Here is a 53,902-nt window from a genome sequence, read left to right as displayed (position 1 = left end):
GCAACCGATCGGCGGGCGCGCCCGCGGCGTCGAGCAGCGCGAGCGCGGCCGCTTTCGCGTCGAACGCGTCGAAGGGCACGGCCTTGCCGGTCCGCCAGCCGCGCGGCGTCTTGTCGCCGACCATCAGCACGCCCAGCGTCGGATGTTCGGTCGTGCCGATATAGCGGCGCCCGATCTCGAACAGGCGGATGCTGTCGGCACCGCGATTCTGGTTGCGCGCGGCGGCGGCGAGCAGGCCGGGAAGCAGCGACGGACGCATGACCTTGAGGTCTTCGCTGATCGGGTTCGCAAGGGTCCAGGTGCTGCCGCCGAAGGGCGCGGCCTCGCGCTCGCTGATGAACGACCAGGTCACCGCCTCGTGGAAGCCCGCGGCTGCGGCGCTGCGGCGCAGGCGGCGTTCGACGAGCTGCTCGGCGGTAGCGGTCGGCTTCGCGACGCCGTCCGTCCGCGGCAGCGGCGCCGACGCGATCGCGTCGAAGCCGGTGATGCGCGTGACTTCCTCGACGATGTCGGGCGCGGCATCGACATCGCGCCGCCAGCTCGGAACCGTGATCGTCCACGGATCGCCCTCGGCCACGCCAAAGCCCAGCGATTCGAGGATCGCGCGCTGCGTCGCGGGTTCGATCGCGATTCCGCCGAGCGTCGCCGACAGCGACGGGTCATAGGCGACGGTCTTCGTCTCGACCGGCGGCGTGCCCGCGCGCGTCACCGCCGAGGGCGTGCCGCCGCAGATGTCGAGCACATAGCGCGTAACGATCGCGGTGCCTTCGTCGAGGAAGGCCGGATCGACCCCGCGCTCGAAACGGCTGCGCGCATCGCTCGTCAGGCCGAGCGCTTGTCCGGTGAGCGCGATGCGCTCGGGCGTGAAGTAAGCGATCTCGATCAGGACGTCGGTCGTTTCCTCGCTGCAGCCCGAATGCTCGCCGCCCATGATCCCCGCGATGTCGTGGACCTCGCGCTCGTCGGCGATCACGGTCATCGTTTCGTCGAGGGCATAGTCCTTGCCGTTCAGCGCGGTGACGGTTTCGCCATCCCTGGCGCGCCGGGCGACCAGTGCGCCGTGAAGCTTCGCGCGGTCGTAAATATGGCTCGGGCGGCCGAGGTCGAACATCACATAATTGCTGATGTCGACGAGCGCCGAGATCGAGCGCTGGCCGATCGCCTCGAGACGGCGGCGCATCCATTCGGGGGTCGCGACGCGGTTGTCGACGCCGGCGATGGTGCGGCCGTAGAAGGCGGGGCAGGCTTCGGGATCGTCGGTCCGGATCTCGGTCGCGGGCGCACCCGCGCCTTCGATCGCGGGAATCGCGAGCGGCTTCAGCGTGCCGAGCCCGGCGGCGGCGAGGTCGCGCGCGATCCCGCGCACGCCCATGCAATCCTGCCGGTTCGGGGTGATCGAAATGTCGATCACCGGATCGCCCGCACCGCTATAATCGGCAAAGGGCGTCCCGATCGGCGCATCGGCGGGAAGCTCGATGATCCCGTCATGGTCGTCGCCGAGTTCGAGCTCGCGCGTCGAACACATCATGCCGTTCGATTCGACGCCGCGCACGGCGGCGACCTTCAGCTCCATGCCGTTCGCGGGCACGACCGCGCCCGGCAGCCCGAGCACGCCGACGAGGCCGGCGCGCGCGTTCGGCGCGCCGCAGACGACCTGCAGCACGCCCTCGCCGCTGTCGACGGTCAGCACCTGCAGCTTGTCGGCCTGCGGATGCTTTTCGGCGGTCAGCACCTTTGCGACGCGGAAACCGGCGAGTTTCTCGGCCGGGTTCTCGACGCCTTCGACCTCGAGGCCGATGCGGTTGAGGGTCGCGACAACATCGGCGGCGGTGTAGTCGCCGTCGAGATGCTCGCGGAGCCAATCGAGGGTGATCTTCATGCCGAAATCCCTCCGCTCAGCGTGGGCACGCTCAGAGCGCCGAACCCGTAATGCGACAGCCAGCGAAGGTCGCCGTCGAAGAACGCGCGAAGGTCATCCATGCCATATTTCAGCATCGCCAACCGGTCGACGCCGACCCCGAAGGCGAAGCCCTGCCAGACATCGGGATCGAGCCCGCAATTGGCGATCACGCGGCGGTTGACCATGCCGCTGCCCAGCAGCTCCATCCACGCATGACCCGCATCGTCGCCATGGCCGCCGACGATGCGGCGGCCCTTTTCCTGCCTGTAGCCGACGTCGACCTCGGCCGAGGGCTCGGTGAAGGGGAAGTAGGAGGGCCGCAGACGCAGCACGATGTCGTCGCGCTCGAAAAAGGCCTTGAGGAAGGTTTCGAGCGTCCATTTGAGGTGCCCCATATGAATGCCGCGGTCGATCACGAGCCCCTCGACCTGATGGAACATCGGCGTATGCGTCGCGTCGCTGTCGCTGCGATAGACGCGGCCCGGCGCGATGATGCGGATCGGCGGCTCCTCGCTCATCATCGTACGGATCTGAACCGGCGACGTGTGCGTGCGCAGCAACATCGCGCGGCCTTCGGCATCCTTGTCGGGGAAATAGAAGGTGTCGTGCATCGCGCGCGCGGGGTGCGTCTCGGGGATATTGAGCGCGGTGAAATTGCGCCAGTCGTCCTCGATCTCGGGTCCGGTCGCGACTGCAAAACCCATGTCGGCAAAGATCTCGGCGAGTTCGTCCATCACCTGGCTCACCGGGTGGACGCTGCCCTTCGGCGCGTCGGCGGCAGGGAGCGTCATGTCGAGGCGTTCGGCGGCAAGCTTCGCCTCGAGCGCCGCACTTTCGAGCGTCGCCCTGCGCGTGGCGATCGCCTCGGCAACGGCTTCGCGCAGGGCGTGGATTTTCGGCCCCTCGACCTGCCGTTCCTCGGGGGTCATCCCGCCGAGGGTCTTCAAGAGGCCGGTCACGCTGCCTGCCTTGCCGAGCGCGGCGACGCGCAGCGCCTCGACCGCGTCGAGATCGGCGGCAGCCTCGATATCGCCCACCAGCTTCGCCTGCAGGGCCTGTGTCTCGCTCATCGTTGTTCGTCCTGTTCCGGCGCGATGCCGCTGCCGGCCTGTTGTTTCTGCTTTGTCGAGGAACCGGCGGCTTCCCGCGCGTCCGTTGCCCGCCGCTTGCACCGAACGGGCGGCGCGGGTCAAGTCTGTTGGCCGAAAAGCGGCGCTATCCGGCCGGTTTGTGGAGCCCCTGCACCGCTTCGCCTGCCGCGGCGGCGCGGGCCAGCGCCGCCGCACCCAGGATCGGCTTTGGCCGCGCGGCATAGGCGCGCGGGCTCATTCCCATGAAGCGTCGGAAATCGCGGGTGAATTGCGCCTGATCATAATATTGATAGTCGAGCGTCGCGATCCAGCTCATCGAGGGGTCGAGCATGAAACGCGCGAGGCTGCGCAGAAAGCGCTGGCGGCGGAGCAGCAGCTTGGGCGGGAAGCCGAAGGCGCGGCGCGAGAGTCGCTCGACCGAGCGTTCGGACATACCCAGCTTTTCGGCGAGTTCGGCAACGCTTGTCAGTTCGTCCTCGACCAGCGCCGTATGCGCAGCGAGGATCGCCGGGTCGTCGCGCGGTGCGCCGGCAAGCAATGCCGCGACATGATCGTCGATCATCCGCGCCGCCGCCTCGACGTCGTTCGCCTGCCGCAATTTGGCGACGAGGGGTACGCAGGCGGCGAAGGCCGGATGAACCGCCCCGTCGACGAACCGGTCGGCGAAATCCGCGGCAGGAAGCGCGAAGAATTTGGCCCAGCCGGCGGGCAGGATGCCGATTCCCCACACACGCATCGTCCCTGCCGCGAAATAGGTCGCCTTGCTGGTCGGGCCGGTGACGACGAAGCGCGGCGCGGGCACCGGTTTGGCGTCGCCGACCGCCGCGAGCGAGGGCTCGCCCTCGATGAATCGCAGGTTCGCCCATTCGGGATGGAGATAATCCTCGACCCGCACGCCAGGCGGCGCTTCGACCTCGGTCAGGTAGATGATGCTGCAATAGCGGCGCAGCACTTCGGAGACAGGGAAGAAACGCGTCAGCACGCGTACGCCCGCGTCGGGCCCACTTGCGGATTTTCCCACGGTCATGACGTCACCCTTGCGGACGCGTGCGAAAAAAAACAACAGCCTAGGCGCAGGTCGTGTCGTGTTCTTACAATTTTTGTGTCCTGCACGACGGCATATGTCGCGCCATAGGGACACTTCCGCCGGCCGGCAGCTTTCTGCGACCCACGGCTATTCGGCACGGAGGGAGGGGGGCGATGGTTTTCCACTGGAGCCATTGTCGGAACGGCGTGAGGGGAAACCTTCGCGCCGTTCCTGTTTTGCGATCACGAAAAAGGGCGGCCCCGTCGGGACCGCCCTTTTGCTTTAGCAATAGCTCAGAGGCTTAAGCCGCCTTGGGCAGCGCCGCTTTTGCCTGTGCGATGATCGCGGCGAACACGCCGCCTTCGTTCATCGCAAGGTCGGCCATGACCTTCCGGTCGAGTTCGATCCCGGCGAGCTTCACGCCGTGCATGAACTGCGAATAGGTGAGGCCTTCGGCGCGGACTGCCGCGTTGATGCGCTGGATCCACAGGCCGCGGAAGCTGCGCTTCTTCGCCTTGCGGTCGCGATAGGCGTATTGGCCGGCCTTTTCGACGGCCTGGCGCGCGACGCGGATCGTGTTCTTGCGCCGGCCATAATAGCCCTTCGCCTGATCCAGAATCCGGTTGTGCTTGGCGCGCGTGGTCGTGCCGCGTTTGATGCGTGACATGGTCTAGCGCTCCTTACTTCAGGCCGTAGGGCGCCCAGAGGCGCACGTGGGCCGTATCCGCATCGCTGAGCACGCTGGTGCCGCGGTTGGTGCGGATATATTTGCTATTGTGCGAAATCAGGCGGTGGCGCTTGCCGGCAACGCCGTGCTTCACCTTGCCCGAGGCGGTGAATTTGAAGCGCTTCTTCACACCGCTCTTGGTCTTCAGCTTGGGCATTTTCGTCTCCTTGGTTAGCGACGATATCGACCGGCCCTGGCAGCCCTTGTCGCCAGGCAGGTCCGCTTGTCTATCGTGCGAAGGCGCGCGCCTAGACGGATTCGCGCCGAAATGCAAGCGCCGAGGCGGTCAATGACGGCAGGCGAGGCCCTCGATCACATCCTCGAGCCGTGCCGGATCGCCGAGCGCGATGACATGGCCCGGGCTGTCGGCGTTGAGTGGTTCGCCATTCCAGTCGCACATCGTCCCGCCCGCGCCCTCGACGACGGGGACGAGCGCGGCATAGTCGTGGAGCTTCAGCCCCGCCTCGGCGACAATGTCGATATGACCACTCGCGAGCAGGCCGTAATTATAACAGTCGCCGCCGAAGACCATGCGCTTGTGCGAGGTCTTGGCTGCGAGCGCCATGAAATGCTCGCCATCATGGTCGGTGAAATATTGCGGGCCGGTCGTCGCCAGCACCGCGTCGGCGAGGTTGCGGCAGGTGCGCGTCGCCGCCGGCTTTCCGTTGAACAAGGTCGGCTGCCCCATCGCGCCGACCCAGCGTTCGCCGGAAATCGGCTGGTCGATTATGCCGAGGATGGGCCAGCCGTCCTGCAACAGCGCGATCAGCGTGCCAAAGATCGGCCGCCCGGCCATGAAGCTGACCGTGCCGTCGATCGGGTCGAGCACCCATTGCCGCGCGGCTTCGGCGCGTTCGGCGCCATATTCCTCGCCGATGATGCCATCGCGCGGCGCCTCGGCATCGAGCAGCCGGCGCATCGCGGCCTCGGCGGCGCGGTCGGCTTCGGTGACGGGAGAGGCATCGGCCTTCGCTTCGTGCGTGAATGCCGCGCGGAAAAGGGGACGGATGGCGGCGCCGGCAGCATCGGCGAGGCGATGCGCGAGGGCGATGTCGGATTCGAGGCTCATGTCAGCCGCGATAATCCCATTGCGCGGCGTTGTCGCCAACACCTTCGCCGAACGTGATCAGATTGCCGTCGGGGTCGCGCACCCAGAATTCGCGCTGGCCATAGGGGTGCGGTTTGGGAGCGCTCCAGCGCTCCGCCGGCAGTGCGGCGAGCTGCGGCTCATAGTCGGCGAACAATGCTGCGACGTCGCGGACGTCGATATAGATGTGCGAACAGCCGGGCGGGTTGAGCGCGCCCGCGTCGAGCGCGAGGAGGCGAAGGCCGATGCGTTCGCGCTCGACATAGGCATAGCCGCCATCGTTGACGTGAACGGTGAAACCGAGCAGGTCACGATAAAAGGCGAGCGCAGGCTCCATCGCGGCGACCCCGAGGAGGGGGGTCACCTGGATGAAGGGCGATCCGTCGCTCATGTCAGTCGAAGAGACTCGACACCGACGATTCGTCGGCGATGCGCTTGATCGCCTCGCCAAGCAGCGGCGCGACGGTCAGGGCACGGACCTTGGAACTGTCGTTGACCGCGTCGGTCGGCTGGATCGAATCGGTGATGACCAGCTCGGTGAGTTCGCTCGCGTCGACGCGGGCGACCGCGCCGCCCGACAGCACGCCGTGCGTACAATAAGCGACGACGCCCTCGGCGCCCGCAGCCTTCAGCGCGGCGGCGGCGTTGCAGAGCGTGCCCGCCGAATCGACGATATCGTCGATCAGGATGCAGAAGCGGCCCTTCACGTCGCCGATGATGTTCATCACCTCCGATTCGCCGGCGCGCTCGCGGCGCTTGTCGACGATCGCCAGCGGCGCGTTGTCGAGGCGCTTCGCCAGCGCGCGTGCGCGGACCACGCCGCCGACGTCGGGCGAGACGACCATCAGATTCTTGTCGCCGAAGCGCGCCTGGATGTCGGCGCTCATCACCGGCGCGGCGTAAAGATTGTCGGTCGGGATGTCGAAAAAGCCCTGAATCTGCCCGGCGTGCAGGTCGATCGCGAGGACGCGGTCGGCGCCCGAGGTGGTGATCAGGTTCGCGACGAGTTTGGCCGAGATCGGGGTGCGCGGGCCGGGCTTCCGGTCCTGACGGGCGTAGCCGAAATAGGGGACGACCGCGGTGATGCGCTTTGCCGAGGCGCGGCGGAGCGCGTCGGTGATGATCAGCAGCTCCATCAGATTGTCGTTCGCGGGGAAGTTAGTCGGCTGGACGACGAACACATCCTGCCCGCGCACATTCTCGTGAATTTCGACGAACACTTCCTCGTCGGCGAAGCGGCGGACGCTGGTGTCGGTCAGCGGCAGCTCGAGATAATCGGCGATCGCGCGGGCCAGCGGCAGGTTGCTGTTGCCGGAGATGAGTTTCATGGGGTGTGGTGGCCCTTTTTCGCGATGGGGAATGCGCGCCCCTTAGCCAGCGGAGGCCGATAGGGGAAGGGGTTAAAGCCATCGGCGTGCCGGGCGCTCGCGAGGCCGCAGCCTTGGGCGGACAGCAGGCAGATCTTTCGTCGTCACCCCCGACTTGATCCGGGGTGACGAGGGGCTGGAGCCTGACCCCGAGACCGTCACCACGCGGTCCGGTGTTGAATTCGGGGCGGCAGCGCCTAAACCGCTGGGCATGACCGAGCATCTCTCTATCGTCCTGTCGCAGATGACCCAGTCGGTCGGCGATCTCGCCGCCAACGCCGCCGCGATGCGCGAGGTGCGCGCGCGGCACGGTGGGGCCGACCTGATCCTCTACCCCGAGCTGCAACTGATCGGCTATCCGCCGGAGGATCTGGTGCTCAAGCCCGCGCTCGCCGAGCGCGCCGCGGCGCTGCTGGCCGAATTCGCGGCGGAGACCGCCGACGGCGGGCCTGCGATGCTCGTCGGTTCGGTCGAGCGCGATGAAGAGGGCCACCTCTACAATATGGTCGCCTTGCTCGACGAAGGGCGGATCGTCGCGACGCGGCGCAAGTATGAGCTGCCGAATTACGGCACCTTCGACGAAAAGCGCGTCTTCGCGCCCGGTCCGCTTCCCGACGTCGTCGAATGGCGCGGCGTCAAGCTGGGTCTGCCGATCTGCGAGGATGGGTGGTTTCCAACCGTTTGCGGGCATCTCGCGGCGCAGGGGGCCGAAATCCTGATCTCGGTGAACGGCAGCCCATACGAGATCGACAAGGACGACCGCCGCCTGACCCAGGTGTTCGGCACGCGCGTGGCCGAAACGAACCTGCCGCTGATCTTCCTCAACCGCATCGGCGGGCAGGACGAGCTGGTGTTCGACGGTTGCTCCTTCGTCCTCGATGGCGAAGGCGGCACCGCGCACCGGCTGATCGACTGGGAGGCCGAGGAGCGCGTCACGCAATGGACCAGGAGTGCGGACGGGTGGCGCTGCGAGCCCGGCGCGATCGCCGAGTGGGACGCGCATCCGGCCGATATCTACAATGCAATGGTGCTGTCCTTGCGTGACTATGTGATGCGCAACCGCTTCCCCGGCGTCGTGCTCGGCCTGTCGGGCGGGATCGATTCGGCGATCTGCGCCGCGATCGCCGCCGATGCGCTGGGCCCCGACAAGGTCTGGTGCGTGATGTTGCCGAGCCGCTTCACCAGCCAGGAAAGCCTCGACGATGCGCGCGGCTGCGCGGAGATGATCGGTTGCCGCCTCGACACCATCCCGATCGTCCCCGCGGTCGAGGCGTTCGACGTCATGCTCGCCGACAGTTTCGCCGATGAAAATGTCGATACGACCGAGGAAAACGTCCAGTCGCGCATCCGCGGCGTCACCTTGATGGCGCTCAGCAACAAGTTCGGCCCGATGCTGATGACGACGGGCAACAAGAGCGAGATGAGCGTTGGCTATGCGACCATCTATGGCGACATGGCGGGCGGCTATAATCCGCTGAAGGACGCGTACAAGACGACGGTGTTCGCGGTGGCCAGGTGGCGCAACGCGCATGTCCCGCGCCTTTCGCGCAATCCGGTGTTCCCGGTGATGCCGGAGCGTATCATCACCAAGCCGCCGAGCGCCGAGCTGCGTCCCGACCAGAAGGACGAGGACAGCCTGCCGCCTTACGTGGACCTCGACCGCATGCTCCACATGCTCGTCGAGGAGGAGGCGAGCGTCGACGATGTCGTGGCGCGCTTTGGTTTTGATCGCGACGCGGTGGCGCGAATCGAGCGCCTGCTCTCGATCGCCGAGTACAAGCGCCGTCAGGCGCCGCCGGGGGTGAAGCTGTCGACGCGCAACTTCGGGCGCGACCGCCGCTATCCGATCACGCACGGGTTCCGGACGGCCTGACTCGCTTCACGCGCAAAAGGGGCTATAGGCGCGGCCATGACCGTCACGACCCGTTTCGCCCCTTCGCCGACCGGCAGCCTGCATGTCGGCAACGTCCGCACCGCGATCCACAACTGGCTGTGGGCGCGCAAGCATGGCGGGCGATTTCTGCTGCGCATCGACGACACCGATCTCGAGCGGTCGAAAGAGGAATATGTGGGCGCCATCCGCGCCGATCTTGCGTGGCTAGGGCTCGATATCGATGGCGAGGAGCGGCAGTCGGCGCGCTTTGCGTTGTACGAGGCCGAGTTCGAGAAACTGAAGGCCGGGGGGCGCGTCTATGCCTGTTACGAGACGCCCGAGGAACTCGATATTCGCCGCAAGGTGCTGCTCTCGCGCGGGCTGCCGCCGGTCTATGAGCGCAAGCCCGCCGATGCGCCGGTTCCCGAGGGTGTCGCCCCGCACTGGCGTTTCAGGCTCGATCATGATGCGCCGATCGAGTGGGCCGATATGGTTCGTGGCTCTCAGCATTTTGAACCGTCGAATATGTCCGACCCGGTCGTGCGCCGCGCCGACGGCAGCTGGCTTTACCTGCTCCCGAGCGTGATCGACGATATCGCGATGGGGATCACCCATGTCGTGCGCGGCGAGGACCATGTGTCGAACACCGCGGCGCAGATCCAGATGTTCGAGGCTCTGGGCGCGACGCCGCCGCAATTTGCGCACGAGGCGCTGCTCGTCGGGACCGAGGGCAAATTGTCGAAGCGGCTGGGCTCGCTCGGGATGGCAAGCCTGCGTAAGGATGGGATCGAGCCGATCGCGCTCGTCGCGCTGCTCGCCCGGCTGGGTACCAGCGATCCGATCGAGCCGGTGACGTCGCCCGCGCCGCTGATCGAAAGCATCGACTTTGCGCGCTTCGGCCGCGCGCCGGCGCGTTTCGACGAGGGTGAGTTGGCATTGCTCAACCAGAAGATCCTGCACCACACCGACCATGCCGCGGTCGCGTCGCGCCTGCCCGCCGCGATCACCGAGGCACGCTGGCACGCGATTCGCCCGAACCTGATGACGGTTTGCGAGGCGGCCGACTGGGTGGCGGTGTTCGACGGGCCGTTCGCGCCGCCCGCGCCCGATGATGCCGACCGGCCGGTGCTCGCCGCCGCCGCCGCCGCCGCGCCGGGCATCGACTGGACGGCCGACCCCTGGCACGCGCTCACCGCCGCGGTGAAAGAGGCGACGGGCGCCAAGGGCCGCGCGCTTTTCCTGCCGCTCCGCCGCGCGTTGACCGGCCGCGACCATGGTCCCGACATGGCCGAACTGTTGCCGCTGATCGCCAAGGATCAGGCGGTGGCGCGCCTCGCGGCCGCCTGATCGTTCTCCACGAGACAGCGGTACGCCTTGCCGATCATTCCGATTGACAAATGTAGTGATGTTATAATATCACACGATTAGACTTGGCCGACAGCAGCGGTCGACGCGGGCGGGGCCGGGTCTCCTTGAGGCAAGGAGAGGTGCCATGACCCTGATTCCCCTGATATCCGCAATCGTCGCGGCCCCCGAGGCGATCACCGCGCCGGAGGGCGGTTCGTCGCTGCGGCGCGACAGTTACGACCCCGGCGCGGCGCATCGTCCGCTGGCGGCGACGCTGGCGGTGGGCCTGCCTGTCGCGCTCGTCGTCGCGGTTGCGCTGTCGCCGATGATCGTCAAGCCCAAGCCCGTGCTTTCGCCGCTGACCGGCACGCTGATCGAGGTCGAGAAGCCGGTCGATCCGCCCCCGGACAAGCAGCCCGAAACCTCGCCGACGCCGAAGAGCCATTCGGTGCGCGAGGCGGTGAAGCCGCTCGTCGACCTTGGTCCCCGGACCGATCTCGGCGCCGAGGTAAAGCCCTTCGTCCCCGACCCGCTGCCCTATGATCCGGGTCCGCCCGCGCGTCCCGCCGATCCACCGGCTCCGCCGCCGTTGGTGCTGGCAAAGCTCGATCCGCGCTATGCGGCTGGGTTCCAGCCCGACTATCCGGCGAGCGAGCAGCGCCGCGAGGTCGAGGGCGCGGTTCGCGTCCGCGTGCTGATCGGCACCGACGGGCGCGTGAAGGCGGTCGAACTGGTCAGCACCGACAGCCCCGGCTTCTTCGAGGAGACGAAGCGGCGCGCGCTCGCCAAATGGCGTTTCAAGCCGGCGACGCGTGGCGGCGTGCCCGAAGAAAGCTGGCAGGTGATGACCGTCCGCTTCGAGATCAAGGGCGCCTGAAGGCGCGGCCGAACCCCTCCTGGGCGGGCGGCGCGATGCCGTCCGCCCTTCCTTTTGCTTGACATGGAGCCCGAATCCCGCCAATGGCGCGCGGATAAATGGGGGCGGCGCCCGACGCGCGGCCCTCTTTGTTTTTCACCGCAACCGCCGGGGCCCCCAGTCCCGCCACATTTGCCGGACGTTCCGGGGAATGTGCCAAGTTTTCGAGGAACAGGGCCATGGCCAAGCCGACGACCGTCAAGATCAAGCTGGTGAGCACCGCCGACACGGGCTTTTTCTACGTCACCAAGAAGAACCCGCGCACGATGACCGAAAAGATGTCGGTGCGCAAATACGACCCGCGTGCGCGCAAGCACGTCGAATTCAAGGAAGCCAAGATCAAGTGATGCATTTCCCCATGCGCTGAAAGCGCGCGGGTGGAAATGCGTCGTCCCGGACTTGATCCGGGATCGAGGCGATCCAGAAGGGCGGCCGCGTGCCGCCCTTTTTCGTGCATGTGGGAAACGTCGGCTTTGGGGTGGGAAGCGGATGCTCCTCAGCAAATGCCAGCTAAGGGACGAATACGCCGTAAACCTCCACATCGCCACCTTCGTAGAGCTTCAGATGAAGTGCGAGGTCGCTCACCGGTTCGGCACGCGTGGTGAGGTCTACAAGCGCTAGCCAATGGCCGTCCATCCAACGATAGACGGACCTCTCCCACGTTTGCTCATTTAAGGTGGAAAGCTCGTCGCCGTAGGCCGAAATGCTCTCCGCTATCCATCTAGCAGTATCGGCCCCGATTGGCTTTACACCATCGATCGGATGCTCCCGAAGTTGGTAGTCCCCCACCACAAACGCCTCTGCAATCTGCCGAAACGTCGAGCGAAGCGGCTGGGGCACCGAATGCTCAGCATCGTCCTTCTGCAACATTAATTACCTTCCGCTGCCCGTAATTACCGGATCGCTCGATGTCTGCAATCGGTCGAAACCGGTCGCTCAGGCAAACGCCCCCACGCTTTCGATGAACTTGATCACCGAAATCGGCTTGGACACATAGGCCTCGGCGCCTGCGGCCTTGATCTGCTCCTCGTCGCCTTTTCCGGCATAGGCGGTGACCGCCATGATCGGAACCGCGCGGAGCGTCAGGTCGGCCTTCATCTGCTCGATCAGTTCGAGCCCCGAGACATGCGGCAGCTGGATGTCCATGATGATGAGATCGGGCGACACCTCGCGCGCCCTTTCCAGCGCATCGCGCCCGTCGCGCACCGGATGCGCGCTGTAGCCATGGGCGTTGAGCAGGTCGCAGAACAGGCGGAGGTTCAGCTCATTATCCTCGACGACCAGGATGGTCTTGCCCATGTCTCTTCCGTTCCCCACCTTGTACCCGCAGCCGGTTTAGGCGAATCGGCCGCGCGACTCAATTGCCTCGCGTGGAAGGGAAATTTGGCTTGTTCGAAGACGACGCGGCACTCGCGCTCCATGCGCTTGGCTGGATAGTGAGTGACGAGCCGCGCGCCGAACGGCTGCTCGCGATGACCGGGCTCGATCCCGACGGCCTGCGCGCCTCGCTCGGAGACCGCGCGACGCTTGCTGCGATCCTGTCCTTCCTCATCGCCTATGAGGCCGATCTGATCGCCTGCGCCGCGGCGCTTGACGTCAAACCCGAAGCGCTTGCGGCCGCCGCTGCGCGGCTCGAAGGAAACCAGAGGATGGACGCATGACCCGCCCGCTCGTCATTACCGATTGCGACGAGGTGCTGATGCACATGGTCGTCCCCTTCGCGCAGTGGGTCGACGAAGAGCATGGCGTGATCTTTCGCATGGAGGACACGAGCTTCGCCAACGCGCTGAAGCGCAAGGAGTGCGGGACACCCCTGGAGGCGGCCGAGGTCTGGCCGCTGCTCGACGGGTTTTTTCGCACCGAAATGGGGCGCCAGACGCCGATCCCCGGGGCGCTCGAGGCGATGGCGGCAATCGCCGAGCACGCCGACATCGTCGTCCTGACCAATGTCGGCCCCGACCATCAGCAGACGCGCGCCGACCAGCTCGCGGCGCTGGGCCTCGCCGCGCCGGTGATCGGCAGCCGCGGCGGCAAGGGCGAGCCGGTGCGGCGCCTGATCGATGAGCGCGAGCCGGGCGTTGCGATCTTCATCGACGACCTGGCCAATCATCACAAGTCGGTCGCAGCCGAGGCGCCGGAGGTCTGGCGGCTGCATATGGTCGGCGAGCCCGCGATTGCGGACAAGGTTCCCCCCGCCCGCCACGCGCATGCAAGGATTGATGGCTGGACGGCGGCGCTGGAGTGGATATTGGCGCGGCTTGCCGAGAATATCCCGGCGCCCGATCCCGAACTGGTATAAAGGAACCGACATGTCCGACGTTATCGCCAAGCTCGCCGAACTCGGCCTCGAACTGCCGAAGCCGGCCGCGCCGGTCGCCGCCTATGTCCCCGTCGTCGAGCAGGGCGGGCTGCTCCATATCTCGGGCCAGCTTCCGTTCCGCGACGGGCAGGTCGTGACCGGCCGCCTCGGCGCCGACATGGACGAGGCGACGGGTTATGACGCCGCGCGCCGCTGCGCACTGATGCTGGTGGCGCAGATCGGCAACGCCGTCGGCGGCGACTGGTCGCGCGTCGAAAAGATCGTCAAGCTGGGCGTGTTCGTGAACAGCGATCCCGGCTTTACCGCACAGCCCAAGGTCGCGAACGGTGCTTCGGAACTGATGGAGTCGGTGTTCGGCGAGGCCGGCCGCCATGCGCGCAGCGCGGTCGGTGTCGCGGTACTGCCGCTCGGCGCGGCGGTCGAGGTCGACGCGGTCGTCGCTGTGAAACCGGCATAAGGACTCCGGTGGCCGAAGCCGACCCGCCAGCCCGGACCATCTCGCTCGGCACCGGCGTCGCCGCAGTCGACGCGGCGGCTTGGGATGCGCTGGCGGGCGGCGGCAATCCGTTCGTCAGCCATGCTTTCCTGGCGCTGCTCGAAGAATCGGGCAGCGTCGGACCCGGCACCGGCTGGCAGGCCGCGCCGATTCTTGTCGAGGATGCGGCTGGCGTACTGCTCGGCGCCGCGCCCGCCTATCTCAAGTCGCACAGTCAGGGCGAATATGTCTTCGACCATGCCTGGGCCGACGCGTGGGCGCGCGCGGGCGGCGATTATTATCCGAAGCTGCAGATCGCGGCGCCCTTCACCCCCGTTCCCGGCCCGCGTCTGCTGGCACAGGACCACGAAACCGCGCTGCTGCTGATCCGCGGTGCCGAGGCGGTCGTGCGCCAGAACGGGCTCTCGTCGGCGCATGCGACCTTCGTCGCGCCCGAACAGATGCCGATCTTCGAGCAAGCGGGCTGGCTGGTCCGGCGCGATATCCAGTTTCATTTTGCCAATGCGGGCTATGGCAGCTTCGACGACTTCCTCGCCACGCTGACCTCGCAGAAGCGTAAACAGCTCCGCAAGGAACGCGCACGGGCGTCGCAAGGTCTGCGTATCGAGGATTTTACCGGCGATGCGATCCGCCCCGAACATTGGGAGGCGATGTGGGCCTTTTACCAGGATACCGGCGCCCGCAAATGGGGCCACCCGTACCTCACGCGTGCGGCGTTCGACCTGCTCGGCGCGCGGATGGCCAACCGGATCATCCTGTCGATCGCCTATGACGGCGACGCGCCGGTCGCGGGCGCCATGCATTTCGTCGGCGCCGATACGCTTTACGGCCGTTACTGGGGCTGTGTCCGCGACATCCCCTATCTGCATTTCGAATTATGCTATTATCGCGCGATCGATATCGCGATCGCCCGCGGACTCGCGCGGGTCGAGGCGGGCGCGCAGGGCGGGCACAAGCTCGCGCGTGGCTACGGCCCCGTCGCGACCTGGTCGGCGCATTTTATTGCCGATCCGGGCTTTCGCCGCGCGGTCGCGGATTACCTCGAACAGGAACGCCGCGCCGAGGAAGCCGAAATGGAATGGCTCGAAGGGCACACGCCGTTCAAGCGCTCGGTCTGATTTTGTCAGAGCGGCACGAGGCCGGGTGGGGGAGCGGGCTGGTGCCGCTCCGCGTGAGCAGAAAATTACGCTGCGAAGCGGCGGGCAGCGGGACGGCGGGCCGTTTCGTCGAGCCAGGCGCGCGCCTGGCGCTGCGCCTCGGCGATTTCGTCGCGGCTCATTTCGCTCGACACGTCGGCGCGGCACTGCTGGCCTTCGCGGCTGCCGCCAAGCGCGGCAAGGTTGAACCATTTATGCGCCTGGATCAGGTCGACATCGACCCCGCCGCTGCCGGTCGAGAAGGCGATCCCGAGGTCGAAATAGGCATTGGCGTCGCCGCGCGCCGCATCGAGCAGCCGGCTTTCGATCAGATATTGGGCAGACTTCAGACTGTTCGCCATGATAACCCCCTGTCGTCTCCACCCCACGGAGACCTCGGGCCCCAAGTTTGCGGCTTATGGTCAACAAAGCGTTAACGGCCATGGCAGTTTTTTGTGGATAGCCGCAACAACCGGCAGAAATGCGTGGATTTTTGACGCGATCAGCCGACGGCAAGATTGTCGATCAGGCGCGTTTTCCCGATCCGCGCCGCCGCGAGCAGGCGGGCGGGCTCGCTGAACTCGGTCAATCTTTCGAGGCTGTCGGCGCCGGCAAGCGCAACATAATCGACGCGGTCGAAACCGCCTTTCACGATCTCCGCCTCGGCCTTCGCCAGCGTCCCGGCGACGTCGGCGCCGCCCGCAATCGCCTTCGCGGCAGCCTTCAGCGCGTTCGGAAAGGCGGCGGCCGCCTTGCGCTCGGCTGCGGTCAGATAGGCGTTGCGCGACGACAGCGCGAGCCCGTCCTTGGCGCGCGCGATCGGTGCGCCCAAGATATCGAGCGCGAAATCGAGGTCGCGCGCCATCCGGCGGATGATCGCGAGCTGCTGCCAGTCCTTTTCGCCGAAGATCGCGATATCGGGGCGAACCTGGTTGAACAATTTGGCGACGACGGTGGCGACGCCGTCGAAATGGCCAGGGCGCGCCGCGCCGCAATAGTCGGCGCCGAGCTCGGCGACCTCGATATGCGTCGAATGGCCGGCCGGGTACATGACCCCGACATCGGGCGCCCAGAGCAGCGCGACGCCCTCCTCGACCAGCAGCGCGGCATCCTTTGCCTCGTCGCGCGGATAGGCAGCGTAATCCTCGTTCGGGCCGAACTGCGTCGGGTTGACGAAGATCGACACGACGACATGGTCGGCGACGCGCCTTGCCATGCGAACGAGCGAGAGATGGCCCTCGTGCAGGGCGCCCATGGTGGGCACGAGAGCGACGCTTTTGCGTCCTTGCTTCAGCGCGTCGACCGCGCGGTGGAGCGTCGCAATGTCACGGATGATTTGCACGGCCGCCCGCCCTCCGATATTGGCGGCCCAACTGCCACCCCAAGCGGCTGCCATGCGCCGCCAACAGGAAAATCGCAACGGTCATGACGAAGCCCGCTCCGCACCGCATCATCTTCGCCAACGAGAAGGGCGGGACCGGCAAATCGACCTGCGCGGTGCATTTCGCGGTCGCATTGGCGAGTCAGGGCTGGCGCGTCGCCGGGATCGATCTCGACCCGCGCCAGCGCACCTTCCACCGCTATCTGGAGAATCGCGAAAATACTGCGAAGCGCCGCGATATCGCGCTGCCGACGCCGCGGTTCGAGGTGTTCGAGGGGACGACGATCGAGGAACTCGACGCACAGGTCGCCCGGCTGGCCGAGGACGTCGACTATTTCGTCGCCGACACCCCCGGTCGCGACGATGTCTTCGCGCGCCACCTTGCGACGAGCGCCGACACGCTGGTGACGCCGATCAACGACAGCTTCATCGACTTCGACCTGATCGGGCAGGTCGATCCCGAGACGTTCCAGGTTACGCGGCCGAGCTTTTATTCGGAACTTATCTGGGACGCGCGCAAGGCGCGCGCGAAGACCGACGGGCGGACGATCGACTGGATCATCCTGCGCAACCGCCTGCAACACGTCGACGCCCACAACATGCGCCGCGTCGGCGAGGCGCTGACCCAGCTCGCGCGCCGCGTCGGTTTCCGGGTCATTCCGGGGCTCGGCGAGCGCGTGATCTATCGCGAGCTTTTCCCTGCCGGCCTCACCCTGCTCGACAAGGCGCATCTCGGCGGCATGGGCATCGGCCACGTCGTCGCACGGCAGGAATTGCGCGAGGCGATGGCGGGGCTCAACCTGCCCGAGCGCGAGCGGTTGCACCCCGACGGCGACCTGTTCGCCGCCGCCTGATTTGCTGCACCCTCGCAGCCTTGCAATAATCTTGCCAGATTGACCGCGGGCGCGTCGCTGGGGTAACGCCGCACGGGGGCTAGAACGGATCCAAGCTGCGTATGACCGACGAATCCACGACAGGCACGATGACCAGCGACGATCATGGCGTCGCCGAGCACAGGGCGCATGTCCGGGACGACGCGGCCGCGGGCAATGGACTCGCCGTCATCTCGATCGCAAAAAGCTACGACAAGCGCGTCGTGCTGTCGGACGTGTCGCTGTCGGTCGCGAAGGGCGAGGTCGTCGGCCTGCTCGGCCCGAACGGCGCGGGCAAGACGACCTGCTTCTATTCGATCATGGGGCTGGTGAAGCCCGACGCCGGACGCATCATGCTCGACGGGTCGGATATCACCGCGCTGCCGATGTACCGCCGCGCGATCCTTGGCCTCGGCTATCTGCCGCAGGAAACCTCGATCTTTCGCGGCATGACCGTCGAACAGAATATCGGCGCGGTGCTCGAACTCGCCGAGCCCGACAAGGTGTCGCGCGAACGGCGGCTCGAGGAGCTGCTCGATGAATTCGGTTTGGCACGGCTGCGCGATTCCTCCGCGATGGCGCTGTCGGGCGGCGAACGCCGCCGCGCCGAAATCGCGCGCGCGCTGGCAGCAAACCCGTCGATCATCCTGCTCGACGAGCCGTTTGCGGGCATCGACCCGCTGTCGATCAGCGACATTCGCGACCTTGTCGCCGACCTCAAGACGCGCGGTATCGGGGTGCTGATCACCGACCACAATGTGCGCGAGACGCTGGACCTCGTCGACCGCGCCGCGATCATCTACGACGGCAAGGTGCTGCTTGCCGGCTCGCCGGCCGAACTCGTCGCCGATCCCGAGGTTCGCCGCCTCTACCTCGGCGAGGGCTTCTCGCTTTGACCTTTGGTGTCTTTCACCAAGAAAAAAATCCGTGTGTCCCCGCGAAGGCGGGGACCCATCTCCGGTGGGTTCAAGATGGCGCCGACCGGAGATGGGCTCCCGCCTTCGCGGGAGCGCGCAAGATAGTGAACTAAACGCCGATGGCGTTGGGTCCGCGCCTCGATTTACGCCAGTCGCAATCGCTGGTGATGACGCCGCAGCTGCAGCAGGCGATCAAGCTGCTTGCGCTGTCGAACCTCGAACTCGAGGCCTATCTGGCCGAGGCGCTCGAGGGCAATCCGCTCCTCGACGCCTCGCCCGCCGACCGCGACGATGGCGGGCCCGATGAGGGCGGCGATGACGCGCCCGTCGCCGCGGTGTCGGGCGAGACCGATACCGACCAGGCGCTTTCCTCCGATGCCGGCACGGCCGACGACCTCGACGTCGATTTCGGCGAAGAACGCTTTCATCACGACAGCGCGAGCGATTCGGTCGGTCTGTCGGGCGCCGGCGAGGACATCGATTTCGACAGCTTTGCCGAGCATGACGGAACGCTCCACGACCATCTGATGGCGCAGGTCGGCGAGCGATTCGACGGGATCGAGGCGATCGTCGCGGGGCAGCTCGTCGCGCTGATCGACGAGGCGGGATATCTCCGCGCCGATCTTGCCGAACTCGCATCGCAGCTCGGTGTGCCGCTGGTGCTGCTCGAAGAGGTGCTGGCGGGCATCCAGCTGTTCGATCCCTCGGGAGTCGGCGCGCGCGATCTCGCCGAATGCATCGCGATCCAGGCGCGCGAGGCCGACCGCTACGATCCCGCGATGGCCACGATGATCGCGCACCTCGACCTCGTCGCGAAGGGCGCCTTCCCGCAATTGAAGCGCATCTGCGGGGTTGATGACGAGGATCTCGCCGACATGATTCGCGAGCTGCGCGGCTATGATCCCAAGCCCGGCCTCAAATATGGTGGCGAGGGCGCGCAGGCGGTGGTGCCCGACCTGTATGTGCGCCAGACGGCCAAGGGCTGGGCGGTCGAGGTCAACAGCGGCACGCTCCCAAGGCTGCTCGTCAATCGCCGCTATTATACCGAACTCGCGCAGGGCGCGGCGGCGAAGAGCAAGGCGTGGCTGTCGGAACAGCTGGCGGGCGCGAACTGGCTGGTGCGCGCGCTCGACCAGCGCCAGCGCACGATCGTCAAGGTCGCGAGCGCGATCGTGAAGCAGCAGGAGGGGTTTTTCCTGCACGGCGTCGCGCATATGCGCCCGCTGACCTTGCGCCAGGTCGCCGAGGAGATCGGCATGCACGAATCGACCGTCAGCCGCGTGACGAGCAACAAATATCTGAGCTGCGCGCGCGGGCTGTTCGAGCTCAAATATTTCTTCTCGAGCGGTATTTCGGCGACCGAGGGCGATGGCGCGGTGTCGGCCGAGGCGGTGAAGAGCCGGATCAAGGCGATGATCGAGGCCGAGGACGCCAAGGCGATCCTCTCCGACGAGACGATCGCGCAGAAGCTCTCGGCCGAGGGCCACGACATCGCGCGGCGCACCGTGGTCAAATATCGCGAGGCGATGGGCTATGGCTCGTCGGTGCAGCGACGGCGGCAAAAGGCGCTCGCGGGGTAATTCTCTCCTCGTCACCCCGGACTTGATCCGGGGTCCCTATGGTCGAGCGCGGCGATGGATGCCGGATCAAGTCCGGCATGACGAAATATGGGCGAGGGGCGGTTGACTTTTTCCGCCCTTCCCCATAGTTGCGCCGCTTCGCGTCAATACGCCAAGATTTACGGACAGAGATCATGAAGATTCGCAACAGCCTGAAGTCGCTGAAGGACCGCCACCGGGATAACCGCGTTATCCGTCGCCGTGGCCGCACCTATGTGATCAACAAGACCAACCGCCGCTTCAAGGCGCGCCAGGGCTGAACGTCCTGCCGGGACTTATGTCCCGCGCGCATAGCCAAGCTAGCGTAACGCCGTCGGATGCTTCCGGCGGCGCTTTCGCGTGTCTGGAGGACGCATGCTTCGCCCCATAATTCGCCGATGCGTGATCTTCGATGTCGGCCGCGTCCTGTTCGACTGGGATCTGCGCCATCTCTTCGCGAAACTGATCGACGATCAGGATCGGCTCGAATGGTTCGTGACCAACGTCGTCACGCCCGAATGGCATTTCCAGCACGACGCCGGCCGCCCGCTCGCCGAGATGCTGCCCGAGCTCCAGGCCGAGTTCCCGGAGCATGAAGCGCTGATCGACGCCTATGCGGCGCGTTTCAACGAGACAATTCCCGGCCCGGTGCCCGGCAGCCTCGAACTGGTCGAACGGCTCGACGATGCGGGCGTGCCGCTGTTCGCGATCACCAACTTCGGGCATGAATTCTGGGAAGGATTCCGCCCGAGCCAGCCGATCTTCGACCGCTTTCGCGATATCGTCGTCTCGGGCACCGAAAGGCTGATGAAGCCCGACCCGGCGATCTATCGCCTCGCGATCGAGCGATTCGGCATCGATCCCGCGGGGGCGCTGTTCATCGACGATGTCGCGCATAATATCGCGGGCGCCGAATCGGTCGGGTTTGCGGGGCATCGGTTCGTCGATGCGGCGACGCTGGAGCGCGAGTTGGTGGCGCGTGGTTATCTGGCTACTTGACGTAGATGCCTGTCAATCTGGCGCGTTAATCTGAACCCGACATAATCTCTTTTCCGCATGGAAGGCCGGTAGTAGACGTCCCAATAGCTGGACACGCGTTGCTTCGTTAGAAACCAATAATCTGGATTATCTCTCAGAAACTCAATGATCGGACCGGGAACCGATTCGCCGAACGCACCAGCAATGTCGTCCAAAATCTCGACCAGATATTCGCCGATCAGCGCAACAATGAACGGCGCAGTCCAAGGATGAATATCCAGCAAGAGGTCACGGACCGCGCGTTGTCGTTCAAATCCGTCGCTGCTGCGTGATCGCAGGCACCGCACCATCAAGCGAATATCGCCGCGCAATGCCTCATCGGCGTGATTGTTGCGAAAACGCAGTCGCGCGGGAATTCGAATTGTCTCGCCACCGAGCGAGACTTCAAATTGCTCGGTCCATTGACTGGTCTGAAGTTGATCAGAGCCATAGATCGAGGCTTCAGTCGCGAGTATGTGTAGCGACCGAGGAAATGCTTCGCCGAGCAAGTCGGCGCTCAAGCTGGTATGCATTTCTCCGATAGCGAGGCCGGCGGCCTATTTCTCCACCCCGAGCTGCGTCAGCACGAAGGCGAATTCCTCGGCATCCTCGCGCAGCGCGCCCCAGCGGCCCGATTTGCCGCCATGGCCCGCGCCCATGTTGGTGCGCAGCAACAAGGTTGCATCGTTGGTGCGCGTCGCGCGAAGCTTCGCGACCCATTTCGCGGGCTCCCAATAGGTCACGCGCGGGTCGTTGAGCCCCGCCGACACCAGCATCGGCGGATAGGCTTTTGCGGTCACATTGTCGTAGGGGCTGTAGCTCAGCATATAATCGAACGCGGCCTTGTCGGTGACCGGATTGCCCCATTCGGGCCATTCGCCCGGGGTCAGCGGCAGCGTGTCGTCGACCATCGTGTTGATGACGTCGACGAAGGGCACGCCCGCGAGCACCGCGCCCCAAAGCTCGGGCGCCTCGTTATAGATCACGCCCATCACCTGCCCGCCCGCCGAGCGGCCCTCGACCGAAATCTTGCCGGCCGAGGTATATTTCTTCGCGATCAGCCCCTTGGCGACGTCGATGAAATCGTTGAAGCTGTTCTTGCGCTCGGTCGTCTTGCCCGCAAGGTACCAGGCGCGGCCCATGTCGTCGCCGCCGCGGACATGCGCGATCGCATAGATCATGCCGCGATCGACGAGGCTGAGCCGCGTCGTCGAAAAGCCCGGCGGCACGCGGTAGCCGTAACTGCCATAGGCATAGAGATGCATCGGCGCGCTGCCGTCGAGTTTCGTCCCTTTCTTGTAAACGAGCGAGGCGGGGATCATCGTCTTGCCGTCGCGGCTCGGCAGATTAACCCATTCGGTTACATATTGCGTGGCGTCATAACCCGAAGGGATTTCCTGCACCTTCAGCGTCTCGAGCTTGCCGGTCGCGAGATCATAGTCATAGACGGTGTCGGGGGTGACCATCGATTCATAGTCGAGCCGCAGCTTGTCCTGATGATATTCGGGATTGTCGCCGAGACCCGCAACGTACGTGGCCTCGGGGAATTTGATCCGGCCGGGGGTCAGCGGCGCGTCATAGCGGCGGATATCGACCTGATCGAGTCCGTCCTCGCGCGCCTCGATCACGAAATAGTCGCGGAACACCGACAGGCCGGTGATGTAGCTGTGGTCCGATCCCGGGATCAGCGTCGTCCACTTGCCCGGCGCCTTGATGCTCGCGGTCGCCACACGGAAATTCGGATGCTCGTCGTTGGTGTGGATGTAGAGCGTGCCGTCGCGTTCGTCGACGCTGTACTCGCGGCCCTTCTGCCGCGCCGAAACGAGTTGCAGCGGGGCTTCGGGATTGTCGGCGGGGAGCAGATAGACCTCGCTCGTCTCGTTGTCGCCCGTCGCGATCACGATATAATTGTCGGCCGCGGTCTTTCCGATCCCGACCCCGAAGCCGATGTCGGGCTCCTTGTAGAGCAGCTTGTCGTCGGCGACGGGCGTGCCGAGCTTGTGCAGCCGGACATTGTCGGTGCGCCAGTTCTCGTTCGCCAGGCCATAGAGGATCGCGTCGTTGCCCGAGGTCCAGACGAGCGACGACAGCGTGCCCGGAATGACGTCGGGCAGCAGTTCGCCGGTCTCGAGGTTGCGGACGCGCGCCTCGAACCGCTCCGATCCATTGTCGTCGAACGAATAGGCCATCAGCTTGCCGTTCGGGCTGATCGACAGCTCGGCGAGGCGGAAATATTCCTTGCCTGCGGCCATCGCGACCTCGTCGAGGATCAGCTGCGCCTCGCCCGAGCCTGACGCTGGCTTCCGGTACCATTTCTTATACTCGGCGCCTTCCTCGAACTCGACCCAGTAGAGCCAGTCGCCGTCCTTCTGCGGCACGCTCGAATCGGCTTCCTTGATGCGGCCCTTCATCTCCTGGAACAGCGTCTCGACCAGCTTTGCATGAGGCTTCATCGTCGCGTCGAAATAGGCGTTCTCGGCCTTCACATAATCGAGGATGTCGGCGTCATCGATCACGGGATAGCTCTGGTCGCGGAGCCAGTAATAGGGGTCGGACAGCGTCGTGCCGTGCAGGGTCGTCTCGTGGGGCCGCTTGTCGGCGACCGGGGCGGCGGGGCTGTTGGTCAATTCCGTCTCTTTCTCTTGGGCAAGGGCAGCTGGGGCAAAGGCGCTCGGGGACGCGACAAGCGGGGTGGTAATTGCGGCCAGAAACATCCAAATAGCGCGCATAGCCCCCCGCAGCGTCGCCCCGATCGGGCAGGATGGCTGCGATGTAGGAACAAGGAACCAGCCATGTCCAGCCCCGTCCCCGGCACTATTTACGCAGAGCGCCTCGCCCGCCTCCGCGCCGAACTCGCCGCGCGCGGCCTCGACGGCTTCGTCGTGCCGATCAGCGACGAGCATATGAGCGAATATGTCGGCGCCTATGCGCAGCGCATGGCGTGGCTGACAGGCTTCGGCGGCTCGGCCGGGACCGCGGCGGTGCTGCCGACAAAGGCCGCGGTGTTCGTCGACGGGCGCTATACGGTGCAGGTGCGCGATCAGGTCGATGGCACGCTGTTCGACTATGTCGGCGTGCCGCAGTCGAGCGTTGCCGAATGGCTCGGTGCCAATGTCAGTGCGGGGCAGAAGGTCGGTTACGATCCATGGCTCCACAGCATCGACTGGGCACGGAATCTGGAAAAGGCGCTCGCCGCGAAGGGCGTGAGCCTCGTCGCAGTGACGCCGAACCCGCTCGACGCGGCGTGGGACGACCAGCCCGCGCCGAGCGACGAGGTGGTGACGGTCCATGACACGGCATTGGCCGGCCAGAGCGCGGTCGAAAAGCGCGAGATCATCGCCGACTGGCTGAAAGCAAAGGGTCTCGACACGACGGTGATGACCGCGCTCGATTCGATCGCCTGGACCTTCAATATCCGCGGGCAGGACGTCAGCCACACGCCGGTCGGGCTCGCGTTCGCGCTGCTCCACGCCGACGCGACCGCCGATCTGTTCATCGCCCCCGAAAAGGTCACCGACGCGGTGCGCGCGCATCTCGGTAACAGCGTGCGGATTCACGATCGCGACGCGTTCGAGACGGCGCTCGCCGACCTGTCGGGCAAGGCGGTCGCGGTCGATCCCGACCGCGCCGTCGCCGCAATCTTCACCGCACTGGAAGCGGCGGGTGCAAAGGTGGAGCGCCATCGTGACCCCGCGGTGCTGCCCAAGGCGATCAAGAACGACACCGAACTCGACGGCACGCGCGCCGCGCACGTCCGCGACGGCGTCGCGGTCGCGCGGTTCCTGAAATGGATGGAAGAGGTCGCGCCCGAGGGGAATCTCGACGAACTCGGCGCCGCGGCGAAGCTTCGCGAATTCCGCGATGCGAACGGCGCGCTCAAGGATCTGTCGTTCGATACCATCTCGGCCGCCGGGCCGAACGGCGCGCTGCCGCATTACAAGGTCGACGAGACGACCAATCGCGCGATCGAGACCGGCACGCTCTATCTCGTCGATTCGGGCGGGCAATATGCCGACGGGACAACCGACATCACGCGCACGATCGCGATCGGCACCCCGACCGCCGAGATGCGCCGCCGCTTCACGCAGGTGCTGAAGGGCCACATCGCGCTTGCGACCGCGCGCTTCCCCAAGGGGACGCGCGGCAGCCAGCTCGACATTCTCGCGCGCCAGTATCTGTGGGCCGACGGGGTCGATTATGCCCATGGCACCGGGCACGGCGTCGGCACCTATCTCGCGGTCCATGAGGGGCCGCAGCGCATCGCCAAGCCGGCGGGTGGCCAGGCCGGGACCGAGGAGCCGCTCCACGCGGGCATGATCCTCTCGAACGAGCCCGGCTATTACAAGGCGGGGCATTTCGGGATCCGCATCGAGAATCTGGTCGTCGTCATCCCGCAGAGCATCGCGGGCGCCGAGGAGGAGATGCTGGGGTTCGAAACGATCACCTTCGCCCCGATCGCGCAGAACCTCGTCGACGTCGCGCTGTTGTCCGACGCCGAGGCCGACTGGCTCGACGCCTATCATGCCGAGGTGCTGGAGAAGCTCGGCGCGGGCATGGCGGGCGAGGAGCGCGCCTGGCTCGAGGCCGCCTGTGCGCCGCTTGACCGCACTCCCGCCGCGCTCGCCGCCTGAGCCTGCGCATGACCGAGCATCGCAGCGCCGTGCCGCTCGCCGATTTTCGCGTGCAGGAGCGTGTGCGCGTGCGTTTCAACGAGATCGACGGCCAGAATATCGTCTTCAACGGCAATTATCTGGTCTATGCCGATATCGGCGTCACCGAATATTTCCGCGCCCTCGGCGAGGGGCAGCCCGGCCCCTATTTTCACCAATATGGTACAGACATTCGCGAAACGCATTGCGAAATCGACTATCATGCGCCGGCCCGCCTCGACGAACTGATCACGATCGCGGCGCGGATCAGCGCCTTCGGGCGCACGAGCTTTACGCTCCATTGCGGGATTTTCCGCGGCGAAGAGCGGCTGACCGACATCGAAATCAGCTATGCGCATATCGATTCGGACAGCGGGCAACCGACGCCGCTGCCGGGCAGCTTCATTGCCGAAGTGCGGCGATTCGAATCGCGCACACCCGTTCAGGGCTGATTCGCGGCCGGTCCGATTCGAACCGGATCGTATTTCTCGATCAAAAAAGTCGGGTTTTCTGCCGCAAACGGCAAAAAAAAGGGCCGCCCGAAGGCGGCCCGTGAAAGTTTTGGGAGAGGATGCCTAAAAGGCAAGTGTGTTATTGCACTGCACAATGAATGCTGCAACTGCGAAAAGAGCATCCGTAATTGCATTTTTTGCAATCGAGAACGTTACCATCGGTCACATCGCGCAATCGACGCGCCTCTCGCCAATCGCGCCAACATCCCCTAAATTGGCGTCATGGGAATGTTCAACAATTGGGATGTCGGCGGCGGGATCGCCGATTTCTGGGCCTACATCCGCGAACCGCGTCCGCATCGCTGGGCGAGCTGGGGCGTCGCGATCGTGCTGCCGATCGTGGTGATCTGGGGGTTTTCCAAATATCTCATCCCGTATGAAAAGCCCAAGCCGACGATCGTCTATTTCGAAAATTGGCAGGCGACGCGCAGCGAGGCCGATATTCGCGCCGACTGGGTGAAGCGTGCCAAGGAGACGACACTCCGCAACGCGCAGAAGCGTGCCGAGTATCAGCGCTTCGCCGACAGCCTGGGAATCGACTATGATTCGAGCGAGGCCGACAAGGTGACGCGCGAGACGCTGGGCGAAGATGTCGCGGCGGCGGCGAAAGAGAAGAAGCCCGCACCGCCGAAGCGCTCGACGCTTGCCGAACGCGCGGCCCGCGGTCCGGCCGCCCAAACGCAGCCCTGATGCAGCGGCCGCCTTCCGACGCCGACTGGATGGCGGCCACCGTCGCGCTGTCGCGGCGCGGCCGGCCGGCTTCGGCGCCCAATCCCAATGTCGGATGCCTGCTGGTCAAGGATGGCAAGGTCGTCGCGCGCGGCTGGACCCAGCCCGGCGGGCGCCCGCACGCCGAAGCGGTGGCGCTGGCCGCTGCGGGCGATGCGGCGCGCGGCGCGACCGCCTATGTCAGCCTCGAACCCTGCGCGCACGCCAGCCCGCGCGGGCCCTGCTGCACCGACCTGCTCGTCGCGGCGGGGATCGCGCGCGTTGTCATCGCCACGCGGGATCCCGACCCGCGCACCGACGGCGCCGGGATCGCGCGCCTGCGCGCGGCAGGAATCGAGGTCGAGACGGGCCTTCTTGCCGCCGAAGCCCGGACCGCGATGGCGCCCTGGTGGACGCGGCAGCGCGAAGGGCGGCCGTTCGTGACGCTCAAGCTCGCCACCTCGCTCGACGGCTGCATCGCGATGGCCGACGGGTCGAGCCGCTGGATCACGGGGGAGCGCGCGCGCGCCCACGGCCATCTCGAGCGCGCGAGCCATCAGGCGATCCTCGTCGGACGCGGCACGCTCGCGGCCGATGCCCCGACGCTCGATGTCCGCTTGCCGGGTCTTGAGGATCGCAGCCCGAAACGGCTGGTGCTGACATCGGGCGCGGCGACCGAGGGCTGGACCGCCGTCGCCTCGCCCGCTGCGGTGGCGGGCGTCGATTCGCTGCTCGTCGAGGGCGGCGCGGGCGCGGCCTCGGCCTTTGTCGCCGCCGACCGCGTCGACCGGCTCCTGCTCTACCGCGCGCCGATCCTGATCGGGGGCGGCAAGCCCGCGCTCGGCGACATCGGCCTCTCCGACCTCGCCGACGCGCACGGCCGCTGGCGGCTCGCCGACAGCCGCCTGCTTGGCAGCGACCGGCTCGACGTCTACGAGCGCATCAGGATCATTTGAGGGCTTTTATGTTCACCGGCATCATCACCGACATCGGCACCATCCGCAGCCGCGAGGATCGCGGCGACACCCGCCTCGTCATCGGCACGCGCTACGACGTCGATGGCATCGACCTCGGTGCGTCGATCGCCTGCTCGGGCGCGTGCCTGACGGTGGTCGACAAGGGCGTCGACGAGGGTAGCAACGGCCCCGGCGGCTGGTTCGCGATCGACGCCAGCGCCGAAACGCTGGCGCGCACGGCCCCGGGCATGTGGGACGCGGGGCGCCGCCTAAACCTCGAACGTGCGCTCAAGATCGGCGACGAACTGGGCGGGCATATCGTCACCGGCCATGTCGACGCCGTCGGGCGCATCGTCGCGGTCGAGCCCGTCGGCGACAGCGTCAAGGTGACGGTCGAGGCGCCCGCCGAGCTCGCGCCCCACATTGCGCCCAAGGGTTCGATCACCCTCGATGGCGTATCGCTGACCGTGAACGAGGTGAGCGACCAGCCGGACGGAGCCGCGCATTTCACGCTCAACATCATCCCGCACACACAGGAGATGACGACGCTCGACGAAGCGGTCGCGGGGCGCCCGGTCAACCTCGAGATCGACATCCTCGCGCGGTACCTCGCGCGGATGCAGGCGCGCGGGGCTTAATTCCTACTCGTCATTGCGAGCGAAGCGAAGCAATCCAGAGCGATTTTATGCACACTCTGGATAGCGCGTCGCCTTCGGCTCCTCGCAATGACGACGATTTTGAAAGAGGCTAACCTTCGATCCAGCTCGCTGCCAGCTCGGGATCCGCCGCGATCATCGACCGCCGCATCGCGACGCGGCCGATGCGCAGCAGCTCGGCTTTGCGCCGCGCTGGGGCGAGGTTGCAGTTCGCGGCCTCGCGAACGACCGCCGCACCATAGCGGTCGGCGATGATCAGGCCCGAGCTTTCCGGGCGATAATCGGGTGTATCGAGAATCGCTGGGTCGAGTCCCGATGCCAGCGCCCAATAAAAGCGGTCGCACCAGTCGCAATAGTCGGGCCATTTGCCGTCGCCGTGCAGGTCGGCACGGCTGACCTTGATCTCGACGATCGTGATATTTCCCTTGGCGTCGATCGCGGTGAGGTCGGTGCGCCGCCCGTTGGGCAGCGTCACTTCGGGGATCGCGACCAGCCCCTGCTGCGCGAACAGCCGGCATACGCCGCGCGCGACATCCGCGGCGGTCAGCAGGTCAGTCGCCATGGGTCAAAGTCCTCGGAACGGCCAGACCGTCAGAACGGGACGTCGTCGTCCAGATCGTCGTCGAAGGGCGGGCGTCCGCCGCTACCGCCCGAGCTGCCGCCACCGCCCTGGTTCCAGCCGCCGCCCGAGCTTCCGCCCGACGCGCCGCCGCCTTGATCCCAGCCGCCGCTCGATCCGCCGCCGCCCTGGTTCCAGCTGTCGCCGCCGCGCGAACCGCCGCCGCCGCCGCCGGGCGCGCCGTCGAGCATGGTCAGCGTGCCGCCCATGCCGGCGATCACGACCTCGGTCGTATATTTGTCGTTGCCGTCGCGGTCCTGCCACTTGCGGGTGCGCAGCGAGCCTTCGATGTAAACTTTCGAGCCCTTCTTGAGGTAGCGCTCGACGACGCCGACCAGCCCGTCGCCGTTGATGACGACATTATGCCATTCGGTGCGCTCCTTGCGCTCGCCGGTCATCCGATCCTTCCACTGTTCGGAGGTCGCGATGCGGATATTGGCGATCTTGCCGCCGTTCTGGAACGACTTGATTTCGGGATCGGCGCCGAGGTTGCCGATAAGAATTACCTTGTTGACGCTGCCAGCCATCCGCCGCTCCGCTCCGCTCAAAAGTTGGAAGGATCAGCCTAGGCCAAAGGCGACGGCTGTCCAGTAAGTGATACCTGCTGCGGCATAGGCGAGCAGGAACAAATAGCCAACCATGAACATGGGCCATTTCCAACCATTGGTCTCGCGGCGGGTGATCGCGATCGTCGAAATGCACTGCGGCGCAAAGACAAACCAGGCGAGGAAAGCGAGCGCGGTCGCGAGGCTCCATTTGCCCTGCAGCCGCTCGCCCAGCGTCTCGGCCATCGCCGCCTCGTCGCCGTCGGCATCAATCGCATTGGCGGTCGCCATCGCCGACACCGCGACCTCGCGCGCCGCCATCGCAGGGATCAGCGCGAGCGCGATGTCGTGGTTGAAACCGATCGGCTTGATGACCACTTCGAGGCCGCTCGCGATGCGGCCGGCGACGCTATATTCGACCTGGCTCTGCCCCACGGGCGCCTTCGGAAAGCTCAGCAGCAGCCAGAGGACGACGGTGGTCATCGCGATGATCGTGCCCGCGCGGCGCAGGAATATCCACGCGCGCTGCCACAGCGCGATCGCGATGTCGCGCGCGCGCGGCCATTGATAGCGTGGCATTTCCATCATGAAGCCCGCGGCATTGCCTCTGGTCACCGACCGGCGGAGGACATAGGCGACGAGCAGCGCGCCGACGATCCCGCTCAAAAACAGGCCGAAGAGGACGAGGCCCTGGAGGCCGACCGGGGTTCCGCCGACGTTTCGCGCCGGAATGAAGGCGCCGATGACCAGCGCATAGACGGGCATCCGGGCCGAACAGGTCATCAGCGGGGCGATCAGGATCGTCGTCAGCCGGTCCTTCTCGTCGGGAATGGCACGCGTCGCCATGATCCCCGGCACCGCGCAGGCGAAGCTGGACACCAGCGGGATGAAGCCGCGCCCCGAGAGGCCGACCTTGCCCATCAGCCCGTCCATCAGGAAAGCGGCGCGCGCCATATAACCCGACGCCTCGAGCAGCAGGATGAAGAAGAAGAGGATCAGGATCTGCGGCAGGAAGACGATCACCGCGCCGACCCCGGCGAGCAACCCCTCGACGATCAGCCCGCGCAGGAAAGTGTCGGGCATCGTGTCGACCACCCAGCCCTGCAGCAGGCCGATCCCGCTCTCGAGGAAATCGGCAGGGGCCTCGGCGGCAGCATAGACCGACTGGAACATCACGAACATCAGCACGAGCAGGAGGGCGAAGCCCCCGATCGGGTGGAGCACGATCGAATCGACGCGCTGCGTCCAGCGCCGGACCGGCGTCTCGCTGAGCGTCGCGGCGCGGGCGAGCGCGCGGGCGCGCTGGTGGAGCGAAGCGTCGCTGCGCGGCGCGGGGACGACTTCGCGCGGCTCGTGCGTGCGGATCGCGTCATCGACCGCTTCGAGAAGTTCGGCGAGCCCGCGTTTGCGCACCGCCACCGTCGGGACGACGGGTACGCCGAGTTCGCGCGCCAGCCGCTGGGGATCGAGGGTCAGCCCGTCGCGCTCGGCAAGGTCGAGCATGTTGAGCGCCACCACCGTCGGCAGGCCGAGCGCGAGCAGTTCCAGCGCAAAACAGAGATGATTGTCGAGGTTCGCGGCGTCGACGACGACGATCAGCGCGTCGGGGCGCTTCTCGCCCTCCTGTTTGCCGAGCACGACGTCGCGCGTCACCGCCTCGTCGAGGCTCGCAGGGGTCAGGCTGTAGGTGCCGGGCAAGTCGATCAGGGCGATCGGGCGTCCGTCGGCGAAGCTTGCATGACCCGCCTTCCGCTCGACGGTGACGCCGGGGTAATTGGCGATCTTCTGCCGCGCGCCGGTCAGCGCGTTGAACAGGCTCGACTTGCCGGCATTGGGATTGCCGACCAGGGCGATGGAAGGAATCGGACCGGTCATGCCGCTGCCGGCTCGACCTCGATCGCCGCGGCTTGCCGCGACCGGATGATGACCTTCATGCGGCCGATGGTCAGCGCCAGCGGGTCGCGCGAAAAGAGGCTGCCGCGATGGAGCGGCACGACCTCGCACCCCTCCATCAGCCCGAATTCGCGCAGGCGCCGACCTTCGTCGACCGATATCGCATTCCAGTCGATGCGCGTGATGCGCACCGCGACGCCCAGGGGCGCCCTATCGAGCAAGGCTGTCATTTGCGAGCGATTATCAATATCGGCTGGCGAATGCCAGCCCCCTTTGCGCCTGCGTCCTGGCGTCCGCTCAATCAGCGCCCCGGATAGCGGAGGCGCCCGACGAAGCGCGCGAGGCTCGGGCGTTCGATGCCGCGCGCGGCGCGGCGGTGCTTCCAGCTTTCGAACCGCATCACCTGATCGATCCGGCGCGCCAGGAAAGCACGCGTTTCGGCGAAATCCTCGCTCTCGTCGTTCAGGAACACCGCCATCGTCGATCCATAGACGGCGCCGAGGATCGTGCGCTTGCTGTAGTGGTTGAAATCGGTCGCGGTGTCGCCGGCAAGCTTCCACATCAGGTCGGCGGCGCGCCAGCCGAGCTTTGCCGCGTGCGGGGCGTTGGTCGGAAGCGCCAGCAGGGCGAGCGCACGGCGCAGCGATTCGCGGTTGGGCGCGAGAAGGGCGATGCGCGTCTCGACGAGCGTTGTGATCCGCTCGCGGATTTTCAACGTGGCGAGCTTCTCGGCCGGCCAGCGTTCGGCCATGCGCGCGTCGATATCGGCGAACCAGGCGTCGACCATGTCGCGCGCACCGCCGGGAAAGGCGAGCTTCGCGACGTCGATATCGACACCGAGGCGCGTCGCTGCGTCGGCGAGCGCCCCGGTGCTGAAGCCGTCGAACGGCGCATTGTCCGCGATCAGCGGCGCGAGCGCGGCGCGGATCTCGTCGAGGGTCGGGTCGGCGGGAAGGATCGAAGCCATAAGCGTCAGATAGGCCGCGTCGCGCGGTTCGGCAACCGGATCAGCACCAGCGCCGTGCCGACCATCATCCCCCCGAAAATATCGATCGCCGACAGCGTCTCGCCGAAACCGATCCAGCCGCTGAGCGCGGCGACCGCGGGCTGGACGAGCAGGGTCAGCCCGATGACCAGCGGCGAGAAGCGCGGCAGCGACCAGATCATCAGCCCCTGCCCGATGATCTGGCTGGTCAGCGCGAGCAGGATAAGCGGGGTCCAGTTTTGCGGCATTATCGTTTCGCCAAGCGCCAGCGCGGTGCCGAGCAGGATGGGGACGCAGACCGTCGAGGCGATGGCGAGCGCGGTCCATGGCGCGAGCGCGCCGCGCACGCGCTGCATCAGGATAACATAGCCCGTATAGAGCACCCCCGCGAACAGGCAGAACAAGTCGCCGACGAGATAGTCGGGCGACAATTCATAGCTTTGCCCCATGAGCAGCGCCGATCCGGTGAAGGCGAGCCATATTGCCGCCGCCTGCCATCCGCGTGGCAACCGGCGCGCCAGGATGACCCCCCAGATCACGAGCAGCAGGCTGGCCGAGTTGCCGAACAGCGTCGCGTTGGCGACCTTGGTCTGCAGGATCCCGAGGTGCCAGGCGGCGAGGTCGAGCGCGAAGAATACGCCCGCCGCGGCGGCAATGCCGACCGCGGGGCGCGGCGGCAGCCGCCCGCCGCTCTCGCGCCACGCGAGCGCGAGGAGAAAGGGCAGCGCGAGGGTCATGCGCCAGAAGGCCGAAGCGGTCGGCCCGGTATCGGCGAGCCGCACGAGCATCGCGCCGATCGATAGCGCGATATTGCCGCCGAGCAGCGCGAGGAACGCCCAGCGGGTCGATGCCACGCCCTTTCGGGTCTCTGCGTCGAGGCGTTCGATCTTGGCTGTCATTTAGATTTTCTTTTGCTACCCACCATTGTGCCGGCGCCGCGGCGTCCATAGCTTCGCGGGCCATAGCGACGACCGATGGGGCCGTCGCGAATAAAGTGAGACGTGGAGGAACCATGGCCGTATCGCTGTTCGATCCGATCAAACTGGGCGCCATCGAGGCGCCGAACCGCATCATCATGGCGCCGCTGACGCGCGGCCGCGCCGGCCCGGGTTTCGTGCCCAACGAGCTCGCGCGCGAATATTATCGCCAGCGCGCCGCGGCGGGGCTGATCATCTCCGAAGCCACCGGCATCTCGCAGGAAGGTCTCGGCTGGCCGAGCGCGCCGGGCCTGTGGACCGAGGCACAGGTCGAGGGCTGGAAGCCGGTGACCGACGCGGTCCACGCCGCGGGCGGGCGCATCGTCGCGCAGCTCTGGCACATGGGCCGTTTGGTCCATTCGGTGTTCAACGACGGCAAGCAGCCGGTGTCGGCCTCGGCGACCAAGGGTGTCGGCCGCGCGCACACACCGGTCGGACGCCTCGACCTCGAGGAAGCGCGCCCGCTGCGCCTCGACGAGATTCCGCGTGTGATCGCCGATTATGCGAAGGCTGCCGAGAATGCGAAGAAGGCCGGTTTCGATGGAGTGCAGCTTCACGGCGCCAACGGCTATCTGATCGACCAGTTCCTGCGCGACGGGTCGAACCTGCGCGACGACGATTATGGCGGGCCGGTCGAAAACCGCATCCGCCTGCTCCGTGAAGTTACCGAGGCGCTGGTCTCGGTCTGGGGTGCCGATCGCGTCGGCGTGCGCCTGTCGCCCAACGGCGAAACGCAGGGCGTCGACGACAGCGCGCCCGAAAAGCTGTTCCCGGCGGCGGCGGCGGCGCTCGATGCGCTCGGCATCGCCTTCCTCGAACTGCGCGAGCCCGGCCCCGACGGCACGTTCGGCCGTACCGACGTGCCGAAACAGTCGCCCGCGATTCGCCAGGCGTTCAAGGGTCCGCTGATCCTCAACAGCGACTATGACGTGGCGAAGGCAGAAGACGCGCTTGCCAGCGGTCTCGCCGACGCGATCGCCTTCGGACGGCCCTTCATCGGCAACCCCGACCTCGTCGAGCGCATCCGCACCGGCGCCGAATGGGCCGCGGACAACCCGCAAACCTGGTATTCTCCGGGCCCCGAGGGATACACCGACTATCCGGCGCTGGTCACGGCGTAACGCAACCGAAAGCGAGCGAAGGGCCGGGCGGGCGACCGTTCCGGCCCTATCCTTTTTCGGCGATCGCCTTGTCGACAATCCCCGCGCCGATCGGGCCGAGGATATTGCCGCCGAAGCGGAACAGCAGGAAGGCGCCGACGAAGAGCAGGATCGGCTGGACGATCAGCGCCACGATCGCCGCGGCGACGACCACAAAGAACAGCGTCACGAAACCGCCGCTCAGCACCTGCTGACCCTTGGGGCCGAGTTCGAGGGTGCGCGGACCCTTGGCATCCCACCATTTGCCGGTGACGATCGTCTTGCGGCCGCCTGCTTGCGGCGCGGGCCGGTCGGCGATTCGCGCAGGCTTTGCGTTCGATTGCAGGGCGGGCCGATCGCTCGGCTGCTGATTCCACGGCCGCTTGCCGCGCTCGGCGATCGCGGCGGCGACGCGCGCCTTGCCCTCGGTCGCGGCCGGCGTGGCTTGCTGGACGGGCGCGGGGCGGGCGCTCAGCCCCGATTCGGCGCGCGCCGCGGCCGACAGGTCGGGGACCGCGCTCGCTTTGGAGGGCCGGATCGGCTCGACGCCCAGGCTGCGGTCGTGCAGGTCCATGCGCTCGGCGGCGCTGAGCGGGGTCTGGCCGGTCTCCCGGTCGATGACCACCAGCCGCCCGCCGCGCTCGACGACGGAATAACGGCTGGGGGGTGGTCGATCAGCCAATGCCGAATTGTTCCTTCAGGGCCAGCATCGCGAGCGCGGCCTTCGCCGCTTCGCCGCCCTTATCCTTGCGCGTCTTGTCGGCGCGCGCAAGCGCCTGTTCTTCATTCTCGACGGTCAGGATGCCGTTGCCGATCGCAAGCCCGTCGAGCGTCAGCGCCATGATGCCGCGCGCGCTCTCGTTCGAGACCACCTCGAAATGATAGGTTTCGCCGCGGATCACGACGCCCAATGCGACATAGGCGTCGTAGCGTCCGCTGTCGGCGGCGAGCGAAATCGCGGCGGGGACTTCGAGCGCGCCGGGGACGGTCACGGTGTCGTGGCTATGCCCCTCGGCCTCGAGCGCGCTTTTCACGCCGTCGATCAGCATGTCGTTGAGATGGCTGTAGAAGCGGGCTTCGACGATCAGGACGTGGGCCATCAGGCTTCTCCGGGAATGGGGCGTTCGCCGACGACCGACAGGCCATAGCCTTCGAGGCCGACGATGTTGCTGTGGGTGGGGGTGAGCAGTTCCATCGCATGAACGCCAAGGTCGGCGAGGATCTGTGCGCCGATGCCATAGGTTCTGAGGTCCATGCCGGCGCCCGATGCCGCCGGTTCGGCGTCGGCCGACCCAGGAAGCGGACGCATCAGCATCACGATCACGCCGGCACCGGCTTCGCCGATCGCGTCCATCGAGCGCTGCAGGCGGCGCTTTTTCGGGCCGGGGCGGCCCATGATGTCGTCGAAGATCGACACCGCGTGCATACGGACGAGCGTGACGCCGGCGGGATCGACCGGCCCCTTCTGGAGTACCAGATTGACGCTGCCGTCGACCTTGTTGCGATAGGATTTGAGGCGCCAGTCGCCGCCATAATCCGATTCGAACGGTTCGTCGGCGACGCATTCGACCAGCCGGTCGGTGCGGCTGCGATACGCGATCAGGTCGGCGATCGTTCCGATCTTCAGCCCGTGGCGGCGCGCGAAGGGGATCAGGTCGTCGAGCCGCGCCATCGTGCCGTCGTCGTTCATGATCTCGCAGATCACGCCCGAGGGGTTGAGCCCCGCGAGGCGCGCGATGTCGACCGACGCCTCGGTATGGCCGGCGCGGACGAGTACGCCGCCGTCGCGCGCGATCAGCGGAAAGACATGGCCGGGGGTGACGATGTCGTCGCGGCCCTTCGATGCGTCGATCGCAACCGACACCGTGCGCGCGCGGTCGGCGGCCGAAATGCCCGTGGTCACGCCCTCGCGCGCCTCGATCGAGGTGGTGAAGGCGGTTTCATGGCGGGTGCCGTTGTTGCGGCTCATCAGTTCGAGCCCGAGCGTCTCGACGCGGCTGCGCGTCAGCGTCAGGCAGATTAGGCCGCGCCCGTGCGTCGCCATGAAATTGATCGCATCGGGGGTCGCCATCTGCGCGGGAATGACCAGGTCGCCCTCATTCTCGCGATCCTCGTCGTCGACGAGGATGAACATGCGGCCGTTGCGCGCCTCGGCGATGATCTCCTCGGGCGTTGCCATCGGGGAGATGTCGCTGCCGGTCGCGAGCCAGTTTTCCAGCTTGCGCAGCGTGTCGGCGGTGGGGTTCCAGCTTTCCGAATCGAGATCGCGAAGGCTGTTGGCGTGAAGGCCCGCGGCGCGCGCCAGTCCCGAGCGGGACATGGTCCCTTCGTCGACGATGGAGCGGATGCGGTCGATGAGCTGTGTGGACATGGCGACGATGTCTCACATCACAATGTGATTGTCAATCCAGATATCACATTCCACAATTCTCTTAAGCCGTCGCGCTAGTTGCTCGGCCCGAAGGTCGGCCCCAGCTGGCGCCCCGGCGCGTCGGGCTTGGCGTCGAGGATCGACAGCAACTGGCCGGTGCGGTCGTCGCGCTTGGCATAGTCGCGCGCCGACATGCCCGCGATATGGTCGGCCTTGTCGGGGCTGGCGCCATTTTTGACGAGCAGCCGCACCATCGCGACATTCTTGGCCTGCACCGCCAGGATCAGCGCGGTCTCGCCGCGCCGGTTGGTCTGGTCGACCGGCGCCCGGCTCTGGATCAGCTCCTCGGCGCCCTCGGTGAAGTTGAGCAGCGCGCTGTGCATCAGCGGGGTGACGCCTTGCCGGTCGGCGATCGACGGATCGGCGCTTTTCGCCAGCAGGAAACGCAGCCAGTTGAGGTCGCGGCGCTTGGTCACGATCGCCAGCGCGGTCTCGCCCGTGTCCGGATTGCGTGTGTTGATCAGCGTCGGGTCGTTCTTCAGCGCGTCGGTCGCCTTTGTCCCGTCGCGGTTGTCGACCGCCGACAGAAAGGCGTATCCGCCGCGGAATTGCGCGATCGCCGGGCTCGCGACGAGCGCGCCCGCGATCAAAAGGAGAGAGGCAAGGCGGAATTCCGCGCGTCGGAACATGATGGAAGAGACCCCTGGCAGCTTGAGTCGGTCGGACGACAAAGGTTGATTTTCGTGGCGTAGCCGATCAAGGCTGGCCGCATGATGAATATCGCAATTATGGGGCAAAAGCTTGCCCGTTCAAGCCTGCTCCTGTTTGCCGCGACCGCGCTCGCCGCGTGCGGCGCCCCCGGCGGCACGCCCGAGGCGACGCCGCCGCTCGCCGGCGCGAAGATCGGCGGCCCGTTCACGCTGACCGACCAGAACGGCAAGACCGTGTCCGATACCGACTTTGCGGGACGATATCGCCTCGTCTATTTCGGCTACAGCTATTGCCCCGACATCTGCCCGGTCGACCTGCAGAAGCTGATGCGCGGCCTCGCGGCGTTCGAGAAGAGCGATCCGGCGCGCGGGGCGAAAGTGGCGCCGATCTTCATCACCGTCGATCCCGAACGCGACACGCCCGCCGCGCTCAAACCCTTCGTCAGCCGCTATCATCCGCGCCTGCTCGGACTGACCGGCACGCCCGAACAGATCGCGGCGGTCGCGAAGGCGTTCGTCGTCACCTACAACAAGGTGCCGGGGTCGGCGCCCGACAGATATCTGATGGCGCACAGCCAGCTCGCCTTCCTGATGGACCCCGACGGCAAGCCGCTTGCGCTGCTGCCGCTCGACGACCCCTCGACCGAGCCCGACGAGGGCGCGCCCGGCAAGGTCGCCGCCGATCTGGCGAAGTGGGTCAAGTAGTGGCCCGCGAGGCGCAGCCCTTCTGGGAAGCGCCGCTCGCCAGCCTCGATGCCGGGCAGTGGGAGGCGCTGTGCGACGGTTGCGGCAAATGCTGCCTCCACAAGCTCGAGGATGAGGATACGGGGCGCATCTATCCGACCAACGTCGCGTGCCGCCTGCTCGACCTGACAACGGCGCGCTGCGGCGATTACAAGCATCGTCGCCGCCACGTCCCCGATTGCCTGACGCTGACCCGCGCAAAAGTCGACGACCTTATATGGTTGCCGCAGACCTGCGCCTATCGCCTGCGTGCCGAAGGCGAACCGCTGCCCGAATGGCATTATCTCGTCTGCGGCGACCGCGACGCCGTGCATCGCGCAGGCGAATCGATCGTCGGCTGGACGGTGAGCGAGGATGTCGCGGGGCCGCTGGAGAATCATCTTGTCGAGCGCGTGGTCTGACCCCGCGGGCGACGGCCCGCACATCCGCGTCGGCGAGACGCTGTGGCCGGTGCGACTCGTGCATCATGCCCGGTCGCGTCGGTACAAGCTGGTCTTCGACGGCGCGCGCGGCGAGCTGCGATTGACCTTGCCCCGCCGCGCGAGCGCGCTGCGCGCGCTCAAATGGGCGAGCGAACAGCAGGACTGGCTGAGCGAACAGGTCGGCAAGTCGGTCGCGCCGGTGCTGGTCGTGCCGGGTACGGCGATTCCGTTTCGCGGCGCCGACCATCGCATCGACTGGATCGCAGGCGCGCCGCGTGCGGTGCGGATGGCGGACGGACGGCTGAGCCTCGGCGGCCCGGCGGAAACCGTCGGGCGGCGGCTCGAACGCTGGCTGAAGGCCGAGGCGCTCGACCTGATGGCGGCGGAAAGCCGCGAGATCGCGGCGCACGCGGGGCTTCGCGTCGGCCGCATCGGGATCGGCGATCCGCGCAGCCGTTGGGGCAGCTGCACGCACGACGGCGACCTCCGCTACAGCTGGCGGTTGATCCTCGCTCCCGACCATGTCCGCCGCGCAACCGTCGCGCACGAGGTCGCGCACCTCCGGCACATGGATCATGGCGCCGATTTCCACGCGCTCGTCGACGAACTCCACGACGGCGACGTCGGCGCGGCGCGCGCGTGGCTGCGCCGCGAAGGGCGCGGCCTGCACCGTTATCGGTTCGGCTGAAGCCATCCTCCCTTTGCCTGCGGCACCCTAGCCGCCGTCGCCGTTCTGCGGGCGCGGCGCGGTTTTGGGCGCCGGTGGCGGCGTGCCCTTCGCCGGAGCGCCGCCCTTGGGCGGTGTGCCGAGGTCGGACGGTGCCGGGCGGCGGCCGGTCTGCTCCTCGATCCATTGCTGGTTCAACACGGGACCGTCCGGAACGGGCTGCGGCGTCTGCGGGTCGGGCATGTCCTCGGGCCCGCGCATGTCATAGGGCAGCTCGATCGGCATGCCGTTGTCGTCGGTCAGCCCTTCCTGACCGGGCTCGCCCATATAAGCGTCGCCCTCGTCCTCCAGCTGCCATTCGGGCAGCTTGACCTCGGTATCGAAGGCTTCGACCGGGCGCCGGGCGACCGCGACGCGCATATAATCGGCAAAGGCCTTGGCCGGCGCGCGGCCGCCCTGCAGCCCGCCGACGGCCTTCGCGTCGTCGCGGCCCATCCAGACGCCGGTGGTCAGCCCGCTCGAGAAACCGAGGAACCAGCCGTCCTTGTTGCTCGACGTCGTGCCGGTCTTGCCCGCGACGGGGCGGCCGATCTGGGCCGCCTTGCCGGTGCCGGTGTTGACCGCGGTCTGGAGCAGGTCGGTGATGCCCGCGGCGACCCAATTGTCGACGAGCACCTGCCCGCGCTCGGGGGGGCGCTGGTAGAGCAGGCGGCCGTCGGCGGTCGTCACCTTGGTGATACCATAGGGCTGCACCGACACCCCCTTGCGCGACACGGCGGCGAAGGCGGCGGTCATGTCGATCACGCGCACCTCGGCGCTGCCGAGGACCATCGAGGGGTGGGTGTTGATCGGGGTGGTGATGCCGAAGCGGCGCGCCATGTTGGCGACCGCCGAGAAGCCGACCTCGTCGCCCAGCTTCGCGGCGACGGTGTTCACCGAATAGGCAAAGGCGGTGCGCAGGTCCATCGTCCCCGCGAAGCGCCCCGACGAGTTGCGGGGCGACCAGCCGTTGATCGTGACCGGTTCGTCGACCACCTGGTCGTCGACCTTATACCCCGCTTCGAGCGCGGCCATATAGACGAACAATTTCCACGCCGACCCCGGCTGGCGCAGCGCCTGCGTCGCGCGATTGTAGTTCGAGGTGACATAGTCGGTGCCGCCGACCATCGCGCGCACCGCGCCGTCTCGGTCGATCGACACCAGCGCTGCCTGCACGCCCTTCGGCGTGTCGGCCTGGATCGCGGCGGTCGCCGCCCGCTGCATGTTGAGGTCGATCGTCGTATAGACGTCGAGCGCCTCGGTGCCTTCGTCGATCAGCAGGTCGAGCTGCGGCAGCGCCCAGTCGCTGAAATAGCGTGCGCTGTTCTGCCCCGTTTCCTGCGCAAGCTGGACGTTGGCGGGCTCGGCGCTGTCGGCCTGGCTGCGGGTGATGAAGCCGCCATCGACCATCGTGTCGAGCACGACGCCCGCGCGGCCCAGCGCGGCCTGCGCGTCGGCGGTCGGCGAATAGCGCGACGGCGCCTTGACCAGCCCCGCGACGACCGCGGCCTCGGAGAGCGACATCTGCGTCGCGCTGTGGCCGAAGAAGCGGCGCGACGCCGCGTCGATGCCATAGCTGCCGCCGCCGAAATAGACCTTGTTGAGATAGAGTTCGAGCAGCTCGTCCTTCGAGAATTTCCATTCGAGCGCCATCGCGAGCACCATTTCGCGCAGCTTGCGCGTCCAGGTGTAGCTGTTCGACAGGAAGATGTTTCGCGCGAGCTGCTGGGTGATCGTCGATGCGCCCTGCATCCGGCGCCCCGTGCCATAATGCTGGACCGCGAACACCGCAGCGCGGCTCATGCCGACGGGGTCGATCCCCGGATGATAGCGAAAGCGGCGATCCTCGACCGCGACCATCGCGTCCTGCATCACCTGCGGCGTCTCGTCGAGCGTCAGCCAGCGGCCGTAATTCGGCCCCAATGACAGGAAGACGGTCCCGTCGGCGGCGTGGACGCGGATCGTCTGGCCCGCGGGCGAGCGCTTCAGTTCCTCGAAACTCGGGATGCGCTGCACCGCGATGCCGACCGCGACCGCGACCGCGATCGCGCCGACCAGCGCCAGCCCCAGGCCCCAGCGGAACAGCCGCCGGACCCAGAGCCGGACCCGCGACGGCGGGGGCTTGGGCCCGGACGAACCGGACCCTTTGCCCGCGGATGACGATTTACCTGATGATGCCTGCTGTCGTTCGCGACGCAAAGTAGTCTGTTCCTTCCTGCGCCCCTGATGCGTCAGTGCCGGCGGATCGGTCAACCTTTGCCGGTGTCAGCGTCATCCTGCCCGCGGTCCGCGAAGTCAAGCGCCGCGCTGTTGATGCAATAGCGCAGCCCCTCGGGGCCGGGGCCGTCGGGGAAGACATGGCCGAGGTGGCCTTCGCACTTGGCGCAGCGCACTTCGGTGCGGATCATGCCGTGGCTCATGTCGTGATGCTCGGTCACCGCGGCATCGCCCGCCGGGGCGGTGTAGCTCGGCCAGCCCGACCCGCTGTCATATTTGGCGCGGCTGTCGAACAGCGGCGCGCCGCACCCGGCGCAGCGATAGACGCCGTCGCCCTTGTGGTCGGTGTATTTGCCCGTGAACGCGCGTTCGGTGCCGCCTTCGCGCAGCACGTGGTGCGCCATCGGGTCGAGTGTCTTGTCGGTCATGCGGAAATCTCCTTTCCGGGGTGCGGCGGGCTTGAAGCGCCGCCGCCGGTTGTGCCCAATATCGGGTGAATGCGCGCGCCCCGCAAGGGCCGGCCGGTCAGCCGCCGCGAATTCGCGTCGCCTCCGACACCATTCGCACCAGCGGCGGGAAAAGTGACGCCGCGGTGGTCAGTATCCCGGCGGTGACCGGGCTTTCGCCCGCCCGCCAGACCAGATTCGCCAGCCCCAGCGGCCGCGCCATGCGCTGCGCGAACCGGCGCTGGAAGGCAGGCGCAGCGCCGGCGCCACCGTCACGCCACGCCGCCACGGCCGCGTCGGCGCTCGCCAGCGCGATTCCCATGCCCTCGCCCGCCAGACTGGGGATGACCCCGGCCTGATCGCCGAGCCGGAACAGGCCGGGCGCGGTGTCGGCGGTGCGCCAGCCATAGGGGACATGGCCGATCGCATCGACGCCGCGCGTCCAGTCGGCCGCGGCGAGCCGCTCGCCGAGGAAGGGAAACTGGTCGCCGAGCGCGCCGAGCAACGCGACCGGCTCGCCGCCCGCCTCATCGAGTCGCGATTTGTGGACGGCGAGGCAGAGGTTGCCGCTCCCGTCCTCCTGCCGCACCAGCCCGGCATAGCCGCGATCGAAGAGGTGGAGTTCGACGGCATCGCCGACGAGCCGGTCGAGCGCCGGATGCGCGGGCAGCCGCAGCCGCAGCCCCAGCACCGGATCGCCGCGCTGCCATGCGGCGGGCTCGCGCGGAAAGCCGCGAAAGCCATGCTTGCCCGCGGCGAGGAAGATCGCGGGCGCCGCGAGTGTCGCGCCGTCGCGCGTCTGCACGCTGTCACCCTCGATTGCGGACGCATGGACCCCGCGTTCGAGCCCCGCCCCTGCCGCGCCCGCCGCCGCCTGCAACGCGCCGTCGAGCCGCAGGCGCGAAACGCCCATCGCCTCGGCAGGCAGCGCCGTCTCGCTCCTCCGCTGCCCCGCGAACAGCCGGACGCGGCGCACCGCCTGCCCGCCGAGCCGCGCGCGGTCGATCCCGAGCGCCTCGAGCCGCGCCAGCGTCCGCCAGCTCAGGAAGCCACCGCACAGCGCATCGCCCGTTTCGCGCGTGCGCTCGAGCAGCAGCACCCTTGCCCCCGCCCGCGCCAGTCCGATCGCCGACGCGGATCCGGCGGGCCCGGCGCCGACGACGACCGCGTCGCTCACCGAATATGCTCGACGCAGAGGCGATAGGGAAAGCTGCGGAAGATCCGGCATTCGGCTGCCGTCCCGGGCAGCGCGTCCGCCAGGATCGCCTTCCATTCGGCGCGGCGGAAGCTGCGCCCGACCGACAACTGGCCATCGCGCCGCACGATCGGGTCGGCGAGCGCCAGCACCGCGAGCAGCGGAAAGCCGATGAAGGGCAGGCGCTGACGGTGGAGGTCGTTGACCAGCCAGCCGCGCGCGCTTTCCTTCTCCATGAAGCGCAGGAAGTCGCGCCGCTGCCCGGCGGTCATATGGTGGGTGACGAGGCTGGAGAGGATGATGTCCCACCCCTGCCCTGCCAGATCGCGGTAATCGCCGGTGATCAGCCGCGCGCGGCCGCCGAGCCGCGCGTCGGCAACGGGCGCGCTCTTCGGATTGAGATCGACCCCGGCGAGCTCCACCGCGATCCCGCGCGAATCGGCCCAATGCGCGATCCGCGACAGCATGTCCCCGGCGCCGAAGCCGACATCGAGGATGCGCCAGGGCTTTGTCCCGACCCCGCGCGCGCGGACGCGATCGAGGAAGCCCAGCGTCGGGCGCGGCGCCAGCGTCAGCGCGTTGATGCGCGACAGGTCGGCGAGCACCCTCGCATAGCGCGCGGGCGGCAGCTCGGCGGCGTCCATCTCCTCCTCGCGCGCGATCGGCCTTGCGAGGCTGGCGAACGGGTTCATGCCCCGATTCCGCCAGCGTCGAACCGGCCAGCGTCGAACCGGATCGCCTCGGCAGCGAGGCCGGGGCCGAAGGCGATCGCGATCCCCTGCCCCTCCGCACCGCGCGCCATCATCTCGGCGAGCACGAACAATATCGTCGCCGAGGACATATTGCCGAAGCGCGCGAGCACCGAGCGGCTGTCGGCGAGCGTGGGCGGATCGACGCCGAGCGCATGTTCGACCGCGTCGAGCACCGAGCGGCCACCGGCGTGGACCGCGAGCAGTTCGGGCGGATCGCCATCGAACAATTGCCCGCGCACGGCGGGCGCGGCGAGTGCTTCGCGCAGGCGGCCGGGGACTTCGCCCGACAAATGCATTTCGAACCCGCGGTCGCCGATGTCCCAGCGGATGAGGTCGGCGCTGTCGTCGAGCGCGAGGCTGACCCCCGCGCCAAGCGCGAGTCCCCGCGTATCGGCCGACACGATTCCCGCTGCGGCGCCGTCGCTGAACTGGAGCATCGCGAGCAAGGGCTCGGGCGCTTCGGCAAGGCTCAGATGGAGCGTCGACAGCTCGACGCTGACCACCAGCACCACCGCGCCGGGTTCCGATCGCACGATATGGCGCGCACTCCGCAGCGCGGTGACCCCGGCATAGCAGCCCATGAAGCCGATCAGCACGCGCTCGACCGTCGGCCGCAGGCCGAGGCGGCGGGCGAGAATCTGGTCGATCCCCGGCGCGACGAAGCCGGTGCAACTCGCAACGACGATATGCGTGATCCGCCTCGGGTCGAAGGCATCGCCGAGCTTTGCGATCGCCTGCAACGCCAGCTCGGGCGCGTGCGCGGCATAGGCGGTCATGCGCGCCGAGGTCGGGGGCAGGCCGGGCACGTCATAAAAGCCGCCCGGTGCGACCGGCGACCCGCCATCCGCGGTCGGCGGCAGCACCGACCAGCGATGCGCGATCCCCGACCGTGCCGCCATGCGCGCGAACAGCGCGCGCACGCGCTCGTCGGTCAGGCGCGGGGTCGCCCAGTCGATGAAAGCCTGGTGGATATCGTGGGTCGGCACCGCCGTCGCGAGCGCGTTGAGGCGGGGGAGGGGGGGGAGCTGGGGGCTGCTCATGGCGCTGGTTAGACCGAATTGAAAGGCACCGCCAGCGGTTAGCGCGCGGGCGGCTTTACCGCAGATTAACCACGAGTGCCTTATGTCGGAGGGCGTGGAACTGCGCCTATTTCTCGGTCTTGCGCTGCTCGCCGCCACGCCCTCGGGGGCGTCGGCGCAATGCCTGCTGTGCGGCGCGAGCGAAAGCGCGAAGACGTCGGCGAGTCGGAGCGGTCAGACGCCGCTGCACGTTGAGGTCGAAACCCAGCTCGACATGGGCCGCATCGCGGCGGGAAGCGGCGGCGGCGAGGTCGCGATCGACCCGGTCACCGGCGTTCGCCGGGTCAGCGGCGACGTCCGCGACCTCGGCGGCTTCGCGCTGACCGGGGTGGTTACCGTGCGCGGCGAGCCCGGCGCGGAGGTGCGCGTTTTCCTGCCCGCAACGGTCGATCTCGAAAGCGGGACCGGCGCGACCGCGCGGGTCGTCGGCCTCGCCACCGATCTTGGCGCCGCGCCGCGGCTCGGCATCGACGGGCGGTTGCAGTTCCGCTTCGGCGGCCGGTTGCAGGTGACGGGCTCCGCCGACGGCGACTATCGCGGGCGCATCCCGGTGACGGTCGAGTATCAGTAAGCGGTGGCCGGCCTTTCGGCCCGCTTCTCGGCAATTTCCAGCCGCCGTTCGACCAGCACCGCGATCCGCTGGCGCATCACGCGCGCCACGCACGCATCGTCGGGGCAGGCGTCGCGCACCGACACGCGCCACGCGCTCTGTTCGGCGGTGAGCAGCGCGCGACGGTTGATCGCGATCTGGTTCAGCGCGCGATAGGCTTCGGCCATTTCGCGGTCGAGCGCCGCCAGCTCATCGCTCGCGCAGATCCGTCGCTCGCTGTTGGTGATCGCCCGGTTGCAGTTGAAGGTCGGCGGGATGCGCGAACGCACCGGGGCCGAGGCGTCGGCCGCCTGCGGCGTTGCAGGCGTGGCGGCATATTGCGACGGCGCTGCGACCGGCGATGAAACGGGCGTATCGCCGGTGCCGGGCGCGGGGGTCGCTGCGGCGGGGGGCGACATTGTCGCGACCGGTGCTTCGGTCGAGGCCGCCACCTCGGTTTTGGGCGCCTCGCCGCCGCGCAGAAACAGCATCGCGGCGAGCACCACGACCGCGACGCCCAGCCCCGCCATCACCAGCGTGCGCACCGAAACGCTTGCGGGCGCGGGCGGCGGCGTCTCGGCGGCCTGCGACAGGATGGCCGCGTGCAGATTGTCGGCGGCTACCGCCGAAGCGCCCCCGGGAATCACCGGCGCGCCCTCCCTGACCGGCGGAACGCCGGCGAGCTGCTGCGCCTTGACCGCGATCCGCGCGATCGAATCGTCGCGCTTTTCCAGCCAGTCGATCCACTGCGCGCTGGCAAGGTGATAGGCGAGGTCGTCGGGGACGATTTCTTCGAGCCGCAGCGGGATGATCGCCTTATGCGCGCTGTCGGCCAGGATCAGCTCGCGCTTCACATGCGGGCTCTTGTCCGATTGGCTGCAGAACAGCAGCAGCACGCCCGACGAATCGCGGATCGCCTTCATGATCGCAGTATCGAACGCCTCGCCGGGGCCGACGTCGCGCGGTGCGATCCAGCATTCGACGCCGTGGCGCGAAAGCGCGCGTTCGACGTGCAGCGCGACCTCATATTTGCTCGAATGATGGCTGACGAACAGCTGCGGACGTCCTGCTTCTCCCATAACCGCTACCTACCCCCTTTGCGGCGCAGACGATGGCACAGCCTTCGTTAACTTCAAGCCACGCGATGTTCGCCCTTCACCCAGCGCACCGTGCCCGACGAGGCGCGCATCACGACGGTCTCGGTGGTCAGGATGCCGCCGCGGCGATGCTTGACTCCCGACAGCAAGGATCCGTCGGTGACGCCGGTCGCGGCGAAGATCACATCGCCCTTGGCCAGATCCTCGAGATCGTAGACGCGGTCGAGATCCTCGATGCCCCATTTCTTCGCGCGCAGCCGCTCGTCATCGTTGCGGAACAGCAGGCGGCCCTTGAACTGGCCGCCGACGCAGCGCAGCGCCGCCGATGCCAGCACGCCTTCGGGCGCGCCGCCCGATCCCATATAGATGTCGATGTTGGTTTCGGGGTTCGTCGTCGCGATCACGCCGGCGACGTCGCCATCGGGAATCAGCGCGACGCCGCATCCGATGCGGCGCAGCTCGGCGATGATCGCCTCGTGGCGCGGGCGGTCGAGGACGCAGACGATGATGTCGGCGGGGGCGCAGCCCTTTTCGCGCGCGACCGCCTCGACATTCTCGCGCACGCTGTTGTCGAAATTGACGATGTTTGGCGAATAGCCGGGGCCGACCGCGAGCTTGTCCATATAGACGTCGGGGGCGTTGAGCAGGCAGCCCTCCTCGGCGATCGCGAGCACCGCCAGCGCGTTCGGGCCGGCCTTGGCGGTGATCGTCGTGCCTTCCAGCGGGTCGACCGCGATATCGATCTTCGGACCCTTGCCCGGGGCACTACCGACCTTCTCGCCGATATAGAGCATCGGCGCCTCATCGCGTTCGCCCTCGCCGATCACGATGGTCCCGTCCATATAGAGCGTATTGAACGCGTTGCGCATCGCCTCGACGGCGGCGGCATCGGCGGCCTTTTCGTCGCCGCGTCCGATCAGCTTCGCGGCGGCGATCGCCGCGGCTTCGGTGACGCGCACCATTTCGAGCACGAGCACCCGGTCGAGGTTGCTGCCGCCGCTGTTCGTCATCGCCTTCACTCTCCGTCTTTACTTGTCCCGCCCCTTCGGCATGGTGCGCGCCATATGGTTGCCCGCGCCGCTTGTCGAGGATGCTTCGCCCGATTCGGTGCCGCTTTTGCGCCATTCTGCGTCATCGCGATGACGGTATCTCCCGTTTCGGCGCAATTGATCGGCCCGCCGGCCCCGAAGCCCGCAAGGTCCGCCGCCGATGCTGCGGTCGAAAAGAGCCGGGAGCTGACCGACCCGGTCAAGCGCTGCAAGCCCGCCGACGACGGGACGATCACGGTATGCGGCAGCGACACCGAGCGCCATCGCCTGTCGCCCGAACTGCGCGCGATCGCCGGGGTGGGCAAGTCGACGAAGACGGCGATACCCGACGCGCCCTACATCAATCCGACGATCTGGGACCAACTGCCCTATAACTGGATGCCGATCGCCGGCGGCGCCAAACCGGGGCCGGAATATAATGCGCTCTACGAGATGGCGAAGCGCGCGACCGACCCCGATGCGGGCGTGCCCCCGCCCGAGGAACCCGAGAACTAGAGCGCGAGGATCGGCATATGCATCGGCGTGCCGATGACATGGTCCGACGCCGCGAGGATCTTCAGCGCGGCGTGGATCGCGCTTGCCGGTCCCTCGTGCGTGACGATCGCGATCACGACGCCGTCGTCGTCGTCGGTGCCGCGCTGGATGAAGCTTTCGATCGATACGCCCGCATCGCGCATCGCGGTCGCGATCTCGGCGAGGACGCCGATCCGGTCCTCGACGATCAGGCGGACATAATGTTTGCCGACGCGCGCGCCGGCATCGGCGACGGGCGCGGCGTCGAGCGCGTCGACGGGCATGGCGAAGGCCGGGCCATATTCGTCGCGCGCGATATCGATGATGTCGGCGACGATCGCCGACGCGGTCGGCCCCGCGCCCGCGCCCGCGCCCTCGAAGAACAGGCGGCCGACGAAATTGCCCTCGGCGACCACCGCGTTCAGCGCGCCGGGGACATAGGCGAGCGGATGGTCGGCGGGAACGAGGCACGGCTGAACATGCTGATAAAGCCCATTCGCGTCGCGTTCGGCCATGCCGATCAGGCGAACGCGGTGGCCCAGCGCCTCGGCCTCGCGAATGTCGGCGGCGATCAGATTGCGGATGCCGCTTGCGGTCACCGCGCCGATGTCGAGCCGCGTCCCGAAGCAGAGCGCGGCGAGGATCGACAGCTTGTGCGCGGCGTCGATCCCGTCGACGTCGAAGGTCGGGTCGGCTTCGGCATAGCCCTCGGCCTGCGCGCCCGCGAGCGCCTCGGCGAAGCTCGCGCCGCTGCGCTCCATTTGCGTGAGGATATAATTGCAGGTGCCGTTGAGGATGCCATAGACGCGCGCGATCTGGTTCGCCGACGCGCCCTCGCGGATCGCCTTGATCACGGGAATCCCGCCCGCGACCGCAGCCTCATATTTCAGCGGCGTGTCCTTCGCTTCGGCGAGCCGCGCGAGGTCGAGCCCGTGATGCGCGATCATCGCCTTGTTCGCGGTGACGAGCGCCTTGCCCGCGCCAAGCGCGTGCCGCGCGATCGTCAGCGCCGGGCCGTCGCCGCCGCCGATCATCTCGACGACGACATCGACGTCGTCCGCCGCGACGAGCGCGTCCATATCGTCTTCCCAGCGATAGCGCGACAGGTCGACGCCGCGATCCTTGTGCCGGTCGCGCGCCGACACCGCGACGATTTCGACCGGCCGGCCCGCGCGGCGCGCGATGAGCTCACGATTCGCCTCAAGCAGCTTGACGACGCCGCCGCCGACGACGCCGATTCCCGCCAGCGCGACGCGCAAGGGCGGACGGGGCACGGCAGGGACGGGGGACGGCGACATTCGGGCACTCCTTTGCAGGTGGCGTGCGCGATGGCCCGCCCTCGCGAGCGCCCTATCGGCTTTTCGGCCGGACACAAGCCTGACGCGGCTTCGGTAAGCGGAAGGAAAAGTTCAGCTTCCCGTCAGCGGCGCGCGCGTTCGCGTGCATTCGCCGAGGGCGCCGAGTACCACGGCATAGTCCGACGCCGCCTTCTTGCGATCCTCGGGGGCTGTTCCGGCAAGCTTTGCGAGCGGCAGCTGGCGTGGCAGGCCGCAGGCAAGGCGGTACCAGGCCAGCGTGTCGCGCGGCGGCACCGCCGCCGATCCGTCGACGATCTCGCCGAACGCCGCCGCCCAACGCCGCGAGCCATCGGCGGCGGTCAGGATCGTCAGCGATACCGGCTCGCCGGTCTTCGTATCGAGGAACAGCTGCGTCTCGCCCTCGCCGGGCAGGGTGCCGGGGACGTGGAAGCCGTTGGCAATGCCGGTGATCGCGGGCGGCGCGCCGGGCTTGACCGCCTCGGTCAGAATCGCCCGCAGCGTCGCCTCGGTCGCCGCGTCCCAGGGAAGTTGCGCGTCGGGGGCGACCAGCCGGATGCTTCCGGTATCGCGTGTCCCCGGCGCACTGCCCGCGACCGGACGCGCGAAGATCAGCACCGGCTGCTTCTTCTTGAGCTTCGGTGCCTTGCCCTTCGCGTCGAGCGGCAGGTCGACCAGATAGTTCACCCGTGCCGCGAGCGGCCCCGATCCGCGAATCAGGCTGATCACGTCGGCCTCGACATAAAGTCGCGCCCGACCGGCTTTCAGGCCGGGCGCCTGCTCGGGCTTCAGCACCGCGGTCTTGTAGATTCGCCCGTGGATCGCGATCGGCGCGATCGTCGCCAGATCGGCAATGTCGGCATAGCTATAGGGGGAGGGAGTTGCCACCGGTGTCGGAGCCTGCATCGCCGAAGCGCTGTAAAAACAGCTACTTGCGGCCAGAATACCCAGGGCCAGAGCCGGCAGACGCGCGCGCATGATCGAACCACCTTCTATAGTAACAAGCGCCGGAGCGGCGCCAAATACCCTTTATGGGGAAGCGGACATTAACCGCTGATAAAGGGTTTGCGAATGTGCCGCCACCGCGATAGGACGTGCGGCGAAGTGTCCGGCAAGAGCATAATAAGCCGGCTGCTACGCCGCCGGGTCTGTGGAACGCATCGGAAATCATCCGGGCATTTGGCAACCGAACCCGTCGGTGGGGATTTTGGTGTCAGGATGATCTAGCAAGGAGCGTCGTCCCTGAATGGCTTATGGTGATAATGTCGACCCTAAAAACAGGGTAGTGGCAATTGTCTTGGTGGGTTTGCTGACGGCGGTGCTGGGCTATGGCCTGGTCAACGGTCTGAACATCAGCATCGTCAAGAAGCTTGCCGAGAAACTGGACGTCGTGGACGTCGAGGAACCGCCGCCGCCGGAGGAACCCCCTCCGCCGCCGCCGCCGGACAACAAGCTGCCGCCGCCGCCGCCGGTGGTGACGCCCCCGTCGCCGATCCCGCCGCCGGTGACCTCGAACACGATCCAGTCGGTTCCCGAGGCACCGCCGCGTCCGCCGCTTCCGATTCCGCCCATCGCGGCGCCGCCGGCCCCCCCGCCGTCGCCCGACCTCAGCGCTCCCGGCCGACCGAAGGGCAACCCGGCGCGCTGGGCGACCAACGACGACTATCCGGCCCGCGCGATGCGTGAGGAACGCGAAGGCACGACGGGTTTCCGCGTCAGCTATGACGCGAGCGGCAAGCCCACGGGCTGCGACATCACGTCGTCGAGCGGCCATGCCGATCTCGATGCGGAAACCTGCAAGCTGGTGATGCGCCGCGCGCGCTTCGATCCCGCGAAGGATCGCGCCGGCAACCCTTCGGGGGGCAGCTTTTCGAGCCGCATCAAATGGGTGATTCCGAAGTGATCCCGATCGGGATCGCTTGACCGAACGCCTTGGAAATTTTGATCTTTATCGTATTTTGAGAGGGAATATCCGAAATGTTTAACCTGATTGCAAATGCCGCCGCCGCGGCACCGGCAGCCGCCCACGACGCCGGCTTCAGCCTGATGCCCGCGTCGATGTGCGTGAAGGAAGAAGGCACCAACCCCTACGGCCTCGTCCCCGCGCTCTGCGAAGGCGGCATCGTGTCGCAGGTCACCTTCCTTGTCCTGCTGATCATGTTCGTCGGCACGCTCTACATCCTGTTCACCAAGCTGTTCGAACAGAATAAGGTGATCAACCAGGGCAAGGCGGTCGACGCGAACTTCTGGCGCGCCCCGACGCTCGCCGACGGTGCGGCAAAGCTCGAAAAGAACAGCGCCTATCGCCAGGTCGTCGAAGACGGTCTGCGCGCCAACGAAGAGCACAACAAGCTGACCGACCCCGTCGAAGCCCACGACTGGATGCACGGCACGCTCGAACGTTCGCAGAACCACATCAACTCGAAGCTCAACGGCGGCCTCGCCTTCCTCGCGACCGTCGGTTCGACCGCGCCGTTCGTCGGCCTGTTCGGTACCGTTATCGGTATTCTCCGCGCGCTGGTTAAGATCGGCGCGTCGGGTCAGGCGTCGATCGACACCGTTGCCGGTCCGGTCGGTGAAGCGCTCATCATGACCGCCATCGGTCTGATCGTGGCGGTTCCCGCGGTGCTCGCATTCAACTGGCTGCAGAGCCGCAACAAGGCGATCGCCCGCCGTCTGTCGACCTTCTCGAACGACGTTCTCGGCTCGATCATGTCGGGCGGCCAGGTGAAGCCGGCGACGATCGCTCCGGCGAAGGCTGCTGCTCCGGCCGCGGCGCCGAAGAAGGCCTAAGGGTCTGCGGAGCCCCGGGATGTCGCGCGAAGGCGATACACGGGGGGCCGCACTGGACGGGGCGGGGCGCGATGCGTGCGCCGTCCCGGTCCATGACAGTAATTTTGTGACAGGATGCTAATCCTATGGCGATGAGTTCAGGCGCAAAGGGCGAAGATGCCCCGATGTCCGACATCAACACGACGCCACTCGTGGACATCATGCTTGTGTTGCTCATCATCTTCCTCATCACGGTTCCCGTGGTTTTGGAGACGGTGAACCTCAAGCTGCCCGACGTGGTTTTCGAACCGACGACGACGAAGCCCGAAAACGTGCTTCTCTCGGTCCGCTCTGCCGATACCGATGGCGACGGCGAACCCAATGCCGACAGCTCGGCTTGCGAAGTCTATTGGGGCCAGACCCCGGTCGATTCGCGCGAATTGCTCGACCGGGGCCAGAAGAAGCTCGAACAGCTTCTCGAGGACATCGGCGGTCCGCAGAATATCACCGAAGAAAACTTCCCCGAAGTGCACATCCGCGGCGACATCAACACGCCGTACCAGTGCATCGGCGGCGTGATCTACACGATGCAATATGCCGGCTTCCAGAAGATCGGGTTCATTTCCGAACCGGCTCCTGGTTCGGGCACGCTGGGCCGTCTCTGAGGCGGTCCGGTCAGTTATGAAGGAATAGACCTATGTCTATGGCTGTTGGGGATCGGGACGACAACGAACCGATGATGGAAATGAACACGACGCCGCTGATCGACGTCATGCTCGTGCTCCTCATCATGTTCATCATCACCATCCCGGTGCAGACGCACGCGGTGAAGATCGACCTGCCGGTTCCGACCGACGCGAAGAACAACGTCGACCCGGAAAAGAACAAGATCACGATCGACCCCGCGGGGACGATCGCGTGGAACGGCACGCCGGTCGATCTGGCGCAGCTCTCGCAGTTTCTGGAACAGACCAAGGCGCTGCCGGTCGAACCCGAACTGCAGGTGCAGCCCGACCCCTATGCGCGCTATATCGTCGTCGACCGCGTGATGGCCGTCGTCAAGCGCAGCGGCGTCGGCAAGCTCGGCTTCGTCGGCAACGAACAATATGCACGCGTCTTCTGATCGCTGATCGGAAGCGCGTACAGGCGAAGGGCCGCGGAGCGATCCGCGGCCCTTTCTCTTTGCGGCCGATCTGGCTTCAATGACCGGTTG

The 53,902-nt window shown here is 67.0% G+C and carries 61 protein-coding genes (1 of these 61 cut by a window edge); 28 read left to right on the top strand and 33 right to left on the bottom strand.

Going from position 1 to position 53,902, the window contains the following annotated elements:
- The 8 genes from pheT to QOL79_RS18995 form a co-directional block, all read right to left on the bottom strand.
- A protein-coding gene (gene pheT / locus QOL79_RS19030; protein WP_283420400.1) for a phenylalanine--tRNA ligase subunit beta crosses the window boundary here: on the bottom strand, window positions 1-1,879 show its 5' portion. Its footprint begins 503 nt before the window's first position; 1,879 of the gene's 2,382 nt are visible here — the first part of the coding sequence; the start codon lies at window positions 1,877-1,879; its stop codon lies beyond the left edge, outside the window.
- The gene (pheS, locus tag QOL79_RS19025; RefSeq protein WP_282950194.1) at window positions 1,876-2,970 is read right to left on the bottom strand and encodes a phenylalanine--tRNA ligase subunit alpha; all 1,095 of its coding nucleotides are present in this window, start codon (window positions 2,968-2,970) and stop codon (window positions 1,876-1,878) included. Before pheS ends, pheT begins: the two co-directional genes overlap by 4 nt.
- A 145-nt stretch (window positions 2,971-3,115) precedes the next feature.
- Window positions 3,116-4,018, bottom strand: coding sequence for a helix-turn-helix domain-containing protein (locus QOL79_RS19020; RefSeq protein ID WP_283420399.1), 903 nt, complete (start codon window positions 4,016-4,018; stop codon window positions 3,116-3,118).
- 301 nt (window positions 4,019-4,319) lie between these two features.
- Window positions 4,320-4,685 (bottom strand): 50S ribosomal protein L20, encoded by a 366-nt coding sequence (rplT, locus tag QOL79_RS19015; protein ID WP_204993504.1) that lies wholly within the window; start codon window positions 4,683-4,685, stop codon window positions 4,320-4,322.
- Between the two features lie 13 nt (window positions 4,686-4,698).
- The gene (rpmI, locus tag QOL79_RS19010; RefSeq protein WP_058454374.1) at window positions 4,699-4,902 is read right to left on the bottom strand and encodes a 50S ribosomal protein L35; all 204 of its coding nucleotides are present in this window, start codon (window positions 4,900-4,902) and stop codon (window positions 4,699-4,701) included.
- Between the two features lie 129 nt (window positions 4,903-5,031).
- Window positions 5,032-5,814, bottom strand: coding sequence for a histidinol-phosphatase (gene hisN / locus QOL79_RS19005; RefSeq protein ID WP_058454375.1), 783 nt, complete (start codon window positions 5,812-5,814; stop codon window positions 5,032-5,034).
- A 1-nt stretch (window position 5,815) separates the two neighbouring features.
- Window positions 5,816-6,223, bottom strand: coding sequence for a bleomycin resistance protein (locus tag QOL79_RS19000; protein WP_283420398.1), 408 nt, complete (start codon window positions 6,221-6,223; stop codon window positions 5,816-5,818).
- 1 nt (window position 6,224) lies between these two features.
- Window positions 6,225-7,160, bottom strand: a complete 936-nt coding sequence (locus QOL79_RS18995; RefSeq protein ID WP_058454378.1) for a ribose-phosphate pyrophosphokinase — start codon at window positions 7,158-7,160, stop codon at window positions 6,225-6,227.
- Window positions 7,161-7,410: 250 nt separating this feature from the next.
- Between QOL79_RS18995 and QOL79_RS18990 the strand changes: the two genes are divergently transcribed.
- The 4 genes from QOL79_RS18990 to rpmG all read left to right on the top strand — a co-directional run bounded on the left by QOL79_RS18990 (window position 7,411) and on the right by rpmG (window position 11,682).
- Entirely contained in the window at window positions 7,411-9,072 is a 1,662-nt protein-coding gene (locus QOL79_RS18990; protein WP_283420397.1) for an NAD+ synthase, read from the top strand.
- Window positions 9,073-9,108: 36 nt separating this feature from the next.
- A complete protein-coding gene (gene gltX / locus QOL79_RS18985) occupies window positions 9,109-10,419 on the top strand; it encodes a glutamate--tRNA ligase (RefSeq protein WP_283420396.1) in 1,311 nt (436 codons plus the stop codon).
- Window positions 10,420-10,564: 145 nt separating this feature from the next.
- A complete protein-coding gene (locus QOL79_RS18980) occupies window positions 10,565-11,296 on the top strand; it encodes an energy transducer TonB (RefSeq protein WP_283420395.1) in 732 nt (243 codons plus the stop codon).
- A 218-nt stretch (window positions 11,297-11,514) separates the two neighbouring features.
- Window positions 11,515-11,682, top strand: a complete 168-nt coding sequence (gene rpmG / locus QOL79_RS18975; protein ID WP_003042331.1) for a 50S ribosomal protein L33 — start codon at window positions 11,515-11,517, stop codon at window positions 11,680-11,682.
- Window positions 11,683-11,845: 163 nt separating this feature from the next.
- Here the strand turns inward: rpmG and QOL79_RS18970 are convergent, their stop codons facing one another.
- Both QOL79_RS18970 and QOL79_RS18965 read right to left on the bottom strand, forming a co-directional pair.
- Entirely contained in the window at window positions 11,846-12,205 is a 360-nt protein-coding gene (locus tag QOL79_RS18970) for a DUF7668 domain-containing protein (protein WP_282950201.1), read from the bottom strand.
- Between the two features lie 66 nt (window positions 12,206-12,271).
- A complete protein-coding gene (locus QOL79_RS18965; RefSeq protein WP_058800147.1) occupies window positions 12,272-12,634 on the bottom strand; it encodes a response regulator in 363 nt (120 codons plus the stop codon).
- 89 nt (window positions 12,635-12,723) lie between these two features.
- Between QOL79_RS18965 and QOL79_RS18960 the strand changes: the two genes are divergently transcribed.
- Genes QOL79_RS18960 through QOL79_RS18945 form a run of 4 tightly spaced genes read left to right on the top strand, consistent with a single transcriptional unit; the run spans window position 12,724 to window position 15,269 of the window.
- Window positions 12,724-12,996, top strand: coding sequence for a DUF3572 family protein (locus QOL79_RS18960; RefSeq protein ID WP_283420394.1), 273 nt, complete (start codon window positions 12,724-12,726; stop codon window positions 12,994-12,996).
- Window positions 12,993-13,634, top strand: coding sequence for an HAD family hydrolase (locus tag QOL79_RS18955; RefSeq protein WP_283420393.1), 642 nt, complete (start codon window positions 12,993-12,995; stop codon window positions 13,632-13,634). The genes QOL79_RS18960 and QOL79_RS18955 overlap by 4 nt, the downstream gene beginning before the upstream one ends.
- A gap of 10 nt (window positions 13,635-13,644) precedes the next feature.
- Window positions 13,645-14,112 (top strand): RidA family protein, encoded by a 468-nt coding sequence (locus QOL79_RS18950; protein WP_283420392.1) that lies wholly within the window; start codon window positions 13,645-13,647, stop codon window positions 14,110-14,112.
- An 8-nt stretch (window positions 14,113-14,120) separates the two neighbouring features.
- Window positions 14,121-15,269, top strand: a complete 1,149-nt coding sequence (locus tag QOL79_RS18945) for a GNAT family N-acetyltransferase (RefSeq protein WP_283420391.1) — start codon at window positions 14,121-14,123, stop codon at window positions 15,267-15,269.
- Window positions 15,270-15,334: 65 nt separating this feature from the next.
- On the opposite strand, the gene QOL79_RS18940 is transcribed toward QOL79_RS18945, so the two are convergent.
- Both QOL79_RS18940 and panC read right to left on the bottom strand, forming a co-directional pair.
- Window positions 15,335-15,649: a hypothetical protein gene (locus tag QOL79_RS18940; protein WP_058457490.1), complete on the bottom strand. Its 315-nt coding sequence runs from the start codon at window positions 15,647-15,649 to the stop codon at window positions 15,335-15,337.
- 140 nt (window positions 15,650-15,789) lie between these two features.
- Window positions 15,790-16,629, bottom strand: a complete 840-nt coding sequence (gene panC, locus QOL79_RS18935) for a pantoate--beta-alanine ligase (RefSeq protein WP_283420390.1) — start codon at window positions 16,627-16,629, stop codon at window positions 15,790-15,792.
- An 83-nt stretch (window positions 16,630-16,712) separates the two neighbouring features.
- Between panC and QOL79_RS18930 the strand changes: the two genes are divergently transcribed.
- The 5 genes from QOL79_RS18930 (at window position 16,713) to QOL79_RS18910 (ending at window position 21,054) form a co-directional block, all read left to right on the top strand.
- The gene (locus tag QOL79_RS18930; protein WP_283420389.1) at window positions 16,713-17,522 is read left to right on the top strand and encodes a division plane positioning ATPase MipZ; all 810 of its coding nucleotides are present in this window, start codon (window positions 16,713-16,715) and stop codon (window positions 17,520-17,522) included.
- Window positions 17,523-17,623: 101 nt separating this feature from the next.
- Window positions 17,624-18,436: an LPS export ABC transporter ATP-binding protein gene (gene lptB / locus QOL79_RS18925; RefSeq protein WP_058457493.1), complete on the top strand. Its 813-nt coding sequence runs from the start codon at window positions 17,624-17,626 to the stop codon at window positions 18,434-18,436.
- A gap of 140 nt (window positions 18,437-18,576) precedes the next feature.
- A complete protein-coding gene (rpoN, locus tag QOL79_RS18920; protein ID WP_283420388.1) occupies window positions 18,577-20,037 on the top strand; it encodes an RNA polymerase factor sigma-54 in 1,461 nt (486 codons plus the stop codon).
- A 173-nt stretch (window positions 20,038-20,210) separates the two neighbouring features.
- The gene (gene ykgO, locus QOL79_RS18915) at window positions 20,211-20,336 is read left to right on the top strand and encodes a type B 50S ribosomal protein L36 (RefSeq protein ID WP_003046794.1); all 126 of its coding nucleotides are present in this window, start codon (window positions 20,211-20,213) and stop codon (window positions 20,334-20,336) included.
- A 94-nt stretch (window positions 20,337-20,430) separates the two neighbouring features.
- Window positions 20,431-21,054: an HAD family hydrolase gene (locus QOL79_RS18910; protein ID WP_283420387.1), complete on the top strand. Its 624-nt coding sequence runs from the start codon at window positions 20,431-20,433 to the stop codon at window positions 21,052-21,054.
- On the opposite strand, the gene QOL79_RS18905 is transcribed toward QOL79_RS18910, so the two are convergent.
- Both QOL79_RS18905 and QOL79_RS18900 read right to left on the bottom strand, forming a co-directional pair.
- Window positions 21,039-21,593: a hypothetical protein gene (locus QOL79_RS18905; protein ID WP_283420386.1), complete on the bottom strand. Its 555-nt coding sequence runs from the start codon at window positions 21,591-21,593 to the stop codon at window positions 21,039-21,041. The genes QOL79_RS18910 and QOL79_RS18905 overlap by 16 nt on opposite strands.
- Window positions 21,594-21,629: 36 nt before the next feature.
- Window positions 21,630-23,786: a S9 family peptidase gene (locus QOL79_RS18900; protein WP_283420385.1), complete on the bottom strand. Its 2,157-nt coding sequence runs from the start codon at window positions 23,784-23,786 to the stop codon at window positions 21,630-21,632.
- Between the two features lie 78 nt (window positions 23,787-23,864).
- On the opposite strand from QOL79_RS18900, the gene QOL79_RS18895 reads away from it, so the two are divergent.
- The 5 genes from QOL79_RS18895 to QOL79_RS18875 all read left to right on the top strand — a co-directional run bounded on the left by QOL79_RS18895 (window position 23,865) and on the right by QOL79_RS18875 (window position 28,535).
- Window positions 23,865-25,703, top strand: coding sequence for an aminopeptidase P family protein (locus tag QOL79_RS18895; RefSeq protein WP_283420384.1), 1,839 nt, complete (start codon window positions 23,865-23,867; stop codon window positions 25,701-25,703).
- Window positions 25,704-25,711: 8 nt separating this feature from the next.
- Window positions 25,712-26,173 carry an acyl-CoA thioesterase gene (locus QOL79_RS18890; RefSeq protein WP_283420383.1) on the top strand — a complete coding sequence of 154 codons (462 nt, stop codon included), beginning with the start codon at window positions 25,712-25,714 and terminating at the stop codon, window positions 26,171-26,173.
- Between the two features lie 282 nt (window positions 26,174-26,455).
- On the top strand, window positions 26,456-26,923 hold the full coding sequence (locus QOL79_RS18885; RefSeq protein ID WP_058457499.1) for a hypothetical protein: 468 nt from the start codon (window positions 26,456-26,458) through the stop codon (window positions 26,921-26,923).
- 29 nt (window positions 26,924-26,952) lie between these two features.
- Window positions 26,953-27,897, top strand: coding sequence for a bifunctional diaminohydroxyphosphoribosylaminopyrimidine deaminase/5-amino-6-(5-phosphoribosylamino)uracil reductase RibD (ribD, locus tag QOL79_RS18880; RefSeq protein ID WP_283420402.1), 945 nt, complete (start codon window positions 26,953-26,955; stop codon window positions 27,895-27,897).
- An 8-nt stretch (window positions 27,898-27,905) separates the two neighbouring features.
- Complete coding sequence (locus tag QOL79_RS18875) at window positions 27,906-28,535, top strand: riboflavin synthase (RefSeq protein WP_283420382.1); 630 nt, start codon at window positions 27,906-27,908, stop codon at window positions 28,533-28,535.
- 109 nt (window positions 28,536-28,644) lie between these two features.
- Here the strand turns inward: QOL79_RS18875 and QOL79_RS18870 are convergent, their stop codons facing one another.
- From QOL79_RS18870 to QOL79_RS18845, 6 genes are all read right to left on the bottom strand, one after another.
- Window positions 28,645-29,115, bottom strand: coding sequence for an MmcB family DNA repair protein (locus QOL79_RS18870; protein ID WP_058457501.1), 471 nt, complete (start codon window positions 29,113-29,115; stop codon window positions 28,645-28,647).
- A gap of 29 nt (window positions 29,116-29,144) precedes the next feature.
- On the bottom strand, window positions 29,145-29,699 hold the full coding sequence (ssb, locus tag QOL79_RS18865) for a single-stranded DNA-binding protein (RefSeq protein WP_058457502.1): 555 nt from the start codon (window positions 29,697-29,699) through the stop codon (window positions 29,145-29,147).
- A gap of 33 nt (window positions 29,700-29,732) precedes the next feature.
- A complete protein-coding gene (feoB, locus tag QOL79_RS18860; protein ID WP_283420381.1) occupies window positions 29,733-31,592 on the bottom strand; it encodes a ferrous iron transporter B in 1,860 nt (619 codons plus the stop codon).
- Complete coding sequence (locus tag QOL79_RS18855; RefSeq protein WP_282950218.1) at window positions 31,589-31,840, bottom strand: FeoA family protein; 252 nt, start codon at window positions 31,838-31,840, stop codon at window positions 31,589-31,591. The genes feoB and QOL79_RS18855 overlap by 4 nt, the downstream gene beginning before the upstream one ends.
- 71 nt (window positions 31,841-31,911) lie before the next feature.
- The gene (locus tag QOL79_RS18850) at window positions 31,912-32,577 is read right to left on the bottom strand and encodes a COQ9 family protein (protein ID WP_283420380.1); all 666 of its coding nucleotides are present in this window, start codon (window positions 32,575-32,577) and stop codon (window positions 31,912-31,914) included.
- A gap of 5 nt (window positions 32,578-32,582) precedes the next feature.
- Complete coding sequence (locus QOL79_RS18845; protein ID WP_283420379.1) at window positions 32,583-33,494, bottom strand: DMT family transporter; 912 nt, start codon at window positions 33,492-33,494, stop codon at window positions 32,583-32,585.
- A gap of 113 nt (window positions 33,495-33,607) precedes the next feature.
- Here QOL79_RS18845 and QOL79_RS18840 point away from each other — a divergent pair, with 113 nt between their 5' ends.
- Window positions 33,608-34,693 carry an alkene reductase gene (locus tag QOL79_RS18840; RefSeq protein WP_058457507.1) on the top strand — a complete coding sequence of 362 codons (1,086 nt, stop codon included), beginning with the start codon at window positions 33,608-33,610 and terminating at the stop codon, window positions 34,691-34,693.
- Window positions 34,694-34,739: 46 nt separating this feature from the next.
- Here the strand turns inward: QOL79_RS18840 and QOL79_RS18835 are convergent, their stop codons facing one another.
- From QOL79_RS18835 to QOL79_RS18820, 4 genes are all read right to left on the bottom strand, one after another.
- Window positions 34,740-35,393: a hypothetical protein gene (locus QOL79_RS18835; protein ID WP_283420378.1), complete on the bottom strand. Its 654-nt coding sequence runs from the start codon at window positions 35,391-35,393 to the stop codon at window positions 34,740-34,742.
- Window positions 35,386-35,811, bottom strand: a complete 426-nt coding sequence (ribH, locus tag QOL79_RS18830; RefSeq protein ID WP_058457509.1) for a 6,7-dimethyl-8-ribityllumazine synthase — start codon at window positions 35,809-35,811, stop codon at window positions 35,386-35,388. The genes QOL79_RS18835 and ribH overlap by 8 nt, the downstream gene beginning before the upstream one ends.
- The gene (ribB, locus tag QOL79_RS18825) at window positions 35,811-37,082 is read right to left on the bottom strand and encodes a 3,4-dihydroxy-2-butanone-4-phosphate synthase (protein WP_283420377.1); all 1,272 of its coding nucleotides are present in this window, start codon (window positions 37,080-37,082) and stop codon (window positions 35,811-35,813) included. The genes ribH and ribB overlap by 1 nt, the downstream gene beginning before the upstream one ends.
- A 74-nt stretch (window positions 37,083-37,156) precedes the next feature.
- The gene (locus tag QOL79_RS18820) at window positions 37,157-37,771 is read right to left on the bottom strand and encodes an ankyrin repeat domain-containing protein (RefSeq protein ID WP_058457511.1); all 615 of its coding nucleotides are present in this window, start codon (window positions 37,769-37,771) and stop codon (window positions 37,157-37,159) included.
- A gap of 81 nt (window positions 37,772-37,852) precedes the next feature.
- On the opposite strand from QOL79_RS18820, the gene QOL79_RS18815 reads away from it, so the two are divergent.
- Genes QOL79_RS18815 through QOL79_RS18805 form a run of 3 tightly spaced genes read left to right on the top strand, consistent with a single transcriptional unit; the run spans window position 37,853 to window position 39,646 of the window.
- Window positions 37,853-38,497 (top strand): SCO family protein, encoded by a 645-nt coding sequence (locus tag QOL79_RS18815; RefSeq protein WP_082657707.1) that lies wholly within the window; start codon window positions 37,853-37,855, stop codon window positions 38,495-38,497.
- Window positions 38,485-38,937, top strand: a complete 453-nt coding sequence (locus tag QOL79_RS18810; protein ID WP_283420376.1) for a YcgN family cysteine cluster protein — start codon at window positions 38,485-38,487, stop codon at window positions 38,935-38,937. The genes QOL79_RS18815 and QOL79_RS18810 overlap by 13 nt, the downstream gene beginning before the upstream one ends.
- Window positions 38,918-39,646 (top strand): M48 family metallopeptidase, encoded by a 729-nt coding sequence (locus QOL79_RS18805; RefSeq protein ID WP_283420375.1) that lies wholly within the window; start codon window positions 38,918-38,920, stop codon window positions 39,644-39,646. The genes QOL79_RS18810 and QOL79_RS18805 overlap by 20 nt, the downstream gene beginning before the upstream one ends.
- A gap of 27 nt (window positions 39,647-39,673) precedes the next feature.
- Here QOL79_RS18805 and QOL79_RS18800 read toward each other — a convergent pair whose 3' ends face one another.
- The 5 genes from QOL79_RS18800 to QOL79_RS18780 form a co-directional block, all read right to left on the bottom strand.
- The gene (locus QOL79_RS18800) at window positions 39,674-41,863 is read right to left on the bottom strand and encodes a transglycosylase domain-containing protein (RefSeq protein WP_502957499.1); all 2,190 of its coding nucleotides are present in this window, start codon (window positions 41,861-41,863) and stop codon (window positions 39,674-39,676) included.
- 50 nt (window positions 41,864-41,913) lie between these two features.
- Entirely contained in the window at window positions 41,914-42,309 is a 396-nt protein-coding gene (gene msrB, locus QOL79_RS18795; RefSeq protein WP_282950223.1) for a peptide-methionine (R)-S-oxide reductase MsrB, read from the bottom strand.
- A 97-nt stretch (window positions 42,310-42,406) separates the two neighbouring features.
- The gene (locus tag QOL79_RS18790; RefSeq protein WP_283420374.1) at window positions 42,407-43,504 is read right to left on the bottom strand and encodes an NAD(P)/FAD-dependent oxidoreductase; all 1,098 of its coding nucleotides are present in this window, start codon (window positions 43,502-43,504) and stop codon (window positions 42,407-42,409) included.
- Window positions 43,501-44,214 carry a methyltransferase domain-containing protein gene (locus QOL79_RS18785; RefSeq protein WP_283420373.1) on the bottom strand — a complete coding sequence of 238 codons (714 nt, stop codon included), beginning with the start codon at window positions 44,212-44,214 and terminating at the stop codon, window positions 43,501-43,503. Before QOL79_RS18785 ends, QOL79_RS18790 begins: the two co-directional genes overlap by 4 nt.
- On the bottom strand, window positions 44,211-45,314 hold the full coding sequence (locus QOL79_RS18780; RefSeq protein ID WP_283420372.1) for a type III polyketide synthase: 1,104 nt from the start codon (window positions 45,312-45,314) through the stop codon (window positions 44,211-44,213). The genes QOL79_RS18785 and QOL79_RS18780 overlap by 4 nt, the downstream gene beginning before the upstream one ends.
- Window positions 45,315-45,396: 82 nt before the next feature.
- Between QOL79_RS18780 and QOL79_RS18775 the strand changes: the two genes are divergently transcribed.
- Complete coding sequence (locus QOL79_RS18775; RefSeq protein WP_283420371.1) at window positions 45,397-45,924, top strand: DUF4402 domain-containing protein; 528 nt, start codon at window positions 45,397-45,399, stop codon at window positions 45,922-45,924.
- Here QOL79_RS18775 and QOL79_RS18770 read toward each other — a convergent pair.
- Both QOL79_RS18770 and glpX read right to left on the bottom strand, forming a co-directional pair.
- Window positions 45,918-47,021, bottom strand: coding sequence for a TIR domain-containing protein (locus tag QOL79_RS18770; RefSeq protein ID WP_283420370.1), 1,104 nt, complete (start codon window positions 47,019-47,021; stop codon window positions 45,918-45,920). The genes QOL79_RS18775 and QOL79_RS18770 overlap by 7 nt on opposite strands.
- Window positions 47,022-47,074: 53 nt before the next feature.
- A complete protein-coding gene (gene glpX, locus QOL79_RS18765; protein ID WP_058456031.1) occupies window positions 47,075-48,049 on the bottom strand; it encodes a class II fructose-bisphosphatase in 975 nt (324 codons plus the stop codon).
- A 129-nt stretch (window positions 48,050-48,178) separates the two neighbouring features.
- Between glpX and QOL79_RS18760 the strand changes: the two genes are divergently transcribed.
- Window positions 48,179-48,583, top strand: a complete 405-nt coding sequence (locus QOL79_RS18760) for a hypothetical protein (RefSeq protein WP_283420369.1) — start codon at window positions 48,179-48,181, stop codon at window positions 48,581-48,583.
- Here QOL79_RS18760 and QOL79_RS18755 read toward each other — a convergent pair.
- Window positions 48,580-49,899 (bottom strand): homoserine dehydrogenase, encoded by a 1,320-nt coding sequence (locus QOL79_RS18755; RefSeq protein WP_283420368.1) that lies wholly within the window; start codon window positions 49,897-49,899, stop codon window positions 48,580-48,582. The genes QOL79_RS18760 and QOL79_RS18755 overlap by 4 nt on opposite strands.
- Window positions 49,900-50,010: 111 nt before the next feature.
- Complete coding sequence (locus QOL79_RS18750) at window positions 50,011-50,805, bottom strand: hypothetical protein (RefSeq protein WP_231729025.1); 795 nt, start codon at window positions 50,803-50,805, stop codon at window positions 50,011-50,013.
- A 358-nt stretch (window positions 50,806-51,163) separates the two neighbouring features.
- Between QOL79_RS18750 and QOL79_RS18745 the strand changes: the two genes are divergently transcribed.
- The 4 genes from QOL79_RS18745 to QOL79_RS18730 all read left to right on the top strand — a co-directional run bounded on the left by QOL79_RS18745 (window position 51,164) and on the right by QOL79_RS18730 (window position 53,812).
- Complete coding sequence (locus QOL79_RS18745; RefSeq protein ID WP_058455922.1) at window positions 51,164-51,820, top strand: energy transducer TonB; 657 nt, start codon at window positions 51,164-51,166, stop codon at window positions 51,818-51,820.
- Between the two features lie 74 nt (window positions 51,821-51,894).
- Window positions 51,895-52,710, top strand: coding sequence for a MotA/TolQ/ExbB proton channel family protein (locus QOL79_RS18740; RefSeq protein ID WP_197410132.1), 816 nt, complete (start codon window positions 51,895-51,897; stop codon window positions 52,708-52,710).
- A 125-nt stretch (window positions 52,711-52,835) separates the two neighbouring features.
- On the top strand, window positions 52,836-53,354 hold the full coding sequence (locus QOL79_RS18735; protein WP_058455923.1) for an ExbD/TolR family protein: 519 nt from the start codon (window positions 52,836-52,838) through the stop codon (window positions 53,352-53,354).
- Between the two features lie 32 nt (window positions 53,355-53,386).
- A complete protein-coding gene (locus QOL79_RS18730) occupies window positions 53,387-53,812 on the top strand; it encodes an ExbD/TolR family protein (RefSeq protein ID WP_058455924.1) in 426 nt (141 codons plus the stop codon).
- Window positions 53,813-53,902: the final 90 nt, after the last annotated feature.

Source organism: Sphingopyxis sp. Geo48 (assembly GCF_949769155.1).
Taxonomy (GTDB): domain Bacteria; phylum Pseudomonadota; class Alphaproteobacteria; order Sphingomonadales; family Sphingomonadaceae; genus Sphingopyxis.
The sequence above is the reverse complement of the archived record's forward strand: the minus strand, read 5'-3'. Positions and strand labels throughout refer to the sequence as shown.

What these genes read in the sequence shown, in the direction of transcription:
- QOL79_RS18820 (WP_058457511.1), bottom strand. Translation starts at nt 37,771, where the DNA reads ATGTTCCGACGCGCGGAATTCCGCCTTGCCTCTCTCCTTTTGATCGCG.
- QOL79_RS18840 (WP_058457507.1), top strand. Translation starts at nt 33,608, where the DNA reads ATGGCCGTATCGCTGTTCGATCCGATCAAACTGGGCGCCATCGAGGCG.
- ribB (WP_283420377.1), bottom strand. Translation starts at nt 37,082, where the DNA reads ATGTCCACACAGCTCATCGACCGCATCCGCTCCATCGTCGACGAAGGG.
- QOL79_RS18885 (WP_058457499.1), top strand. Translation starts at nt 26,456, where the DNA reads ATGGGAATGTTCAACAATTGGGATGTCGGCGGCGGGATCGCCGATTTC.
- rpmI (WP_058454374.1), bottom strand. Translation starts at nt 4,902, where the DNA reads ATGCCCAAGCTGAAGACCAAGAGCGGTGTGAAGAAGCGCTTCAAATTC.
- rplT (WP_204993504.1), bottom strand. Translation starts at nt 4,685, where the DNA reads ATGTCACGCATCAAACGCGGCACGACCACGCGCGCCAAGCACAACCGG.
- QOL79_RS18875 (WP_283420382.1), top strand. Translation starts at nt 27,906, where the DNA reads ATGTTCACCGGCATCATCACCGACATCGGCACCATCCGCAGCCGCGAG.
- QOL79_RS18855 (WP_282950218.1), bottom strand. Translation starts at nt 31,840, where the DNA reads ATGACAGCCTTGCTCGATAGGGCGCCCCTGGGCGTCGCGGTGCGCATC.
- QOL79_RS18785 (WP_283420373.1), bottom strand. Translation starts at nt 44,214, where the DNA reads ATGAACCCGTTCGCCAGCCTCGCAAGGCCGATCGCGCGCGAGGAGGAG.
- QOL79_RS18940 (WP_058457490.1), bottom strand. Translation starts at nt 15,649, where the DNA reads ATGGCGAACAGTCTGAAGTCTGCCCAATATCTGATCGAAAGCCGGCTG.
- pheS (WP_282950194.1), bottom strand. Translation starts at nt 2,970, where the DNA reads ATGAGCGAGACACAGGCCCTGCAGGCGAAGCTGGTGGGCGATATCGAG.
- QOL79_RS18950 (WP_283420392.1), top strand. Translation starts at nt 13,645, where the DNA reads ATGTCCGACGTTATCGCCAAGCTCGCCGAACTCGGCCTCGAACTGCCG.
- QOL79_RS19020 (WP_283420399.1), bottom strand. Translation starts at nt 4,018, where the DNA reads ATGACCGTGGGAAAATCCGCAAGTGGGCCCGACGCGGGCGTACGCGTG.
- QOL79_RS18955 (WP_283420393.1), top strand. Translation starts at nt 12,993, where the DNA reads ATGACCCGCCCGCTCGTCATTACCGATTGCGACGAGGTGCTGATGCAC.
- QOL79_RS18845 (WP_283420379.1), bottom strand. Translation starts at nt 33,494, where the DNA reads ATGACAGCCAAGATCGAACGCCTCGACGCAGAGACCCGAAAGGGCGTG.
- QOL79_RS18745 (WP_058455922.1), top strand. Translation starts at nt 51,164, where the DNA reads ATGGCTTATGGTGATAATGTCGACCCTAAAAACAGGGTAGTGGCAATT.
- ssb (WP_058457502.1), bottom strand. Translation starts at nt 29,699, where the DNA reads ATGGCTGGCAGCGTCAACAAGGTAATTCTTATCGGCAACCTCGGCGCC.
- QOL79_RS18775 (WP_283420371.1), top strand. Translation starts at nt 45,397, where the DNA reads ATGTCGGAGGGCGTGGAACTGCGCCTATTTCTCGGTCTTGCGCTGCTC.
- QOL79_RS19000 (WP_283420398.1), bottom strand. Translation starts at nt 6,223, where the DNA reads ATGAGCGACGGATCGCCCTTCATCCAGGTGACCCCCCTCCTCGGGGTC.
- hisN (WP_058454375.1), bottom strand. Translation starts at nt 5,814, where the DNA reads ATGAGCCTCGAATCCGACATCGCCCTCGCGCATCGCCTCGCCGATGCT.
- QOL79_RS18930 (WP_283420389.1), top strand. Translation starts at nt 16,713, where the DNA reads ATGACGAAGCCCGCTCCGCACCGCATCATCTTCGCCAACGAGAAGGGC.
- QOL79_RS18900 (WP_283420385.1), bottom strand. Translation starts at nt 23,786, where the DNA reads ATGTTTCTGGCCGCAATTACCACCCCGCTTGTCGCGTCCCCGAGCGCC.
- glpX (WP_058456031.1), bottom strand. Translation starts at nt 48,049, where the DNA reads ATGACGAACAGCGGCGGCAGCAACCTCGACCGGGTGCTCGTGCTCGAA.
- QOL79_RS18965 (WP_058800147.1), bottom strand. Translation starts at nt 12,634, where the DNA reads ATGGGCAAGACCATCCTGGTCGTCGAGGATAATGAGCTGAACCTCCGC.
- ribH (WP_058457509.1), bottom strand. Translation starts at nt 35,811, where the DNA reads ATGGCCCACGTCCTGATCGTCGAAGCCCGCTTCTACAGCCATCTCAAC.
- ribD (WP_283420402.1), top strand. Translation starts at nt 26,953, where the DNA reads ATGGCGGCCACCGTCGCGCTGTCGCGGCGCGGCCGGCCGGCTTCGGCG.
- rpmG (WP_003042331.1), top strand. Translation starts at nt 11,515, where the DNA reads ATGGCCAAGCCGACGACCGTCAAGATCAAGCTGGTGAGCACCGCCGAC.
- QOL79_RS18760 (WP_283420369.1), top strand. Translation starts at nt 48,179, where the DNA reads ATGACGGTATCTCCCGTTTCGGCGCAATTGATCGGCCCGCCGGCCCCG.
- QOL79_RS18730 (WP_058455924.1), top strand. Translation starts at nt 53,387, where the DNA reads ATGTCTATGGCTGTTGGGGATCGGGACGACAACGAACCGATGATGGAA.
- QOL79_RS18815 (WP_082657707.1), top strand. Translation starts at nt 37,853, where the DNA reads ATGATGAATATCGCAATTATGGGGCAAAAGCTTGCCCGTTCAAGCCTG.
- QOL79_RS18890 (WP_283420383.1), top strand. Translation starts at nt 25,712, where the DNA reads ATGACCGAGCATCGCAGCGCCGTGCCGCTCGCCGATTTTCGCGTGCAG.
- feoB (WP_283420381.1), bottom strand. Translation starts at nt 31,592, where the DNA reads ATGACCGGTCCGATTCCTTCCATCGCCCTGGTCGGCAATCCCAATGCC.
- ykgO (WP_003046794.1), top strand. Translation starts at nt 20,211, where the DNA reads ATGAAGATTCGCAACAGCCTGAAGTCGCTGAAGGACCGCCACCGGGAT.
- QOL79_RS18995 (WP_058454378.1), bottom strand. Translation starts at nt 7,160, where the DNA reads ATGAAACTCATCTCCGGCAACAGCAACCTGCCGCTGGCCCGCGCGATC.
- rpoN (WP_283420388.1), top strand. Translation starts at nt 18,577, where the DNA reads ATGGCGTTGGGTCCGCGCCTCGATTTACGCCAGTCGCAATCGCTGGTG.
- QOL79_RS18970 (WP_282950201.1), bottom strand. Translation starts at nt 12,205, where the DNA reads ATGTTGCAGAAGGACGATGCTGAGCATTCGGTGCCCCAGCCGCTTCGC.
- QOL79_RS18755 (WP_283420368.1), bottom strand. Translation starts at nt 49,899, where the DNA reads ATGTCGCCGTCCCCCGTCCCTGCCGTGCCCCGTCCGCCCTTGCGCGTC.
- QOL79_RS18850 (WP_283420380.1), bottom strand. Translation starts at nt 32,577, where the DNA reads ATGGCTTCGATCCTTCCCGCCGACCCGACCCTCGACGAGATCCGCGCC.
- QOL79_RS18870 (WP_058457501.1), bottom strand. Translation starts at nt 29,115, where the DNA reads ATGGCGACTGACCTGCTGACCGCCGCGGATGTCGCGCGCGGCGTATGC.
- QOL79_RS18980 (WP_283420395.1), top strand. Translation starts at nt 10,565, where the DNA reads ATGACCCTGATTCCCCTGATATCCGCAATCGTCGCGGCCCCCGAGGCG.
- QOL79_RS18740 (WP_197410132.1), top strand. Translation starts at nt 51,895, where the DNA reads ATGTTTAACCTGATTGCAAATGCCGCCGCCGCGGCACCGGCAGCCGCC.
- QOL79_RS18735 (WP_058455923.1), top strand. Translation starts at nt 52,836, where the DNA reads ATGGCGATGAGTTCAGGCGCAAAGGGCGAAGATGCCCCGATGTCCGAC.
- QOL79_RS18910 (WP_283420387.1), top strand. Translation starts at nt 20,431, where the DNA reads ATGCTTCGCCCCATAATTCGCCGATGCGTGATCTTCGATGTCGGCCGC.
- msrB (WP_282950223.1), bottom strand. Translation starts at nt 42,309, where the DNA reads ATGACCGACAAGACACTCGACCCGATGGCGCACCACGTGCTGCGCGAA.
- QOL79_RS18990 (WP_283420397.1), top strand. Translation starts at nt 7,411, where the DNA reads ATGACCGAGCATCTCTCTATCGTCCTGTCGCAGATGACCCAGTCGGTC.
- gltX (WP_283420396.1), top strand. Translation starts at nt 9,109, where the DNA reads ATGACCGTCACGACCCGTTTCGCCCCTTCGCCGACCGGCAGCCTGCAT.
- QOL79_RS18780 (WP_283420372.1), bottom strand. Translation starts at nt 45,314, where the DNA reads ATGAGCAGCCCCCAGCTCCCCCCCCTCCCCCGCCTCAACGCGCTCGCG.
- lptB (WP_058457493.1), top strand. Translation starts at nt 17,624, where the DNA reads ATGACCGACGAATCCACGACAGGCACGATGACCAGCGACGATCATGGC.
- QOL79_RS18895 (WP_283420384.1), top strand. Translation starts at nt 23,865, where the DNA reads ATGTCCAGCCCCGTCCCCGGCACTATTTACGCAGAGCGCCTCGCCCGC.
- QOL79_RS18770 (WP_283420370.1), bottom strand. Translation starts at nt 47,021, where the DNA reads ATGGGAGAAGCAGGACGTCCGCAGCTGTTCGTCAGCCATCATTCGAGC.